At 47.9% G+C, this 57,671-nt stretch carries 41 protein-coding genes (2 of these 41 only partly in view); 15 read left to right on the forward strand and 26 right to left on the reverse strand.

Features of this window, described 5'->3' with window-relative positions:
* Both coaE and zapD read left to right on the forward strand, forming a co-directional pair.
* Window positions 1-586, forward strand: the 3' portion of a protein-coding gene (gene coaE / locus CPG39_RS08645; RefSeq protein ID WP_096292925.1) for a dephospho-CoA kinase. 11 nt of this gene lie to the left of the window's left edge; only the last 586 of its 597 coding nucleotides appear in the window; its start codon lies beyond the left edge, outside the window; the stop codon is at window positions 584-586.
* Between the two features lie 121 nt (window positions 587-707).
* On the forward strand, window positions 708-1,463 hold the full coding sequence (gene zapD, locus CPG39_RS08650) for a cell division protein ZapD (RefSeq protein ID WP_013646452.1): 756 nt from the start codon (window positions 708-710) through the stop codon (window positions 1,461-1,463).
* Between the two features lie 111 nt (window positions 1,464-1,574).
* Here zapD and CPG39_RS08655 read toward each other — a convergent pair whose 3' ends face one another.
* A complete protein-coding gene (locus CPG39_RS08655; protein ID WP_096292926.1) occupies window positions 1,575-1,760 on the reverse strand; it encodes a hypothetical protein in 186 nt (61 codons plus the stop codon).
* A 210-nt stretch (window positions 1,761-1,970) separates the two neighbouring features.
* Complete coding sequence (metH, locus tag CPG39_RS08660) at window positions 1,971-5,681, reverse strand: methionine synthase (protein WP_096292927.1); 3,711 nt, start codon at window positions 5,679-5,681, stop codon at window positions 1,971-1,973.
* A gap of 686 nt (window positions 5,682-6,367) precedes the next feature.
* Between metH and CPG39_RS08665 the strand changes: the two genes are divergently transcribed.
* Entirely contained in the window at window positions 6,368-6,754 is a 387-nt protein-coding gene (locus CPG39_RS08665) for an exosortase system-associated protein, TIGR04073 family (protein WP_096292928.1), read from the forward strand.
* Window positions 6,755-6,809: 55 nt separating this feature from the next.
* Here the strand turns inward: CPG39_RS08665 and CPG39_RS08670 are convergent, their stop codons facing one another.
* The 4 genes from CPG39_RS08670 to CPG39_RS08685 all read right to left on the reverse strand — a co-directional run bounded on the left by CPG39_RS08670 (window position 6,810) and on the right by CPG39_RS08685 (window position 14,820).
* Window positions 6,810-10,049 carry a type I restriction endonuclease subunit R gene (locus CPG39_RS08670; RefSeq protein WP_096292929.1) on the reverse strand — a complete coding sequence of 1,080 codons (3,240 nt, stop codon included), beginning with the start codon at window positions 10,047-10,049 and terminating at the stop codon, window positions 6,810-6,812.
* Between the two features lie 89 nt (window positions 10,050-10,138).
* A complete protein-coding gene (locus CPG39_RS08675) occupies window positions 10,139-11,272 on the reverse strand; it encodes a Fic family protein (protein ID WP_096292930.1) in 1,134 nt (377 codons plus the stop codon).
* Window positions 11,269-12,576 carry a restriction endonuclease subunit S gene (locus CPG39_RS08680; RefSeq protein WP_145956227.1) on the reverse strand — a complete coding sequence of 436 codons (1,308 nt, stop codon included), beginning with the start codon at window positions 12,574-12,576 and terminating at the stop codon, window positions 11,269-11,271. Before CPG39_RS08680 ends, CPG39_RS08675 begins: the two co-directional genes overlap by 4 nt.
* A 3-nt stretch (window positions 12,577-12,579) precedes the next feature.
* Complete coding sequence (locus CPG39_RS08685) at window positions 12,580-14,820, reverse strand: type I restriction-modification system subunit M (RefSeq protein ID WP_096292931.1); 2,241 nt, start codon at window positions 14,818-14,820, stop codon at window positions 12,580-12,582.
* Window positions 14,821-14,933: 113 nt separating this feature from the next.
* On the opposite strand from CPG39_RS08685, the gene CPG39_RS08690 reads away from it, so the two are divergent.
* Genes CPG39_RS08690 through CPG39_RS08700 form a run of 3 tightly spaced genes read left to right on the forward strand, consistent with a single transcriptional unit; the run spans window position 14,934 to window position 16,850 of the window.
* On the forward strand, window positions 14,934-15,449 hold the full coding sequence (locus CPG39_RS08690) for a DUF2141 domain-containing protein (RefSeq protein WP_096292932.1): 516 nt from the start codon (window positions 14,934-14,936) through the stop codon (window positions 15,447-15,449).
* A 17-nt stretch (window positions 15,450-15,466) separates the two neighbouring features.
* Complete coding sequence (locus CPG39_RS08695; protein ID WP_231990257.1) at window positions 15,467-16,288, forward strand: alpha/beta hydrolase; 822 nt, start codon at window positions 15,467-15,469, stop codon at window positions 16,286-16,288.
* Window positions 16,289-16,322: 34 nt separating this feature from the next.
* On the forward strand, window positions 16,323-16,850 hold the full coding sequence (locus CPG39_RS08700) for a CinA family protein (RefSeq protein ID WP_096292934.1): 528 nt from the start codon (window positions 16,323-16,325) through the stop codon (window positions 16,848-16,850).
* A gap of 97 nt (window positions 16,851-16,947) precedes the next feature.
* On the opposite strand, the gene CPG39_RS08705 is transcribed toward CPG39_RS08700, so the two are convergent.
* The 6 genes from CPG39_RS08705 to CPG39_RS08730 all read right to left on the reverse strand — a co-directional run bounded on the left by CPG39_RS08705 (window position 16,948) and on the right by CPG39_RS08730 (window position 26,394).
* Window positions 16,948-21,438: a beta strand repeat-containing protein gene (locus tag CPG39_RS08705; RefSeq protein ID WP_096292935.1), complete on the reverse strand. Its 4,491-nt coding sequence runs from the start codon at window positions 21,436-21,438 to the stop codon at window positions 16,948-16,950.
* Window positions 21,439-21,829: 391 nt separating this feature from the next.
* On the reverse strand, window positions 21,830-22,450 hold the full coding sequence (locus tag CPG39_RS08710) for a YqhA family protein (protein WP_197702868.1): 621 nt from the start codon (window positions 22,448-22,450) through the stop codon (window positions 21,830-21,832).
* A gap of 105 nt (window positions 22,451-22,555) precedes the next feature.
* Complete coding sequence (locus CPG39_RS08715) at window positions 22,556-23,098, reverse strand: hypothetical protein (RefSeq protein WP_145956228.1); 543 nt, start codon at window positions 23,096-23,098, stop codon at window positions 22,556-22,558.
* Window positions 23,099-23,260: 162 nt separating this feature from the next.
* Window positions 23,261-24,148 (reverse strand): succinate--CoA ligase subunit alpha, encoded by an 888-nt coding sequence (sucD, locus tag CPG39_RS08720; RefSeq protein WP_096292937.1) that lies wholly within the window; start codon window positions 24,146-24,148, stop codon window positions 23,261-23,263.
* A 9-nt stretch (window positions 24,149-24,157) separates the two neighbouring features.
* The gene (locus CPG39_RS08725) at window positions 24,158-25,339 is read right to left on the reverse strand and encodes a malate--CoA ligase subunit beta (RefSeq protein ID WP_096292938.1); all 1,182 of its coding nucleotides are present in this window, start codon (window positions 25,337-25,339) and stop codon (window positions 24,158-24,160) included.
* A 98-nt stretch (window positions 25,340-25,437) separates the two neighbouring features.
* Window positions 25,438-26,394 carry an HpcH/HpaI aldolase/citrate lyase family protein gene (locus CPG39_RS08730; protein ID WP_096292939.1) on the reverse strand — a complete coding sequence of 319 codons (957 nt, stop codon included), beginning with the start codon at window positions 26,392-26,394 and terminating at the stop codon, window positions 25,438-25,440.
* A 590-nt stretch (window positions 26,395-26,984) separates the two neighbouring features.
* Between CPG39_RS08730 and tsaD the strand changes: the two genes are divergently transcribed.
* Window positions 26,985-28,019, forward strand: coding sequence for a tRNA (adenosine(37)-N6)-threonylcarbamoyltransferase complex transferase subunit TsaD (gene tsaD / locus CPG39_RS08735; protein WP_096292940.1), 1,035 nt, complete (start codon window positions 26,985-26,987; stop codon window positions 28,017-28,019).
* Between the two features lie 141 nt (window positions 28,020-28,160).
* On the opposite strand, the gene plsY is transcribed toward tsaD, so the two are convergent.
* Complete coding sequence (gene plsY, locus CPG39_RS08740) at window positions 28,161-28,775, reverse strand: glycerol-3-phosphate 1-O-acyltransferase PlsY (protein ID WP_096292941.1); 615 nt, start codon at window positions 28,773-28,775, stop codon at window positions 28,161-28,163.
* A gap of 108 nt (window positions 28,776-28,883) precedes the next feature.
* On the opposite strand from plsY, the gene CPG39_RS08745 reads away from it, so the two are divergent.
* Window positions 28,884-29,279 carry a dihydroneopterin aldolase gene (locus CPG39_RS08745; protein ID WP_096292942.1) on the forward strand — a complete coding sequence of 132 codons (396 nt, stop codon included), beginning with the start codon at window positions 28,884-28,886 and terminating at the stop codon, window positions 29,277-29,279.
* Between the two features lie 143 nt (window positions 29,280-29,422).
* Window positions 29,423-29,701 carry a hypothetical protein gene (locus tag CPG39_RS08750; RefSeq protein ID WP_096292943.1) on the forward strand — a complete coding sequence of 93 codons (279 nt, stop codon included), beginning with the start codon at window positions 29,423-29,425 and terminating at the stop codon, window positions 29,699-29,701.
* A 240-nt stretch (window positions 29,702-29,941) separates the two neighbouring features.
* Here CPG39_RS08750 and CPG39_RS08755 read toward each other — a convergent pair whose 3' ends face one another.
* The 7 genes from CPG39_RS08755 to tadA all read right to left on the reverse strand — a co-directional run bounded on the left by CPG39_RS08755 (window position 29,942) and on the right by tadA (window position 44,159).
* Entirely contained in the window at window positions 29,942-34,492 is a 4,551-nt protein-coding gene (locus tag CPG39_RS08755; protein ID WP_096292944.1) for an Hpt domain-containing protein, read from the reverse strand.
* A 40-nt stretch (window positions 34,493-34,532) separates the two neighbouring features.
* Window positions 34,533-36,638, reverse strand: a complete 2,106-nt coding sequence (locus tag CPG39_RS08760) for a methyl-accepting chemotaxis protein (RefSeq protein WP_096292945.1) — start codon at window positions 36,636-36,638, stop codon at window positions 34,533-34,535.
* 306 nt (window positions 36,639-36,944) lie between these two features.
* Window positions 36,945-38,456, reverse strand: coding sequence for a threonine ammonia-lyase, biosynthetic (ilvA, locus tag CPG39_RS08765; RefSeq protein ID WP_096292946.1), 1,512 nt, complete (start codon window positions 38,454-38,456; stop codon window positions 36,945-36,947).
* Between the two features lie 176 nt (window positions 38,457-38,632).
* Window positions 38,633-41,515, reverse strand: coding sequence for an EAL domain-containing protein (locus CPG39_RS08770; protein WP_096292947.1), 2,883 nt, complete (start codon window positions 41,513-41,515; stop codon window positions 38,633-38,635).
* The gene (locus CPG39_RS08775) at window positions 41,512-43,173 is read right to left on the reverse strand and encodes a FecR domain-containing protein (protein WP_096292948.1); all 1,662 of its coding nucleotides are present in this window, start codon (window positions 43,171-43,173) and stop codon (window positions 41,512-41,514) included. Before CPG39_RS08775 ends, CPG39_RS08770 begins: the two co-directional genes overlap by 4 nt.
* Window positions 43,174-43,231: 58 nt before the next feature.
* Entirely contained in the window at window positions 43,232-43,711 is a 480-nt protein-coding gene (locus CPG39_RS08780; protein ID WP_096292949.1) for a L,D-transpeptidase, read from the reverse strand.
* Window positions 43,701-44,159, reverse strand: a complete 459-nt coding sequence (tadA, locus tag CPG39_RS08785; RefSeq protein ID WP_096292950.1) for a tRNA adenosine(34) deaminase TadA — start codon at window positions 44,157-44,159, stop codon at window positions 43,701-43,703. Before tadA ends, CPG39_RS08780 begins: the two co-directional genes overlap by 11 nt.
* Before the next feature lie 160 nt (window positions 44,160-44,319).
* Here tadA and prmB point away from each other — a divergent pair, with 160 nt between their 5' ends.
* The 3 genes from prmB (at window position 44,320) to CPG39_RS08795 (ending at window position 47,002) form a co-directional block, all read left to right on the forward strand.
* On the forward strand, window positions 44,320-45,216 hold the full coding sequence (gene prmB / locus CPG39_RS08790; RefSeq protein WP_096292951.1) for a 50S ribosomal protein L3 N(5)-glutamine methyltransferase: 897 nt from the start codon (window positions 44,320-44,322) through the stop codon (window positions 45,214-45,216).
* Between the two features lie 266 nt (window positions 45,217-45,482).
* On the forward strand, window positions 45,483-45,608 hold the full coding sequence (locus CPG39_RS14895; protein ID WP_269457618.1) for a hypothetical protein: 126 nt from the start codon (window positions 45,483-45,485) through the stop codon (window positions 45,606-45,608).
* A 395-nt stretch (window positions 45,609-46,003) separates the two neighbouring features.
* Window positions 46,004-47,002: a sulfate ABC transporter substrate-binding protein gene (locus CPG39_RS08795; RefSeq protein WP_096292952.1), complete on the forward strand. Its 999-nt coding sequence runs from the start codon at window positions 46,004-46,006 to the stop codon at window positions 47,000-47,002.
* 145 nt (window positions 47,003-47,147) lie between these two features.
* Here the strand turns inward: CPG39_RS08795 and CPG39_RS08800 are convergent, their stop codons facing one another.
* On the reverse strand, window positions 47,148-48,905 hold the full coding sequence (locus CPG39_RS08800; RefSeq protein ID WP_096292953.1) for a GNAT family N-acyltransferase: 1,758 nt from the start codon (window positions 48,903-48,905) through the stop codon (window positions 47,148-47,150).
* Window positions 48,906-49,050: 145 nt separating this feature from the next.
* Complete coding sequence (locus tag CPG39_RS08805; RefSeq protein WP_096292954.1) at window positions 49,051-50,025, reverse strand: Gfo/Idh/MocA family protein; 975 nt, start codon at window positions 50,023-50,025, stop codon at window positions 49,051-49,053.
* 311 nt (window positions 50,026-50,336) lie between these two features.
* Here CPG39_RS08805 and CPG39_RS08810 point away from each other — a divergent pair, with 311 nt between their 5' ends.
* Together CPG39_RS08810 and CPG39_RS08815 are read left to right on the forward strand one after the other, a co-directional pair.
* Window positions 50,337-51,455, forward strand: a complete 1,119-nt coding sequence (locus tag CPG39_RS08810; RefSeq protein WP_172424101.1) for a radical SAM protein — start codon at window positions 50,337-50,339, stop codon at window positions 51,453-51,455.
* A gap of 7 nt (window positions 51,456-51,462) precedes the next feature.
* The gene (locus CPG39_RS08815) at window positions 51,463-53,352 is read left to right on the forward strand and encodes an alginate lyase family protein (RefSeq protein ID WP_145956229.1); all 1,890 of its coding nucleotides are present in this window, start codon (window positions 51,463-51,465) and stop codon (window positions 53,350-53,352) included.
* 159 nt (window positions 53,353-53,511) lie between these two features.
* Here CPG39_RS08815 and wecB read toward each other — a convergent pair whose 3' ends face one another.
* From wecB to CPG39_RS08835, 4 genes are all read right to left on the reverse strand, one after another.
* On the reverse strand, window positions 53,512-54,570 hold the full coding sequence (wecB, locus tag CPG39_RS08820; RefSeq protein ID WP_096292957.1) for a non-hydrolyzing UDP-N-acetylglucosamine 2-epimerase: 1,059 nt from the start codon (window positions 54,568-54,570) through the stop codon (window positions 53,512-53,514).
* Window positions 54,567-55,130, reverse strand: coding sequence for an SGNH/GDSL hydrolase family protein (locus CPG39_RS08825; RefSeq protein ID WP_096292958.1), 564 nt, complete (start codon window positions 55,128-55,130; stop codon window positions 54,567-54,569). Before CPG39_RS08825 ends, wecB begins: the two co-directional genes overlap by 4 nt.
* 340 nt (window positions 55,131-55,470) lie before the next feature.
* A complete protein-coding gene (locus CPG39_RS08830; protein WP_096292959.1) occupies window positions 55,471-56,226 on the reverse strand; it encodes an alpha/beta fold hydrolase in 756 nt (251 codons plus the stop codon).
* Window positions 56,223-57,236, reverse strand: coding sequence for a M14 family zinc carboxypeptidase (locus CPG39_RS08835; RefSeq protein WP_231990258.1), 1,014 nt, complete (start codon window positions 57,234-57,236; stop codon window positions 56,223-56,225). Before CPG39_RS08835 ends, CPG39_RS08830 begins: the two co-directional genes overlap by 4 nt.
* Before the next feature lie 223 nt (window positions 57,237-57,459).
* Between CPG39_RS08835 and CPG39_RS08840 the strand changes: the two genes are divergently transcribed.
* On the forward strand, window positions 57,460-57,671 hold the 5' end (the start) of the coding sequence (locus tag CPG39_RS08840; protein ID WP_096292961.1) for a UDP-2,3-diacylglucosamine diphosphatase. It continues 598 nt past the right edge of the window; only the first 212 of its 810 coding nucleotides appear in the window; the start codon lies at window positions 57,460-57,462; its stop codon lies off the right edge, out of view.

Genomic DNA, 57,671 nt, shown 5'->3' on the forward strand with positions numbered 1-57,671 from the left:
TGTAGGACTAACTGGAGGAATTGGCAGTGGCAAATCAACTGTAGGTCAATATTTCGTAGATCTGGGTATTGATGTTATTGATACTGATGTAATTGCCCGGATGCTAACTGAGCCCGGTGGCTTAGCTATAAACTCAATTAAAAATTCTTTTGGACAAGCCATGATAGCTGCAGATGGTTCTCTAAATAGAGAAAAGATGCGCAATTTAATCTTCTCAGATAATAATTATAAGCTTGCATTGGAAAATATTCTTCATCCCCTCATTCTTACCGAAACTCTCCAACAAATCAGAAAAGCTCTATCGCCCTACATAATAATCGCCATTCCGCTTCTATTTGAGACAAATGACTACGATAAAATAATTCAACGCACTTTAGTTATTGATTGTGAAGAAAAACAACAAATATTACGAACAATGGAACGGAGCAAATTGTCTGAAGATCAAGTAAAAGCAATCATCGCCACACAGATTTCACGAACACACCGCTTGCAAAAAGCCGACGATATTATCGTCAACAATCTGGATATTGCATATTTGAAGGCGCAAGTAGCTCAGCTACACAGAAAATATATTTCTTTATCATAATAAACATTACGTTACCCCATAACACGTCACAATTTAACTGGGAAATTCACTTCTTTTGTGAAATAATATCTCCGAAGCAAGATTCAATATTTCTAATCTTTGTTGTGGATGCATCGTTATTGTGATTTGTTATGAACACCCGCTTAATGAGCGGATACGCACCCTTCTCCGACTTGAAGACTTATTCAATAAAATTGATTTCTTTTCAACCAAAGAGAGTGCGTCTGAACATCATGCTTCACTTATCGCTTTATTTGAGATTCTTGAAATCACCAATCGTGCAGATATCAAGTCCGATTTATTACAAGAACTGGAACGGCAAAAACTGCTACTCGAGATGTTACGAAAGAATCCGGACGTTTCTGAAGCAGCTCTTGATAGTGTACTCAATGACATAAAAATCACATTCAGGGAAATGCTGGATTTTCCAGGTAAAGTAGGTGAACACTTGCGTGAGAATGAATGGTTGATGGCGATTAAACAAAGAATTGGGATACCAGGTGGTTGCTGTGTATTCGATTTACCATCCTATCATTATTGGCTCAATTCGGATCCTATTTATCGACATGCAGACTTCAATGAGTGGCTATCTCCATTCCAGCCCATCCGTAATGCATTCAGAATTGTGTTGCTGTTGTTACGTAAGAGCGGAAGAACTCTAAGAGTTGTTGCGAATCAGGGGGTTTTTCAGCAGACCGGCTCAGAATATTCAGCACATATGCTAAGACTGAATCTAAGCGATCAGCTTCCCTGCGTACCCGAAATCAGCGCTAATAAATATGCATTAAACATTCGTTTTCTTCCGACGCAGACAGGGCAAAAAAACAAAATCTATGAAGATGATGTGGTATTTGAAATAACCTTCTGTAATCTTTAACTACTGCAGCAGAGTTCAGAAGAACTAAACGAATCAAATATATCAAACCTAATCCCCACCTCTCCGCACTGAAATCCGTAGGAAAGGTAGGGCATACTAAAAACTTTGTTGCTACTTTTTCTGTTCCTCGGTGTTACTCTTCTTTTCCTTTGTAATAGGATTCTGTAGCCCATAGCCTTCTTCCTTAGCCTTGTAGCCCCCGTATGCGCCAGCCCCCCCTGCAGCAAGAAGCCAGCATCCCGACATCAGTGGAATAACGAGTAAAATTATCAAGAAGCGCATCAATTTTGATTTCATCTCAACCTCCAAAAAATCTATCAAGATAAGATATAAATTACCATCAAATTAAAAATTAAGCAGGCCTACGCCCAATTCAATCTTAACTATATCTTATAAAATACGTGAGATACAAGAAAAAGTCAGTTGGGAAACACACGGGCCCCACAACACTACCGCCCGCATTTTTACGCACCACTACACCTATGAATAATTGCAAGATCATGACATTTATCGCTCATACGCCAGTACCGGTGCCAGCCATCGTTCTGCTTCTTCTACTGTCCAACTTTTCCGTTTAGCGTAATCCTCCACTTGGTCTTTGCCGATCTTTCCGACAGCAAAAAATGTTGAATCAGGGTGTGCGAAATAGAAACCGGATACCGCAGCAGTAGGAACCATGGCAAATGATTCGGTAATGATGATTCCGGCATTCTCGGTAGCACTCAAAGTCGAAAACAGCGCACCCTTCTCGGTATGATCCGGACAAGCAGGATATCCGGGCGCAGGACGGATGCCACGATATTCTTCATTGATCAGTTGCGTGTTGGTTAAAGTTTCATCTTTGGCATAGCCCCAGAATTCACGACGCACCCTCGCATGCATGTGTTCAGCAAAGCCCTCTGCCAGACGATCCGCGAGCGCCTTGAGTACTATCGCGCTGTAATCGTCGTTGGTTTCTTCAAATGCTTTGACGCGTTCATCGATGCCAAACCCCGCGCCTACGGCAAACAAACCAATCGTATCTTGAATGCCCGTTTCCCTGGGTGCAATAAAATCGGACAAGCACCGATTCGGCTTACCTGACGGTTTTTGATCTTGTTGCCGCAGACAATGATAAGTCATGGCAAGCTTGTTACGTGAAGGGTCAGTGTAAATTTCGATGTCATCGCCGACGGAATTAGCTGGAAACAAGCCAATCACTGCATTAGCGCTCAACCATTTTTGTTCGATTATTTTCTTCAACATCGTTTGCGCATCGCGAAATAGCTGGCTTGCTGTTTCCCCAACGACCTCATCTTGCAGGATATCCGGATAACGCCCAGCAAGCTCCCAGGCTTGGAAGAAAGGTGTCCAATCGATGTACGGTACAATTTTCTCCAGCGGGTAATTATTCAACGTACGGATCCCTATCAATTCCGGTTGATAGGGATGGTAATTTATCCAGTCAGTCTTGAACGCATTGGCACGTGCTTCAGCAAGCGTCAACAATTTCGTCGGCCCTTTCTTGTTTTTGTGCTGAGTGCGTACTTTCTCGTATTCGTCCTTTATTTCTTGGACATAATTTACTTGCAAATCCTGTGACAGCAGATTGCTACACACACCCACCGCACGGCTGGCATCCGGCACCCACACGGTCGGACCTTCATAGTGTGGCGCAATTTTGACTGCGGTATGAACTCGCGACGTCGTAGCGCCACCAATCAGCAACGGAATGGTAAATCCCTCACGCTGCATTTCCTTAGCAACGTGCGCCATTTCTTCCAGCGAAGGCGTGATCAGTCCGGACAACCCAATGATATCCGCGTTCTCGCGCCGCGCCATATCGAGAATCTGCGCGCTTGGCACCATCACGCCCATGTTGATCACTTCGTAGTTATTGCATTGCAAAACCACGGTGACGATATTTTTGCCGATATCGTGCACATCGCCTTTGACAGTGGCGACGACAATTTTGCCCTTCGGTTTGTTGTCTCCCGATAATTTCTTCTCAGCTTCGATAAACGGCAGCAAATGCGCCACCGCCTGCTTCATGACGCGCGCCGATTTGACCACCTGCGGCAAGAACATTTTGCCCGCACCGAACAAATCACCGACAACACCCATGCCTTCCATCAACGGCCCTTCGATCACCTGAATCGGACGCCCGCCCTGTTTTTCAATCTCCACCCGCGCCGCTTCGGTATCTTCCACAATAAATGTAGAAATGCCCTTGACCAGCGCATGCGTCAGGCGCTGTTGCAGCGGTTCATCACGCCACGCCAGATCCTCAACTTGTTCTTTTTTCTGGCCTTTAAAATTTTCTGCATATTCAACCAGAATCTCGGTAGCATCCGAACGTCTGTTCAATATGACATCCTCAACCTTCTCCAACAGTTCCGCAGGAATATCTGAATAAACACCCAGTTGCCCGGCATTGACAATACCCATCGTCATGCCTTCTTTAATCGCGTGGTATAGGAAAGCAGTGTGAATCGCTTCGCGGATCGGCTCGTTGCCACGGAAGGAGAACGACACATTGGATACGCCACCACTGATTTTGGCGTACGGCAGGGTCTGCTTGATAGCACGCGTAGCCTCGATAAAATCGACGCCATAGTTATTATGTTCTTCGATTCCTGTCGCAATCGCGAAAATATTCGGATCGAAAATAATATCCTCGGGCGGAAAACCAATCTTGTCGACCAGCAAACGATAACTGCGCGTGCAAATCTCCACTTTGCGCTGCAACGTGTCGGCCTGACCCTGTTCATCGAAAGCCATAACAATCACCGCTGCGCCATAGCGGCGGGCCAACTTGGCATGGTGGATAAATTCGGCTTCACCTTCTTTCATGCTGATGGAATTGATGATGGGCTTGCCTTGCACGCATTTCAAACCGGCTTCAATTACCGTCCATTTACTGGAATCGAGCATGATCGGCACTTTGCAGATGTCCGGCTCGGCCGCCAGCAGGTTCAGGAAAGTCACCATGGCTTTCTGTGAATCCAACATAGCCTCATCCATATTGATATCGATGATCTGCGCGCCGTTCTCCACCTGGCTGCGCGCCACATTCAGCGCTTCCGCATAATCATCGCTCAGAATCAGGCGGGCAAAAGCCCGGGAACCGGTAACATTGGTACGTTCACCAACATTGACGAACAAAGAATCATCACCGATGTTCAATGGTTCCAGACCAGATAGCCGCAATTTTTTTGGGATTTCCGGAATTACGCGCGGCGCGATATCACTGACCGCTTCCGCAATCGCTTTGATATGCGCGGGCGTCGTACCGCAACAACCGCCGACGATATTGACAAAGCCCGATTGCGCAAAGCCTTTGATCTGGCTCGCAGTATATTCAGGCGATTCATCATAACCGGTTTCCGATAAAGGATTCGGCAAACCGGCATTGGGATGCACACTGGTATAAACATCCGCGACACCGGCCAGCTCTTCAACATAAGGGCGCATCAATTCTGCACCCAGCGCGCAGTTAATACCGACCGATAACGGCCGGGTGTGGCTGACCGAGTTCCAGAAAGCTTCCGGCGTCTGTCCCGATAATGTGCGACCGGAAGCATCGGTAATGGTAACCGAAATCATGATCGGCAGACGTGTATCATGATCCTCGAAGTATTGATCAATGGCGAACAATGCCGCTTTGGCGTTGAGCGAGTCAAAAATGGTCTCGACCAGCAGAATATCCGCGCCGCCATCGACCAACCCGCAAATCGACTCCGTATAATCAGTCACTAATTGATCAAAGGTAATGCCGCGAAAGCCCGGATCATTGACATCCGGAGAAATGGACGCAGTTTTGGTAGTAGGACCGATCACACCGGCCACAAAACGCGGTTTTTGCGGATTTTTTTCTTCAAAAACCTGCGCCGCCTCACGCGCCAGCTTTGCCGCAGCAAAATTCAATTCATACACCAGATCCTGCATGTGATAATCGGCCATCGAAGCGGCAGTGGAATTGAATGTATTGGTTTCGATGATATCCGCACCCGCTTCCAGATAACCGCTATGAATCGACCGGATAATGTCCGGTTGAGTCAAGGTCAGCAAGTCATTATTCCCTCTCAGATCATGCGGAAAATCAGCAAAACGCTGCCCGCGAAAATCCGCCTCTGAAAGTTTGAATGTCTGGATCATCGTACCCATCGCACCATCCAGAATCAGAATGCGTTGTGCGAATAAGCTTTTCAATAAAGCGGTACGGGAATCTCTAGTCATGGATTTGAAAATGAATAAAAGGTAGGGATGCGATATTATAACGTAGATCGCAGCGCTAAAAACTGCGGAGCTACCCACCCAAACCGTACAAATAAATTAGAGACCTTTGCACGGTGTCATGAGCGATACGAGAATAAGGCAAAAATTTGCGAAAAAGGGGAGTTTACACAGGGTAAATGAGCATTTTTCGCAAATTTTTAACGCAATTATCGTGCCGCGTAGTAACCGTGCAAAGGTCTCTTATAGTTAATTGCCTTTGAAGCGCTCATATTTTCTACATGACTTGTTGGGAATAACCAATGTACGATCTTTCCCGGAATTGCCTAACTATGGAGAATCCATAAATTGGAAGAACAATTAGTTTTAAGTAACAGTCGGCATAGAAAAATCGAGATGAGCTCATCCATCTGGAAAAAAATTATGTTATCTCCATGTACTTCGCATTTCAGATGTGTTTTATACTTTAACACTGGCTTACAACCATCATTGCTAGAGATAGGAATTTTAAAAATATATAAATTGCTGTTCTATAATAACATTTAAGATGAATCACGTTTAAGCGTCGTACTGAATAGTGTCAACCCGGCAATCTGCCGATCAATAAAGCAGTGAAACGCATTCATTGATGACAATCAGTTGACCATCGTCGACAATACTAAGGGTCTTACAATTAAAAGGGAGTTTTGATGAGATCAATTTCCAAATTAGCTTTAGTGGTTTCCATGTCTTTTCTTTTTTCGTCTCAAGCCATCGCCAATGAAGAAGCTAGTGGAAATTCGTACCTTAGCAAAGCAGGCCTGAAGTTTTTCTCCGGTTTGGTCAACGTGGCTACCGGATGGATAGAATTGCCCAAAAATATCAACTTAACCGGTCAAAAAGATACCCCGGTTTCAGGATTGACTGCCGTAACCTTAGGGGTACTACAAGGTGCCTGGTACACCATTAATCGCACTGGATGCGGCGTAGTAGACATTGTGACCTTTATGATTCCGACCAACCCGCTGGTTGACCCCGTCTTTGTCTGGAATGATTTCTTGCGAGAAACGGAATTTAAGGGATACCAGATGAATTGACAGCATTTATGGATTCCGTGCTTCCTCCCCGTAAGTTTTCAGCGCATCGGTTAAGTTAAGCTGCCCACTTCCTACCTTGACTGGCATAATCCACTATCCGATAAAACACATCATCGCATTTCTCACGAAATAATACGCGATCGTAACTTTCCGGCAAATTGTTATCCAGCACTTGCTCAACTGCGGAGCGGACAACCCGTTGGGTTTGTGCATTCTTGTACCAATCCTGCACCAGCACCTTGGGATATTCTTGCAACAAACGATGCAACAGGGATTTTGCCGCCAGCTTAACTTTCTGTGTTTCGTCCTGCGTCATCCGGTCTTTTTTCAACAAATCGAACAACTCCAGCTCATCCTGGGTCAGTCCTTCACGGATATGACGCTCATCTTCCGCGCGCAGATCTTCGGTGAATTGCATCAGATCTTCGTAATAATTTTCGGTCGCTGAACCACCGGTGTTGTAAGTATCGATAATCTGCTGCAAGCGCTGTGCAAAATCGGTGCGGGTTGCATTCTGTTGCAGCATCAATTCCAGTTTATGTTGCAGGAAAGCGCGCAAATCGGCAATTTCGATATGCTTGTAAGTCGCTTGTTTGAATTCCTCGCGCAATTTGTCGAAATTGATTCTGCTCAGATCCCAGGTCCTGCCTTTTTGAACGATCTGATATTCCGACTTATTCTGCCGTGTCTTAAGTGTATCCGTGCTATCCACCACCACGCTCTCATCCAGCAAATCGGCAATCTTCCGGCTGATCGCATCGATATCCTTTTGCTCGATGAGGCTGTCGATCACCCCGCGCAAGTATTGAAATGCCGCGACCGACCGGACTCTGTCGCGGTTATAGTGCCCCATGATTTCCGGTTTGCATGCTTCGTACAACGATGAAATGGCATTCTCGTATACATTCAGCGCCTTGCGCCATTCATCATTGGCCAGCAATGCATCGGCAAATTGATTGAATTTCGCGATATTCTTGAACACATCGTCGCCATCCAGCACTTCTTCCAGAGCCACTTTCTTTTCGTGGCAAAACACAAGGCCCTGTGTAATCGCATCGTCCAGCAGCCGGAACAATTCGGCTTTCTCCTTGACCGGCGGTTCATCGTCCTCATTCTGCCCCTGTGCGTAATCACGCAACGCCAGCTTCATGTTGCGAAACACATTGTAGTAATCCACGATTTCGCCATTGCGCTTCTCCACCTCGTTGATCTTCCACGAGGTCACACGATTGGCGCGAGCGATGGTTTGCATCAGCGTATGGCCTTGCATCGGCTTGTCGAGATACAACGTTGAAAGTGTCGGCGCATCAAACCCGGTCAGCCACATGGCGCAGACAAACACCAATTGCAGCGGATGCTCCGGGTCTTTGTAGTTGTATTCAATATCGTGCCCATGTTCATCCAGCCTATCCATGCGTTCACGATGCGGCTTGATGGTCAAACCCTGCGCGGCAAATTTTTCTTCCTCGCCTGCGTCCCCGCTAATCACCACGGCCATTTCAACAGAACGCATGAATTCAACGAGCTGCTCCAGACGCCGCTTCTCTATTGCGTTAGCAGTCTTGCTGATAATCCCTTTCAGGGTTCTTATCTCTTCCTTCCACAGCCGCTGCACCTTATCGTACATCTTCACGGCGGTGAATTTATCCACTGACACCACCAGGCCCTTGCCCAGATAACCGCGCCGGGGAAAGTGATAAACGATATCCCGCGCGATTTTTTCCAGCCGGTCGTCGCGTTTGATGACTTCTATTTCCGTGGAGAAACGCTTCTCCAGCTTGGCCTGCTGCGCCTCGTCCAGATTCTCATCTTCCAAAATCTGGTAAAACTCCTCGCTCAATCCCTCGTTCTGGATCAACACCTCCGGCACGCGTTTCTGGTAAAACAGCGGCACCGTCGCGCCATCATCCATCGATTGCTGAAAGTTGTATTCCGACACATAACCGCCAAACCACGCATTGGTCTTGCGCTCGCGCCCCAGCAGGGGTGTGCCGGTAAACGCCAGATAATTCGCCTTAGGCAAGCCCTTGCGCATGTTCTCCGCCAGCGACTTGTATTGCGTGCGATGCGCCTCGTCGACGATCACGATGATGTCGTTTCGCGCTGACAGCTCGGGATATTCGCGGCCTTTGTCCCAACGGAATTTCTGGATCAGCGTGAATACGATGCGTTTGTTCTGCCCGAGGAATTTTCGCATCTCCTCGCTGTTCTTCGGTTGCGCCGCCTCGGCCTCGCTTACCGTGCGGGTATGCAGGAAATTACGATAAATCTGTCCATCCAGATCGTCGCGGTCGGTCACTACGACGAAAGTAAAATTGCCGGTCTGTTTGCGGAAAATTTTGCGCGCATAAAAAATCATCGAAAAACTCTTGCCTGATCCCTGCGTATGCCAAAACACTCCGAGCTTACCTGCCAATTCCTCACGTTGGAGGAAAACGTCATAAGCGCGATTCACGCCGATAAACTGGTGGTTCTGCGCGATGATTTTCTGCGTGTCTTTGTAATAGAGAACGAAATTCTCTACGTAATCCAGCAACTTTTGCTGCGGCAGCAAACCCTCGATGACACCTTCCAAGCTGGTGCCTTGCGCGCGGATTGCAGCACGGTCAATTTTCTGTTTCTCGTCATCGGCGCGCAGCCAGTTGAAATAATGTTCCCACTGCGCCGTGATGCTGCCGACTCTGGTTTCGACGGCGTTCGACAGCACGCAAAACGCATTGGTCAGGAAAAGCTGCGGAATTTCCGCCTTGTAATTCGTCAGATTGTCGTCATAAGCGTTGCGCAGCTTCACATTCGAATTTTTCAGTTCGATGAACACCAGCGGAATACCATTCACGTACAACAACACATCCGGGCGGCGGAAACCGCGCTCGCCCTTAATCCACAACTGCGTCACGACCAGAAAGCGGTTATTGTCCGGCACGTTAAAATCCAGCAAGCGCACGCGCTCCTGCTGAGATTGTCCCTGTGCATTGTCGAACGTCACCGGAGTGCCGTCGCGCATCAGGCCGTAGATCTCCTGGTTTGCCGCAATCAGTGTCATTGCTTGCCGCCGCTCGCACAGTTTTTCCAAGGCACTTTCGATGGTCACTTGCGGAATTTCCGGGTTCAAACGAAGCGCAGCTTCGCGCAACCGGTCAATCAAAATCACATCGCGTTTGCTGGCGCGGTTTGAACCGTCGTTCAAATCTTCCGCGTTTTCCGTATGGCAATCGAGCGCGTCGAAGCCGTGCAGATGCTGGAGCTTTTGCACCAGTGCTCGCTCGATCTGATCTTCGGAAATGAAGTTAGGCATTTAGTTTTTTTATCCGGATTTATTTTGCTTTAACTTAATTATTTTGCTTTAACTTAATCGTCGTCTAAGTTAAGGGAAATCGCTTTCCCTTAACTAGTGAACAAGCTTAAGTAACGATCAAACACGTAAGCGCGTCCTCGCTGCTGTCCGGTAATTTCCTGCAACAACCCTAATTGTTCGAAATCCCGGATCAAAGCATTCGCTGTTGGCGAACTCACGGACAGACTTCGTTCAATGTCAGCCGCTGTCACAATGGGCTTACGATACAATAAATTCAACAACTGCCGCGCATTGGCAGCGCGTTTGCCCAATGTCAGCACAGCAAGTTCCACCTCGGTGCGTAGCGCCAGTACCTGCCGGAATACGTCGCGCCCCTTGGTGGCGGTTTCCGCTATGCCTTGCAGAAAAAAACGCACCCAGTGAATCAGGTCGTTCGATACCCGTACACCCATCAGCGCATCATAATAACTCGCCCGGTTGCGCTCGAAAAAATCCGACAAATACAATGAAGGCTTCTCCAGCAAGCCATGGCTAACCAGATACAAAGGGATCAGCAAGCGGCCAATACGGCCATTGCCATCCAAAAACGGATGGATGGTTTCGAACTGATAATGACTGATCGCCACGCGGATCAAGTGCGGCACCACAATTTCCTCATTGTGCCAGAAGGCTTCCAGATCGCTCATCAAATCCGGCACGCCATCCGGATGGGAAGGAATAAACGCGGCATCCGCCAGACTGGAGCCGCCAATCCAGTTCTGGCTGGTGCGAAACTCGCCCGGCAGCTTATGCTCGCCGCGCACCCCACGCATCAGGATTTCATGCGTTTGTTTCAGCAGCCGGTTTGATAGCGGCAGATGTTTTAATTCAACAACCGCGCTATTCACCGCATCGATGTAATTGCGCACCTCACGCCAGTCATTGCGCTTTTCCGGTTGAATCTGATCTTCCGACATCAGCGCCTCGTCGATACCGGTCTGCGTGCCCTCAATCCGGCTGGAAGTCTGCGCCTCCTTCACCACGTGCATTTCAATAAATAGATCGATATCCGGCACGATCAAAGAAAAAGCGTTCAATTCCCCGAGCGCCCGGTTGGCCGCTTCCAGTAAGGTATTGATGGTGGCATCTTCCCAGATCCACTCATGGTTCACCGGCACCGGTTCGAAACTTTTGTACTGATAACGCTGCCGCCAAGCACCGGCTTTAAATGTTTCAAATTTCATGAGCGATCCTCCATGCCGGGCGGGAACCGGATGTCGAGATGCTCGACGGAAAGCTTTCCGGAGATCAGGCGGGGGAGGAGCTTATCTCTCATTGAGGTGAGGTATTCATTTTTCCGAGTAAAGACTCGTTTCATTTTAAACAGTGAATCTGCTATTTCTACATACCTTTTGATGAGTTGAGCTGGTGGCAGAAAGAACAAATTCGAGTAGGCTTGGTTTCGATTTAGTCCTGGAACTGCTGCATCATTGTTGATGAAGTTCATCGAACGCAGAAGAAAATATAAAAAACTGTTTGGCAATACCGATTTTACGTAATACACCGTATCAATGGGAAAGAATCCACGGTCAGACCAATATACACTGCCAACATTTCCCTTTCTTCCAACAATAAGTCCGGGTGTTTTTACCAGTGCCTCGTTATGTGTACCAACCACACCGCTAGAACCATAAACATGAAACTCGCCAGAGACTCGATCGTCATCTTTCAGTGCCTTACCGTAGCAAAGTTCCAGAACTGAGCCCAACTTCTTAACATCCCAACCTTCTGGCACACCTTTGACTTTCTTCACTTTCTCGTAACCGGGAAAGCGCAAACGTACAAACCATTCGCGGTAGATTTCCTCGGCCATCTTTTCCAGTAGCGCGATGCGCCGCTGGTTGTTTTCGATCAGCTCATCGTAGGCAGATAGAATGGCCCCGATTTTTTGTTGGGTTACAAGTGGTGGAACCGGTAATGGTAAGCGAGCCACAGTTTGTGTATTTATTACGCCCTGGGCAGAGCCAGTTGTAACTGATAACAACATCTCACGGCCAAAAGAACTACGGAAAAAATACGTCACAAATCTATTTGGCTCAATCAGTCTTGCGAAAACGACATTCGCGCAATTCAGCTTTCCAATTCCCTGCGGTACATCACAAGTATCTCCCCTATTTGCCCCGACACGGACAATCAGCACATCACCTGCTTTTAGTTGAGACTTTTTAAGTCTTTCATGAAATGACGGAACAATGTATAGGGCTCCATCAAGCATCAACCGACCAGGACGCACATCCTGAGACCTTATGAACGGTACACCGTCAGATTCATTTGAAAAGAACTCGCTCGTGGGGCCTACGTGACCTACAGACACTCTTTCCGAGATTTTAGATAAGCACGACCATACCCAATCCTTCGGAAGTTTCGGGACCGGAGTCGGAAACATGGGTAACGATTTCTGAAACTTTTTTTTCTTCTTTAGTTCGCCGCAAAACTCTACGAACTCATCGCCTGTCATATCCACCTTATGTTTTATCTTGGAATTCATTGTTCACTCAGATATCGCTTTTATGTTTTCTGAAACAACTGCTTCCAATATCCTCGCTTCGGTGTTCAATTTCTCAAGCTCATCACTCATATCTAAAATCTCTGCAATAAATTCCTCTTCTGTTTTGCCATCCTCCTCAATCACCACGCCGACATAGCGCCCCGGATTCAGTGAATAATCCTGTTCTTTGATTTCCTCAGGCGTGGCCAATTTGCACAGGCCAGTGACGTCTTCGTATTGCGCGTTGGGAAAACGCTCTTGCAGCCAGTGGATATGCAGAAAGTAAATTTCCGCATTTTTCACATCCTGGTGCAGTTCTTCCAGCGCGGTTTTAAGCGTTTTGGTTCTGCGGTCAGTTGCGGTGCGCTTGCCTTCCTTCTGCGCCTGCTCGGTTTGCTGTTTTTCGTGCTGACGCACGGTCTTGTCCAGACGCTTCAAGCCTTCGTGCAGTGCGGTGAAAAAAGGATCGAATGCATTGCGCAACTGGTGTTGTGCCTGATTTCTGGCGTTGACGGCTGCTGTGGAAGATTTCGTGTCAGCGCAAGATTCCTCACTATCGTTCGGAATGACACCATTGTCCGTGACTCTGCTGTCATTTCGATCCCTCCGATTGTCATTTCGACTCCCTTGATTGTCATTTCGACCACCGGGAGAAATCTTGCCGTGCGCGCAAGATTCCTCGCTGCCGCTCGGAATGACAGAGCCGTTTTGTTGTAAATAGCGCTGGTAGTATGTCTTGAGTTTGTCCAATTCCGCCCAATGCTGTAGCAGTTCAGTCACCGCTTGTTTGCCGCCCGCATCGTCCAGCACATCGAGCAGTTGCGCGCAGACGGGTTCGATCTTTGCGTTGTTTTCGATCAGCCGCTCCATACCGGCAGCGAAATAGCGGTCGATGAGCCGGATAAATTTTTCGCGCTGGCCTTTATGCAGGTGGCTGATGAGGGCGATGTTCTGGATGTGTTCTTCGCTGAATTCGCGGTGGGCGCGGTCGATCTGGGTGAAAATGTTGCGCGCGTCGATGAACAGAATCCTGTCGTCGCGCTTGGCTTTGTCGAAAAACCACAGCGTCGCGGGCAGCGTGACGGTGTAGAACATGTTCGACGGCAGTGTCAGCATGGCGTAGATCAGGTTGTGCTCGATCAACGTCTTGCGGATGTCGGCTTCGGAGTGGCGCGCATCGGAGGCGGAATTCGCCATGACCAATGCGGCGCGGCCTTGCAGTTTGAGCGAGGTGGCGAACAGGCTGATCCACAGGTAGTTGCCGTTCGGCACGGTTTCCTTGCCTTCGTCGGCTTTTTTCACTTTCGATTTGTTGCGCGGAATGCCATAAGTGTTGAACCGCCTATCCTTTTCCACGCTGGAGAGGCTCACGTCGTCGACATTGAACGGCGGATTGGCAAGCACGTAATCGAACGCGCCAAAGCTGTCGTGCGGGTCTTCGTAATAGGTGTTGGCCTGCTTGATTTCGCCGCGCAGGCCGTTGACGGCGAGGTTCATCTTGGCGAGCTTGACGGTATCCTGGGTTTTTTCCTGGCCACAGACATACACGCCGCTGTCCGCACCTTTCAATTCCTCGCGATGCGCTTCGATGAACTGCGCGGATTGCACGAACATGCCGCCGGAGCCGCAGGCGGGATCGAACACCTTGCCGCCATGCGGTTCGATGATCTCGACCATCAGGCGCACCACCGAGCGCGGCGTGAAAAATTCGCCGCCTTTCTGGCCTTCGCTGCGCGCGAATTCGGATAGAAAGTATTCGTAAATCTGCCCGAACAGGTCACCGGTCGCATTGGCGGGAATATCCGCGAACGTTCTCAGCAATTGTTGCGGAATGGTTTTGTCGGTGCGCGTCAGCGCCGCGTATTCGTCCTTCGGCAGCACGCCTTCAAGTTCCGGCTTGTATTCTTCGATGGCCTTCATCGCTTCCTTGAGCGCTTTGGCGATGTCCTTTTCTTCCGGTAGATTCAGCAGATAATCGTAGCGGGTATGGTCGGGCAGATAAAAACCGCATTGCTCGATGGCGATCTCGGAAACCGGCTTTTCGCGCCGCGTGCCCTGCAATTGCCGATATTCCGCGAGAATGGCCTGCTCGTGACGGCGGTAGTTGTTATCGGCAAATTTGAGGAAGATCAGTCCCAGCACCGGTGTCGCATATTCGCTCGATTTCAGATCGGAATTTGCGCGCAGTTTGTCGGCGGCGCTCCACAGATCGGCTTCGAGTTTTTTCAGTTGCGCTTTGTTCATGAGTTCCTGGAACGGATGGCGTTTTTCTTCGGTCGTATGGCTTTATTCTTAGCGAATCAGTTATAGTAAACTATTCATTCGCTGCAAACCCAAAAATCATACCGATGAAAACCATGAAATCCAAAACGCTTCATCCATTATTTACTTTTCCCCAAAAATCGGCATGGGCTCTGATGCTGGGATTTTTAATCTGCACCCAGGCCTATTCTGCTGAATCATTGAGTATTAGACCACAGGAAATCCCCGACACCTGCAATGCAGACCTCGCACAAGTCAGGGTAACCGTTCATGGCATAGAACCGCGCGGCATACTGAACGTTGAGCTATATGATGACCCGGAGCATTTTCTTTTTAAGAAGGGGCGCAAGCGCAAGGTTCGCGCGCCTGCGGAAGAGGGATCGCAGCAAGTCTGCATCAACCTCGAGCAGCCGGGAACCTACGCCGTGGCGGCTTATCATGATCTGGACGAAAACCGTAAATTAAAAAGGCAGTGGAATCTGTTACCGGGTGAGCCATTCGGTTTATCGAACAATCCCGAACAACACGTGGGCTTTCCTAAATTCAGCGATTCCGCATTTACTGCAACCGGCCAGGGTGCGGATATCGTGATCAATCTGAAGCAGCCCTGATTCATCGTGCCATGCGCATGCTGCTGAATCTGCTCATTTTGCTGTTTGTTGCATACCTTGCGATGGTTTTATTGGTTTATCTGATTCAATCCCGTTTGGTATATTTTCCCGACAAGCAACTCAGCAATACACCAGCCATGTTCGGCGTGGATTATTCATCCGTAAGCATCGCCACCGCTGATGGCGAGACATTGCATGGATGGTGGGTGCCTGTGCCGGATGCTACAGGCACGGTATTGTTTTTTCACGGCAACGCGGGGAATATTTCCCATCGCATCAATTATCTGACCATGTTCAAGCAGTTGGGGTATAACACCTTGTTGTTTGATTATCGGGGTTATGGCGAGAGCAGCGGAACACCGTCGGAATCCGGCACCTATCTGGATGCCCAGGCCGCCTGGCAGCATTTGATCGTGACGCAAAAGATCGTACCTGAGCAGATAGTATTGTTTGGCGAATCACTCGGCGGCCCGATCGCAGCCTGGCTGGCTGCGCGTGAAAAGCCCGGTTTGCTGGTGCTGGCTTCGACATTTACTGCGGTTTCCGATCTGGCCACGCAAATCTATCCGTTTCTGCCGGTGCGCTGGATCAACCGCTTTGAATACAACACACTGGAATCATTGCAATCGGTGACTTGCCCGGTTTTTATCGCACATAGCCCGCAAGATGAAATCGTCCCGTTTCAGCATGGCCAACGATTGTTTCAAACCGTCTCCCGGCCAAAACAATTCTTAACCCTGCAAGGTGGCCACAATAACGGATTTATATTTATGCAACCTGCATGGCAAAAAGCTCTGGGAACATTTATGGATGAACATCTGGCGTCTCCCACTAATTAATTTGATTTTGCGATAAATAAAAGGCAACTGACCCATGACCCGTGCACTTGACTTTGATGACGATCAAGCCCTTCTCGATCTGGCGGCACGTGTCGGGGAAAGCCTTACGCAGCGCGGATGGATACTGGTAACGGCCGAATCCTGCACCGGTGGTTGGGTGGGACAAGCGGTTACCGCGGTGGCAGGCAGTTCAATCTGGTATGACCGGGGTTTTATCATGTATAGCAACCGATCCAAATGCGAAATGCTGGGAGTACAACCCGCACTCCTGGATCAATTTGGCGCCGTATCGCCGCAAACCGCACAGGCGATGGTCGCCGGAGCGCTTACCCGGAGCCATGCGCAAATAGGCTTATCCATTACCGGCATTGCCGGACCCGATGGCGGAACAGCCGAAAAACCGGTGGGCATGGTGTGTTTTGCGTGGGCGAGCAAGGAGGGTCTGGTGCAACAAGAAACCCGTCACTTCAAGGGTAACCGTGAAAGCATCAGGCATTCAGCGGTGACGACTGCCCTACAAGGCGTATTGCATTTATTGGATAATACCATTGTTATGGCATGATGCTTAGCGATAAAAATACTCAGGGTACCCGCAGATACCCTGAGTATCATCGCCAGGCATTACCGAGGAAACTATCGGCAATGCCGGAAACAAGATTCTAAATGATTACAAAATCAGCGGCTGTCAGCGCGGGCGTTCCGGTCAATGTTGCAAAAGCCACTTGCGCACCGGCGCCATTGCCATCCGCATCGTAAAAAAGATTTCCATTGGTGGTGTTATAAATCAGGAAATCATTACTATCCAAGGCCACTGCACCCGGGCCGGATACCAGCGTATTCGCAGGAATAGCGCCTGTCGCAGTAAACTGGGTAAAAATGGCATTCTCCAGGCGGATGGTATCATCAATTACGTTAAAATCCGCGAGCGTATCGACATTGGTAGCGGCATTCAGCGCGGTATTGAACACGACGAAATCAGAGCCCGTACCCCCGGAAATATTGTCGGAGCCTGCAGCGCCGTTCAGGATGTCATTCCCGGAACTGCCGTTGATCGTGTTGTTTCCGCCATTGCCGGTAATCGTGTTGGCGAGTGTATTGCCGATTCCCGTGATTGCGGTACCGGCCAAAAGCAGGTTCTCAACATTAGCGCCCAACGTATGATTTGGCAGATAACTGATCACCAGATCGGTACCGCCGCCGCCCGCTTCGGAATACGTATCGCCTGCATTCTCCACGAGAAAGGTATCGTTACCCCCTCCTCCCACCATACTGTCATTGCCATCACCGCCGTTGAAAGTATCATTGCCGGCACCCCCTGTAAAAGCATCCCTAAATTGCGTACCCTGCAAAATATCATTTCCTGAAGTACCCGCGATTGCAATCGGTGCGGCAGGAGCGGCGCTCTCGTTATCGATGATCGTCGCACTGGCCGAGGCATTACCGATCGTTGCATTGACTGCAGCACTTAAATTGAATGTAAAGCTCTCGAGCGCTTCCACAGTGAGATCGTTAATCAAAGCAACGCGAACGATTTTGGAGACTTCACCGGGTGCAAAAGCCAAGGTCCCGGAGGCATGCACATAATCCGTACCGGAACTGGCTGTCCCTGCAGCAGTACTGTAATTTACACGAGCACCGCCAGCACTGGGCGCTGCCAGCGTAACCTGGAAGTCGATAAATCCTTTATCTTCGGAGGCAGCGACATTGGCGACATTGATCACAGGTGAAGCCAGTGCAGCTCTGTCACTGCCAGCGATAATAACATGTCCGCGCCCATCCCCCACGGTCAATCCGACCGGGCTGCTTAACGTCACATCAAATAGCTCCGCATCTTCAACCGCATTATCGTTCAACAGGCCAAATGTAACCGTTTTAGCTGTTTCGCCTGGCGCAAACGCAACCGTGCCAATGTGCAGATTGCGAAAATCGCCACCATTATTAGCCGTCACATCCTGACCTGCCACATTAACTTTTGTGCCATTAACACTTGGTTTGTCAAGAATGACGGTGACGGTTGCCGTTTGGTCGGTTTCGTCCACAACAGCGTCAGTAATTCTTGCTACCGGCACACCGGAGGTTGCATCATTATCGATGATGGTCCCAAGAGCAGTAGGATCAGATATGGTTGCATTGGCGCTGGGTGAAGATAGATTGAGTTCAAAGTTCTCGATCGCTTCGGCGATCGAACCATTCGACATCGTGACCCGTACCGTCTTAACCATCTCTCCCGGTGCGAAATTCAGCGTTCCCGAGGTAAACACAAAATCCTGGTTACCGCCATACGTGGCCGTATTCAGGTCGGTACGGTAATTAACGGTCACAGGATTGATATTCGGCGCATCCAGGCGTACCAGAAAGTCCGCATAGGCTTGTGATTCATCGACAAAAATATCGTCGACCGAAATCCTTGAATTGCTCACCGCGGCTGCATCATTCTCAAAAATGATCGCAGTGCCAACAGCATCCAGCGTGGTGGCGTTGGTCAGCGCGGATAACACCAGATTGAACGCTTCGGAGGCCTCAAATGCTGCGTTGTTAACTAACGTGACTTTCACTGTTTTGGCGGTTTGTCCCGGGGAAAAACTCAACGAGCCGCTGGTGGCGATAAAATCCGATCCCGCCACAGCGGTGCCATTCTGCGTGGCATAGTTCATCGAAACCACGCTGGTCGAGGGCCGGTCAAGCGCGATGACAAACGTGGCTTCCTTCGTCGCTTCGTCTACGGTAAAGTCATTGATCGAGACCACCGGCGTGCCCGATGGCGCATCGTTATCGATGATGGTGCCTAGCGCGGACGCGTCAACAATGGTTGCATTGGCACTGGGTGAAGATAGATTGAGTTCAAAGTTCTCGATCGCTTCGGCGATCGAACCATTCGACATCGTGACCCGTACCGTCTTAACCATCTCTCCCGGTGCGAAATTCAGCGTTCCCGAGGTAAACACAAAATCCTGGTTACCGCCATACGTGGCCGTATTCAGGTCGGTACGGTAATTAACGGTCACAGGATTGATATTCGGCGCATCCAGGCGTACCAGAAAGTCCGCATAGGCTTGTGATTCATCGACAAAAATATCGTCGACCGAAATCCTTGAATTGCTCACCGCGGCTGCATCATTCTCAAAAATGATCGCAGTGCCAACAGCATCCAGCGTGGTGGCGTTGGTCAGCGCGGATAACACCAGATTGAACGCTTCGGAGGCCTCAAATGCTGCGTTGTTAACTAACGTGACTTTCACTGTTTTGGCGGTTTGTCCCGGGGAAAAACTCAACGAGCCGCTGGTGGCGATAAAATCCGATCCCGCCACAGCGGTGCCATTCTGCGTGGCATAGTTCATCGAAACCACGCTGGTCGAGGGCCGGTCAAGCGCGATGACAAACGTGGCTTCCTTCGTCGCTTCGTCTACGGTAAAGTCATTGATCGAGACCACCGGCGTGCCCGATGGCGCATCGTTATCGATGATGGTGCCTAGCGCGGACGCGTCAACAATGGTTGCATTGGCACTGGGTGAAGATAGATTGAGTTCAAAGTTCTCGATCGCTTCGGCGATCGAACCATTCGACATCGTGACCCGTACCGTCTTAACCATCTCTCCCGGTGCGAAATTCAGCGTTCCCGAGGTAAACACAAAATCCTGGTTACCGCCATACGTGGCCGTATTCAGGTCAGTACGGTAATTAACGGTCACAGGATTGATATTCGGCGCATCCAGGCGTACCAGAAAGTCCGCATAGGCTTGTGATTCATCGACAAAAATATCGTCGACCGAAATCCTTGAATTGCTCACCGCGGCTGCATCATTCTCAAAAATGATCGCAGTGCCAACAGCATCCAGCGTGGTGGCGTTGGTCAGCGCGGATAACACCAGATTGAACGCTTCCGATGCTTCAAAGGCGGCATCATTGGTTAAAGTAACTTTGACAGTTTTCGCAGTCTCGCCCGGCGCAAATTTAAGTGAACCGTTCGTGGCGACAAAGTCTGATCCCGCCACAGCGGTGCCATTCTGCGTGGCATAGTTCATCGAAACCACGCTGGTCGAGGGCCGGTCAAGCGCGATGACAAACGTGGCTTCCTTCGTCGCTTCGTCTACGGTAAAGTCATTGATCGAGACCACCGGCGTGCCCGATGGCGCATCGTTATCGATGATGGTGCCTAGCGCGGACGCGTCAACAATGGTTGCATTGACACTGGGTGAAGATAGATTGAGTTCAAAGTTCTCGATCGCTTCGGCGATCGAACCATTCGACATCGTGACCCGTACCGTCTTAACCATCTCTCCCGGTGCGAAATTCAGCGTTCCCGAGGTAAACACAAAATCCTGGTTACCGCCATACGTGGCCGTATTCAGGTCAGTACGGTAATTAACGGTCACAGGATTGATATTCGGCGCATCCAGGCGTACCAGAAAGTCCGCATAGGCTTGTGATTCATCGACAAAAATATCGTCGACCGAAATCCTTGAATTGCTCACCGCGGCTGCATCATTCTCAAAAATGATCGCAGTGCCAACAGCATCCAGCGTGGTGGCGTTGGTCAGCGCGGATAACACCAGATTGAACGCTTCGGAGGCCTCAAATGCTGCGTTGTTAACTAACGTGACTTTCACTGTTTTGGCGGTTTGTCCCGGGGAAAAACTCAACGAGCCGCTGGTGGCGATAAAATCCGATCCCGCCACAGCGGTGCCATTCTGCGTGGCATAGTTCATCGAAACCACGCTGGTCGAGGGCCGGTCAAGCGCGATGACAAACGTGGCTTCCTTCGTCGCCTCGTCTACGGTAAAGTCATTGATCGAGACCACCGGTGTGCCCGACGGCGCATCGTTATCGAAAATTGTTCCCAGCGCGGAAGCATCCGCAATGGTTGCATTGGCGCTGGGTGAAGATAGATTGAGTTCAAAGTTCTCGATCGCTTCAGCGATTGCATTATTGGTGATAGAAACACTGACTGTTTTAGATACTTCACCGGGATTAAAAGTTAAGGTCCCCGAAGTAAACACAAAATCCTGGTTACCGGCGTAAGTGGCAGTATTCAAATCTGTCCGGTAATTAACGGTTACCGGAGCAGCATTTGCAACATCCAGCCACACAGTAAAATTTGCGGTTGCATTGCTTTCATCGACAAAAACATCATCAACTCGAATGGTGGTCATTTTTATTATCCTTATAAAATTTATCAGGCGCTATCGTTGAAATCGCCTTTTATTAGTTTTTGGCTGCAGCATTTCTTTGACTGAATTCCGGTCAAAACTGCTGTGCCTGCTTGTTCCGTTTGTGATGGAACAAGGCGAGATCATAGCACTGAATTCATTTAAGAATACAATTTTCGCAAGGGTGTTCTAAAATAAATACACCCTTGTTTCTACTGTAAAATTTACCTTATGGAATTTGCTGAATGAACTTCAAAGCACGTAGAAGTGATTTATTACTGGGACGATCAAAGTTCGTCTGACATAGCAAGAACTACATTACTTTAAAGACCATCGCGAAACGTTAAAGTAGATATCGGGCAGCCGCGACTGTTTTATGTGGAAGCATGCAATATCAGTGCCCGCCGGATTGTTGGCCGGTTTGAGAAATCAGACGGTCACAGTAAGCAATAGCCATCGCCGAAAGCAAGAACGCCATATGTATTCCGGTTTGCGCAATCAGCGTCTTTTCGTCATAAGCACTGGCGTTGATGAACGTTTTCAGAAGATGTATCGACGAAATACCGATGATGGCGGTTGCCAGTTTAACCTTCAGCACCGAAGCATTGACATGCGACAGCCATTCCGGCTGATCGGGATGCCCCTCCAGGTTCATGCGTGACACAAAGGTTTCATAACCACCGATAATCACCATGATCAGCAGATTCGAGATCATGACGACATCAATCAATCCCAATACGACAAGCATAATGGCCGTTTCAGTCAATTTCTCCGGCCTATCGGCACCTTTAATCGTAACGGTATCGAGAATATGTTGTAACGCGCTTTGATTGCCCATCACGGCACCGATGAGATCCACCAGCTCGACCCAGAAATGAAACACATAGATGCATTGCGCGAGTACCAGCCCCAGATATAAGGGTAACTGTAGCCATCGGGTGAGAAAGAGAAATTGTGCTATCGGATGAGTTCGTTTTATCGGCCGCCCTGGTAAATTATTTTCCATATCATTCATTGTTCATTCAAAAGTGCGCAAGATTATCATAGCGACGGTTAAAACAAAATTCAGTCTCTTCAAAACCGATTCTTGCCTGGGATTTGGGGTTGCGGTCGACACATCCTACCTGGCTATGGATTTTGGCCGCCACAGAAATACCCGGTAACCATTGAATATCCGGTACGTAATATAAATGGAACGAAAGCAACCTTGATCATTCACGGTTAGCAACGACCAAGCCTGGCTTATGCTGCGTATGGTATGTTCATTAAACAATGGATACTGAGCTGAGACAACCAAATAACCCGGGCCGTAGAAGTCTCTAAACTTTGTGTAGTTAGTCTTTTCGAGTTTCTGCTTCACAGTGGATACAAAGCTGGCTGCAAATTCGGCATCAGGTTCAACGTAAACGCGATCACCTATGGGTGTATGCACTTCACTCTCAGTGGCATATGAGTATACATCTTTGGCAAATGCTTTATTCCAGAAAACCGTCGTAACCTCGACCCATCTAGTTGTATGTCTCGACTGAATAATAGCTTCTGGCGGATTGGGTTCATCAGTCACTACAAAATTTGAATGGTAGCAGTGATTTAGATGCTCGAGAAACTTCCCCACAGTAAACCGTTCGTGAGCTTCCTGTACTAATCGACGCCTATTAGGCATATAGCTTTAATATTGGTGTTAGAAGCGACAAAATAGTCACGATATCACCTTATTCATAACGAGTTGCTATCATCTTACCAAATTTATCGGAGCCTTCATTCTTGGCAACAAAAAACCCGGCAACACCAGTTTTCCGGGTTTTTATTTTAACCGTAATTACAACTACAACTTCGCCAGCACTTCAGCCACCGTTTGCCCCATCAGCGACGGGGTTGGACAGATGGTGACGCCGAGCTCTTTCAGCATCGCCACTTTCTCGGCAGCGCTTTCTCCGGCGGAAGAGATGATCGCGCCGGCGTGGCCCATGCGGCGGCCTTCCGGTGCGGTAAGCCCTGCAATATAGGCCACCAGCGGTTTACTCATGTTTTCCTTGGCGAATTTTCCGGCTTCGACTTCCTGCGGGCCGCCGATTTCGCCGATCATTAGCGCGACTTTGGTTTCCGGGTCTTGTTCCAGCCGTTCCAGAATATCGCGGTGCGAGCTGCCGGGAATCGGGTCGCCGCCGATGCCGACCGACGTTGAGATACCGATGCCCAGTAAGCGCATCTGATCGGCGGCTTCGTAGCCCAAGGTGCCGGAGCGGCCGACCACACCGACATTACCGCGAATATAGATATGACCTGGCATGATACCAAGCATGGCACGGCCGGGGCTGATGGTGCCGGCGCAATTCGGGCCGGTCAGCAACATGCGTTCGGTTTTCGGAAAACGGCGCAGGAAGTTTTTCACCGTCATCATGTCTTGCGTCGGGATGCCGTCGGTGATCGAAACGCAGTATTTGATTCCGGCATCGGCAGCTTCCATGATCGAATCCGCAGCGAAGGCCGGTGGCACGAACACGATGCTGGCTTCCGCGCCGACTTGCTCGACCGCTTCCTTGACGGTGTTGAAGACCGGCAATCCCAGATGCGTTTGGCCGCCTTTGCCGGGAGTAACGCCACCAACCACGTTAGAGCCGTAGTCAATCATTTCCTGGGCATGAAAGGTACCGATTCTTCCGGTAAAGCCTTGTACAATAATTTTTGTTTTTTCGTTGATTAATATGGCCACTTTGAACTCCTAGGCTTTTTGAGCGACGACTTCGTTACGCGCGCGGACGACTTTTTCCGCGGCTTCCGCTAACGTATCGGCGGTGATGATGGGTAAGCCGCTGTTCTTGATGATGCTGCGGCCTTCTTCGACGTTTGTTCCCGATAACCGAACCACCAGCGGGATTTTCATATCGATGTTCTTGACCGCTTGCACCACGCCTTCCGCAATCCAGTCGCAACGGTTGATACCCGCGAAAATATTTACCAGCATTGCTTTAACGTTGGCATCGGCAAGCACCAGACGGAATGCTTTTTCGGTGCGCTCGGCGGATGCGCCGCCGCCGACATCAAGGAAGTTTGCAGGTTCGCCGCCCGCCAGCTTGATCATGTCCATCGTCGCCATCGCCAAGCCTGCGCCATTGATCATGCAACCAATATCGCCATCCAGGCCGACATAGCTCAACCCGGCTTCAGCCGCAGCGACTTCGCGCGGATCGACTTGCGTATTGTCGCGCAACTCAGCAATTTTATGACGGCGGAACAATGCGTTCTCGTCAAATACCATTTTTGCGTCGAGCGCCACGATTTCGTTATTGGCGGTAATCACCAGCGGATTGATTTCCAGGATATTAGCGTCGAGATCGCGCAGCGCCCGGTAACACCCTTTAATGGTTTTCACCGCATGGTTCAGCTGTGCCGGATCGATACCCAGACCAAATGCCATTTTTCGCGCTTGAAAATCCTGCAATCCGACAGCGGGTTCGATATAAATCTTGATGATCGCTTCCGGGTTGGTCTCTGCCAGCTTCTCGATTTCCATACCGCCCTCGGCAGCGCCGATCATGATGACGCGCTCGCTGGCGCGGTCGATCATGAAGGACAGATACATCTCCTTGCTGATATTGGTTCCGGCTTCTACATAGAGGCGGGAGCAAACTTTTCCAGCCGGACCGGTTTGGTGGGTCACCAGTTTCTTGCCGATTAATTCCTCTACCGCCTGCTCGACTTCCGTATGCGTTCTGCACACCTTGATGCCACCTGCCTTGCCGCGTGCGCCGGAATGAATTTGTGCCTTGACGACCCACACATCTCCCTCTATTTCTCTGGCACGTTGCACCGCTTCGACAACGCTGTAGGCCAAACCGCCTTCAGCAATCTTGACGCCGTATTCCGCCAGAATTTCTTTTGCTTGATATTCGTGAATGTTCAATTCAATTTCCCCAACAATCGCAAAACTGCGTTAATTCAATAAATTCAGTTAGTACATCATAAAAAACAAAAGCCGCGATCAGCGGCTCTTTTAGTCATTCATCGTCGACCATTTTTGGCGGCAATCGCATCGGCGATTTTCACCACATTATTGGCCATTCTTTCCGAAGCGGCGTCAATTAAACGACCATCCAATGCCGCAGCGCCTTTACCCTGGGCAGCAGCTTCCTTGAGCGCGGCCAGGATGCGCTTAGCTTTTTCAATTTCTCTTTCCGGTGGTGTAAATACATCGTTGGCCAGTTCAATCTGCGTGGGATGAATGGCCCATTTACCCTCGCATCCCAGCGCAGCAGCGCGTTTCGCCGCCAGCGCGTAACCATCCGGATCTTTAATATCTCCAAATGGCCCATCGATGGGACGCAGACCATAAGCACGACAGGCCACGATCATACGGCTAATGGCGAAATGCCACTGATCGCCGGGATAATCCGGGTTCAACCCGCCGATATTGGTGGTTCTGGCGCGGTTGCTGGCAGCATAATCGGCTACACCGAAGTGCAACGCCTCCAATCGCCCGGTTGCGCCATGACGCGCGATATCTTCCACATTGGCCATGCCCAGCGCGGTTTCGACCAACGCTTCCAGACCGATGCGGTTGCTCAGGCCTTGCTGCTTCTCAAGCTGCGTCACCATGGCTTCGACCATGTAAACATCGGCATACACACCTGCTTTCGGGATCAGCAGCGTATCGATCTTGCTTCCCGCCTGCTCCACTAGATCCACCACATCACGCACCATGTATTGGGTATCCAAGCCATTGATGCGCACTGAAACCGTGATGCCATGACCTTTCCAATCCAGATCGTTCAGCGCTTGAATAACATTCTTACGTGCCTGAACTTTGTCATCGGGAGCAACAGCATCCTCCAGATCAAGAAAAACAAAGTCGACACCACTGTTCAATGCCTTTTCAAACATACCCGGGTTGGAACCCGGAACGGCCAATTCACAGCGTTGTACCCGCTGTACGGTGGTTTCATAAAGCGTGTGACTCATTTTTCCTCCAGAATTAATAAATTTTTTAAGTAATCAATCGGACTAATTAACGAACATACCGGATAAGTTATAGTTTATCGCGTGCCATTTCACCGGATCCGCTCTCATGCGCAGGTAGAGAATTAAAGGCATCTCCAACAATCCACATTTCGTCACAATACGTCGTTGTTCATAAAAATGTTTCTTTACATATTCGTTATATGCTGCGTCAACATTTTTTTGTTCTCGCCTCATCTTGTTTAAAACTCTGAATTTTTAGAGGTGCCCGTAAGGCCTTCTGTGATTCTTGGATTAGCAACGCAGGTAATCTTGATGAGATGAATGGTTAGAAAAAATAGTTTTTGGTTTCTTGTTGTAAAGGCTAATTATTCAGAGAATTATATCTTCTCCGTGGGAATTTATCTACTGACAGGCTTTCCCAATATGAAATGAACCCGAGCCCTGAGATCCGGAATCAGGCATTATGCGCGCCGGAATGATTGATGAGGATGAGGCAAAAGTTATAATTTTAATTAAGAATCGCAATGCTAAAATAACCCCATTCCCAGCGATAACCGATCCCAAAAATACAACTATCGTGATTTTTCTTCATGCTTGTTTTAGGTATTGAAACTTCCTGCGACGAAACCGGAATTGCGCTTTTTGACACGGAGCGTGGCCTGTTGAGTCACGCATTGTATTCACAAGTAGAAATGCATAGTGAATATGGTGGCGTAGTGCCTGAACTGGCATCACGCGATCATATCCGGCGCGTGTTGCCTTTGATTAAACAAACATTGGCCGCTGCAAAACGTGACTTGCATCAAATCAATGCAATAGCATATACCCAAGGCCCCGGCCTGGCCGGCGCGCTTTTGGTCGGTGCCAGCATTGGCGCGGCAATGAGTTTTGCATTAAAAATTCCCGCGTTGGGCATTCATCATCTGGAAGGGCATTTGCTGTCTCCGTTATTATCCACCCCGGCACCGGATTTCCCATTCATTGCTTTACTGGTATCGGGAGGGCACACGCAATTGATGCAAGTAGACGCGGTCGGTCACTATCGATTGCTGGGTGAAACCGTAGACGATGCTGCCGGCGAGGCATTTGATAAAACGGCCAAATTACTGGAGTTGGGTTATCCGGGTGGCGCGGCGTTATCGAAACTCGCCCGGCGAGGCCGCCCCGGACAATTTAAATTGCCACGACCAATGTTGAATAGCGGGGATCTCAATTTCAGTTTCAGCGGGCTGAAGACTGCTGTCCTGACTTTAGTCAGCAAACAGGCGCTTACAGAACAAATCCGTGCAGATATTGCTTTGGCATTTCAAGACGCGGTTGTGGAGGTATTGACGCAAAAATCACTGGCCGCCTTATCACAATCAGGGTTAACGCAACTGGTGGTAGCCGGTGGCGTCGGCGCTAACGAGCAATTACGTGAAAGTCTCAATCATAAAGCGGCCCTCAAAGGCGCGGCGGTTTTTTATCCCGAGCTTGAATTCTGTACCGATAATGGCGCCATGATTGCATTTGCCGGCGCAATGCGGCTCCAGGCGATGCCGGAAAAGAACCGGCTGCCGGCCAGCAGCTTTACCGTCAAGGCGCGCTGGGATCTGGAAATGCTTGAGAAACCGGAAGCCGATTAGGGAAGCACGGATTAATCCGGCTAACGAACAGAATCACGAGGCGCCCGAAACGCAGCAACTGAGATATACCAACAAGATAGGCGAAGGCGCAAGTATCTTACAATGAAAGGACTCGCTCGTGCCGCCAATTAATCAGCGTTTTTAGATACCGGAAGATTTTTTTTCGCCAATGCGGCCTTCCTTGCCCGCCAGTAAATTAACAATATTCGATTGATGCCGCCAAATCAGTATCAATGACATCAGCAACACAGCCAATGTATTACTTTCAAAGCCCAGCAGCGTTGCGGCATATACCGGTGCCAGCGCGGCTGCAATCAAAGCCGACAGCGAAGAAATACGCCAGATCAATGCGGCCAGAATCCAGGTTCCGATAGCCAGCAGACCCAACAAGAAATCCAATCCCAGCAATACACCCACTGCAGTGGCCACCCCTTTTCCACCCTGGAAACGTAAAAATACCGGGAACACATGTCCTAAAAACACCGCCAGGGCAACCACCGCGACCGCTTCGTTTCCCAACCCCCAGAATGGGGCGTAAGTTTGCGCCAGAATCACTGCCAGCCAACCTTTCCCGGCATCACCCAGCAGGGTAAAAACCGCCGCCGTTTTCTTGCCGCTACGCAGAACATTGGTCGCCCCGGGATTTTTTGAGCCATACGTACGCGGATCCGGTAATTTAAAAATCCAACTGGATATCACGGCAAAAGAAACCGATCCCAGCAAATACGCCAACACGGCAAATACCCATAACGTCATGTAATTAGCACCACCCGGACAAAATAGAATAGAATCGCGTACTTGTTCGCATTCATGAAGCTTTCGATACTTCTAGAATAACCTCCCTATTTTAGCGCTTAATCACCGATGGATATTATTTTTCTGCATGACTTTAAGGCCAAGACCCTGATTGGCATTTACCCTTGGGAACGCATCGTTCCGCAAACCATCCAGATCGACCTGGAAATCGCACTGCCCACCAGCCGCGCCTGCCAATCCGATAACATTGCAGACGCATTGGATTATGCTTTGATCATTGACAAAATTAATGAAATTCTGGCAACCCATCATTTTTCACTGCTGGAAGCATTGGCCGAGCATATCGCTCAAACCATTCTGATGGAATTTCAATCCCCGTGGATCAAGGTCAGCGTTGCCAAGCTTGGTATAATACGAGGGGTCAAAAAGCTGGGGGTGCGTATCGAACGGACGTCTAACGCTGTATCTGATATCCGTTCGCACATAAGCGTAGTTAAGAGCTAATCAGGGTTTTAACCAAGAGCTTATACATTTCCATTTTCCTGATTAAAAACCCTGTACTTGCAAACGCCTGATGCAGATCCTATTGTTATCCGTTTGCTTGACTTCAAGCAGACATCTTCGCATCCAAATTTGAAGGAGAAGCAATGAAATATGAATTGCTGGGTGAATATCACGCCTTTATGAAACAAGCCAAGAATGCAGCGGAAAAACGCTTTGCTGTACTTCACAATCTTTCTGAACAAATACGCAGTTTGGCCGATGATCCGACAAAAACCATTGATACGGAAACAGACGCAATAGAAAGAGCAATAGCTGAAGCCAAAACAGCAGAATTTGAAATGACTGCCGCCATCGGCTGCGTCAATGAAGCCGCCAAATTATGTGGAAAAGAAGAAATTACGACAAGCAGTTTCAAGCGTTGAACCGTAACTCAAGAGTAAAAAAACTGTCGTGTTTTCCCACGCCAACGCAATAAGCAACCCAAAATAATGACGAAAAAACGGTTGGAACGGACACTAAGTGTACAGATTAATTTTCTGCGATTTTAGGATTTGCCCCTGTTAAATGAAGATCCAATGAGATTTCCTTAGGCCGGTTCCATAACCGACGGAGGCAAATGCACAAAATAACTGCGTACGTGGAATTTCCCTTATATCCGCCAACTACGCTTTATTTCTCACCAACCCGGACAAGTGATTTAACAATTCTTCTTCTTTATAGGGTTTGCCTAGAAATATATCAACGCCTAAATCCTTGGCAATCTTGCGATGCTTCTCTGCGGTTCGCGAAGAAATGATGATCATCGGAATATGAGCCGTTTCCGGGTTTGCACGTATCTTTTCGATCAATTCAAAGCCGTTCATTTTAGGCATTTCCAAGTCAATCAGCATGACATCGGGAATAATTTCCTGAAGGCTTTCGATCGCTTCGATGCCGTTTTTCGCAATCACCACGTCGCAACCTTCACGCTCCAATAGACGGCAGGTTACTTTACGCACAGTCAATGAATCGTCCACGACCATGATGGTGGGCGTTTTGACGGATTTTTTTTGGGTGACGGCAGTTAATTCAGGCGCCTGTGTACTAAGCGTTTTTTGTACATCGCTGCGTTGCATCAATTTGACCGGATTCAGGATCAGAATGATTTCGCCGTCGCCGGTGATGGTGGCACCCTCGATACCGGGTGCATGAGCGAGTTGCGAACCGGTATTTTTGATCACCACTTCGGTATCGCCTAGAAATTCATCTGCGTGAATTGCCAGATATTGGGTGCCGCTATGCAGAAATAAAACGGGATTGTGCCGGACAATCTCCGGGTTATGATCGGATTCACCCAATAAATGCGCCAGATGGGAAAATGGATATTTTTTCCCATTAAATTCAACGCAATGATCCTGATAGATTTTCTTTAACTCCTCCGGATCAAATTCCCGATGATGTTCCACAATGAAAGCCGGTATCGCATAGGTTTGTTTTCCTGTTCTGATCATGAACGTCTGCGCCACGGATAGCGTGAGTGGCAGAGACATCGTGAAGCTTGTACCTTGATGCAGAACGGAATGGACGCTGATGCGACCACTCAACATCAAGATTTCATTCCGCACAACATCCAGTCCAATGCCACGACCGGCAATTCCGGTGACGGAATCGGTAGTTGACAAACCTTGCGCAAAAATCAACGACGCAATCGCATCGTCATCCAGAGCCTCATTTTCCCGAATCAATCCAAGCCGTTGTCCTTCCTCCCGGATACGCGACAGGTTCAAGCCACGGCCATCATCGCTGAGCGTGATAATCACTTCATTGCCTTCCTGGCGCAATTGCAGGGTTATTTTCCCGGTCTCGGGCTTAGCCATCTGTTGTCTTTGTGTCGGCTCCTCGATGCCATGCGCAATGGCATTGCGTAGCAGATGTTCGAGTGGGGGGTTAATTTTTTCCAATACATTGCGATCTATCTCAACTTCCGCGCCTAGAATTTCCAAATGAACTCTTTTTCCCATATCCTCAGCCACTTGCCTGACAATGCGGTAGTAACGCTCGGCATAATTGCTAAACGGTAGGGTACGGATTTGCAGCAAGGATTGCTGCAACCGGCGGTTGATGACGGATTGCTGCGCAACGGATTCTTCAGCGGCATGATGTGTCGTGCGTAAACTCTTTTGCACGGTAATTATGTCATCGACACTTTCCGCCATCAGTCGCGTCAATTCCTGCAAGCGGGAAAAACGATCGAATTCGAGAGGATCGAATGCATGTTGATTTTCATGCTGTTGCGCAAGGTGGGATTGCATTTGCGTTTCCGCCTGAATTTCCACTTCGCGCAACTGATCATGCAGGCGGTGGGTGCTTTCGGCAAGATCCTGCAAAGACTGCTTGAAACTGTTCAGTTGCGCTTCAACTCCGGATCGCAGAATGCTGGCTTCGCCGGAATCATTCATCAGCCGGTCAATAAGCTCGGAATTGATGCGTAAAATGGCCTTGGATTGAAGCAGATCTGTTTTCTCGGGTGAAGCCTGATTCTGCTCTGATGAATCCGCTACGTTAGGGATATCGATTGGTTCCGAAACCGCAGGAGCGCTCATACTTTGCAGTTGTTCAATCTGGCTGCTGATGATATCAAATTCACTTTCGAGCTGATTCAATGCAGCATCCGATATGCTACGCTCATGGAAAGCCGCCTCGACATGACTTTCCATGGAATGAATCAAGTCGCCCAGCAATACCGCTCCCGCCATGCGGGCGCTGCCCTTCAGGGTATGCAGCAGCCGCAGCATCGCGCGGTGAATATCGTCATCTTCCGGCAACATGCGCCAGGCTCGCAACTTGCTGCCAATTTGCGGAATAATGTCATACGTTTCTTCAAGAAATGCCTGGAACACTTCCGGATCGATTTGCCCGGCAGCATCGGAAAGCGGAGCAGATCCCGCTAATGCAGGCCGAGGCGATGATTCCGGTAATACTGTTAATTTTCCGGATTTCACTGCGGGCTCATCGGCATCGACAGCAGCGCTCATAGTTCCGGATTCTGCCCGTTGAGCCAGCAATTCTTTTGCCGCCAGCAACAGTCCCTTAGCGTCAACATGAACAGTACCCTGTTCGCGCAAGCCTCTGCACCATCCGGCATAAGCTTGGTGCACACGGGTAATCAAGTCCATTAATTGCCCGGTAACCGGTCTTTGCTCATCCAGCCAATGATTCAGCACTTGCTCCAGATTCCATGCGACATCGCTCATTTCCTCCAGCTTGACCATGCGGCCGCTGCCTTTCAGTGTATGAAACGCGCGCCGCAAGCTCGAAAGTGCATCGCGATCGGCGGGATCGTCGCAAAATCGCTGTAAATCACAAGTCATTTCTGCCAGCACTTGATCCGCTTCTTCCAGAAAAATCTCGAGCAACTCCGAATCCATATCGGTGTTTGTTTTTTCAGTACGCACTGCTTCTGCTTCTGGTTCAGCGTCGATAGCACGTAAGGTTATATTATGCGAATTCGTTGACAAAGCCTCTTTCTGAGCCTCTGTCATTTGAAACAATGCAAGCGCCTCCTCGATAATCTGAATACAATCGGGTTGTCCGCTCCTAAGCGCTTCAATAAAGAAACCAAGGCTGCTTAATCCATCCACAAGCAGAATTTGTTCCGATTCAATGATTTCATAGTTTGGTTCCAGCAGTCTCTCAACCAAATTCTGACAAAGTTTCAATAAAGTTTGAGCACGTTCCAATTGCAACATCACCAGGGCGCCCGAAATTTGTTTAAATAAACCTGTAAGCAGAGGCAGTCCGGATCGCTCGCCTGGTTCAAAAAAGAATTTATCCAGAATACTCTCGATTTGCGCCAGGTTCGTTAGTATTTCTTGTGCAACCTGCGCCAGCAAATCTTTATCCTGTGTATTACTTTCTAATGCATTAAAAAAAGGAAGAGCAGGTAATTCGCTAATGTTGACATCCCCGGCAGTAACACTCTGTAAACGGGAAACCAGCACATCGACCTGGTGTGACAACTCCGGCGGCAGTTTGTAGAAATCATCGAGAATGCTCTCAATCATCAATAAAGCAGTAGCCATTTCCATGGCCAATTCCTCGTTCATGTCTTGCGGCTGAGCATGCAGATACGCGGCGGTATTGCTCATCGCTTCGATCAACTTTATCAGCGGCGCACATTCCGTTTGCTGCGCTTGGTGCAAGAGCCAGTCGATATACTCTGATAAAGAAACCAGACTTTCCTGATCGCCAGCACAAAATTCACGCCAGATATCATTGGTTTGCATCAACGTACCGCGCAATCTTTCCAGAACGGGATTCAGAGATTCCGATTGTTCAAATGTCAGTGCACCGGTGGCTGATAGGCTTGGCCAGGCGAAACTGCGCTTGATTTCGTCAATACGTTGTCCGGTCGATGCGCTATGCGCCAGGTGATACAGTAACTCACGCATTAACACTGCCGTGTTACCCGGTGTTCCGGCAGCAAGATGACGGATCGTTTGCTCAATTTTCCCGCACAACCGTCGGATCGTAAGGTCAATGTGAATGCTATCCAAATGCAGCAAATCTTCCAGGAAACCAGCCGCCACCCACCAGAAAACACATTGCTCGGTAGTTCCAGGGAATGTCTCAATCTGATTCGCGGCCACTGCCATTTGCTGCAAACCCTGCTGATCCGAAGGATCGCGCAGCCATTTCAGTAAACCCGCCTGATATTCCGTACCCAGCTGTTTAGCCAGGGATCTGACGGATATTGCATCAATATGCGCAGCTTGGGCTTTCAGCGCCGGAGCCTCCGTTAATTGCGGGAAAAACAAATCGCTTTCGGGCGCATTCTCAAAACCATACACTTGCATCAATGAACGATAAGCCGGAAACAATCGCAACGCGTTTTCTTCGGCGCCATCGATGAGTTCGTTTAAATAAAACAATAAAGCTTTGGTGGATTGTTTCAGTGCATCGATAACCGGCGAACTCATTTCAATCTTTTTATAAATCAGCGCATCAATCACTTGCTCCATCTTTTCGGTGACTAGAGTGATACTCGTCAAATTGAGCATTTCCAGCAAGCCGTCCAGTTGATGAATATAATCCCGGCAGTCTTTGATCAGCTTGTCATTGCCGGGATGCTGGCTATACACCTCCAGATTCTGGTCGATCAATGCAAATATCTGATAAATACCGTCCTTGATGCCGATAATGGCCGAAATGTTAAGTTTGGGTTGAGCGCTCATTTATCCTTACTATCAGTTCATAGTGAGATCGACAATACCATCACACCTTGAAATTAGACACCGACGCTTTCAGCTCGGATGCAAAACCAGTAATCTGTTTAATCGATCCGGTGGTTTTCAGGGTTCCTTGGGTATTCTGACGGGTAATATGAAGAATTTCTTCCATATTGGCAACCACCTTGTGCGCTGCGCGAGTTTGCGTATTCGTCACATCAAAAATATTCGCCACTAATTGAGCAAGCCGCCCGGATACTTGTTCGATTTCCTCCAGGGCCCGTCCGGCTGCATCCGAGCGCGTTGTGCCTTTTGCCACCCCTAGCGTACTTCGCTCCATCGCAGCAATGGCATCCTGAGTATCACCCTGAATGGTGACAATCAATTCACCGATTTGTTTGCTGGCTTCCGCCGAACGCTCGGCAAGACGCTGCACTTCCTGGGCTATCACAGTAAATCCATGCCCCGCTTCGCCGGCTGCGGTCGCTTGCAATGCTGCATTCAAAGCCAGAACATTGGTTTGGTCCGTGATATCTGTGATTAACGCGACAATCTCGCCAATTTCCTGCGAACTCTCACCCAGGCGTTTGATTCGCTTCGAGGTATCCTGGATATAGGTGCGGATTTCATTCATCCCGGCAATCGATTCACGCACCGCCGAAGCGCCCTTCTCCGCCGTAGCCAGCGATTGTTTCGCCACTCGGGCAGACTCCGTCGCCATATCCGATATTTCGCTGATCGAGTCCGTCATACTTAAAACTGCAATCGTTGTTTGTTCGATTTTTTCCGTTTGATGTTGCGCCGCGGTCAATAATCCAGATGAAACCTGTTGCGCCTGATTGGATGCTCTCACCACTAGCGCACTGGCCTGATTAACCTGCTCTACCAGGGTATGCAGTTCCTCAATGGTGCAATTGATGGCATCGGCAATGGCGCCGGTTGTGTGATGAGTGATATCGGTGCGAACCGTCAAGTCGCCGTCGGCAATTCTTTTCATATCATCCAGTAAAGTCACAATGGCTTTTTGTGTTCTGACCACTTCGTTGCGGGTGGCCAAATCTTGATAGCGCGCATTCTGACGCACTACCCGGATAAAAAAGATCAAAGCAAGCGATGCACAGGCACCGAGTATTACCATCAGCGTATTTAACCACGAAATCGTATGCATGGTTTGCGCTCGAATCACATCGCCCAGCTCACGCGCACTATCCAACATATCATCGCTCTTACCGAGCATCTCATCTATAGCCGACTGCACCGTTGCGGCAGCAGAAATCTCTTTCTGAATCACGTGCAGGTGATCGTCGAATTTTCTTACCAGCGCATAAATGTGCGAAAGTAGATCCTGAATCATTTCATCCCGGCTGGAAGCTATGCCCAAGCCGTTATCGCCTTGACTTAACGCATGCGTGGTCGCCGAAATATGGGCATGATCCTGCGTCAATTGCGCGCTAACTTCCGCAAGCGGCAGTTCCATTGGCAATAGCGTTCTAATATTTCTTGCAACGTTGCGCGCATGCATTCTTATGACCTCGACCGTGCGAATTTCGTGGGATAGATTACCAATTTGCGCCATGCGGCTGATTAATTCCTCGCTACGTCGGTTAAGCTGACTATGTGCAATGTGGATCGCCCGGATACTGCTAATGAGCTGCAACAGCGATTCTTGCTGATTCAAAATCAGATGGATATTTCCTTCCTCAATTTGCCAGTTTCTAAGATACGCATCCAGGCTTGGCGATAATGCATCATCAACAGCCGAAATAGTCGTGCCCTGATACGAACCCCCTTGCGATAACAGCCTGATATATTGATTCAGTTGATTCCGGCTATCGTGCAATGGTGCAAAAGCTGAAATATTGCCGATGATTATTTGCTGGGCCGCATTTGATGAGCGTAAATGCTGCAATTGCAACTGTGAAACAAATTCGGGTTGCAACCTATTATTTCTGGCCTGCTGCACACTGACTATCAATGTAATCAACAGCAGTATAGTGAAAAACATTACGATGCCACCGAGTATCCAGCTATGGTTAAGCAAGGAAATTTTTTTCGGAATATTTTTCTTCGCCGGCAGCGATATAACCGGCAGCTTTTTCCCTATTGCAACGAGACTGGTTGTTAATCCAAGTTTAGAAAAATTGTTTTCCATTGTTTTCTCCGGCCTTAAGTTCGACTTGCCCGAATATTCAGGTACATTGGCGGCAAATTACATTCGGTATTGCCACTATCAGCTGCTAGCTTAACCGCGGGAGCAGGTGATCAAAAACAGAATAAGGGCTGAAAAATGGTGTCTTTTAGGAAAACTGAATTATTTGACGAACGCGAGAGCAAAACGGAGGGAGTAAAGACCAATGGGATCCATTCTAGTAATTAGCGAATTTTCAGGCACCGCCTAACGCTACGAAATTCCACAAACAGTAGTATTCGGCGAATGTCCGGGCCGCATCGTGCAGCACTAGGCGAGAAATAGTTTATACGCCGGATTTCTGGTTTCGTCCCAATAACGATAGCCCAATTGATCCAGAAAAGTCTTGAAGTCGGTTTTTTCTTCGGGAGGTACCTGAATGCCGATCAGCACGCGGCCATAGTCGGCACCATGATTACGGTAATGGAACAAGCTGATGTTCCAATTATGGCTCATGCTGTTCAGGAAATTCATCAGTGCGCCGGGACGATCGGGAAATTCGAAACGGTATAGAATCTCGTTCTTCACTTCGCGCGCACGCCCTCCGACCAAGTGCCGGATATGCAGTTTGGCCATTTCATTGGCGCTCAGATCTTCGGTCGCCAAACCGCTTTGCTTCAATTCACCGATCAGCTTCCGAGTTTCTTCTTGATTACGTACCGATACGCCGACAAAAATATGCGCCACTTTCGGATCGGCATAGCGGTAATTAAATTCGGTAATACTTTTGGCTCCGAGCAAATTACAGAACTTCTTGAAACTACCGGGCTGCTCCGGAATTGTCACGGACATAACCGCTTCACGCTGCTCACCAATTTCCGCACGTTCGGAAATATGTCGCAGACGGTCAAAATTCATATTGGCGCCGGATGCGATCGCCACCATAGTTTTATGCGTAATTTTTTCCCGTGCGGCATAGGCCTTGATACCGGCAATCGACAGCGCGCCGGATGGCTCCATAATCGTACGGGTATCTTCGAATACATCCTTGATCGCCGCACAGATGGCATCGGTATCAACCAATATTATCTCGTCAACCAGTTCGCGGCATAGACGAAAAGTTTCCTTACCCACATGCCGCACTGCCACGCCATCCGCAAACAGTCCTACCTGTGCCAATTTGACACGACGGCCGCTCTGCAATGAACGGTACATGGCATCAGCATCTACCGGCTCAACGCCGATGATCCTGATTTTTGGATACAAACGTTTCACATACGCGGCAATTCCAGCGATCAAACCGCCTCCGCCAATCGGCACAAAAATGGCATGAATCGCGCCCGTATGCTGGCGCAGAATTTCCATACCGATCGTTCCCTGTCCGGCTATAACATCCGGGTCATCATAGGGGTGAACAAATGTGGCTTGCTCTTCTTTGGCCAGTTGCATCGCATGGTCATACGCATCATGATAAGAATCACCATGCAATGCCACCGCAGCGCCTAAAGCCATGACCGCATGCACTTTGATTTGCGGCGTCGTCACCGGCATTACGATGGTTGCAGAACAATTGAGTTTCCTGGCAGCCAATGCCACCCCTTGCGCATGATTACCGGCGGAAGCGGCAATCACGCCACGATTGCGCACTGCAGGCGATAGTTTGATCATCTTGTTATACGCGCCGCGCAACTTAAAAGAGAAAACCTGCTGCAAGTCTTCCCGTTTCAACAACACCTGATTATGAAGGCGCGCGGATAAATTGGCGACAAGCTCCAGCGGGCTCTCGATGGCCACATCATAAACCTGCGCGGTCAGTATTCTTTCAAGGTAATTGTTTTTCATGACGGGAAGTGGGTAAATTCGGGCGTTATTTTAATCCGGAACCGGGAAAGGGATTTTATCACGATCACGGAGAACATAAATTTTGTTGCTCAGCGATCCATTATTAAAAACAAAGCTACTATTTCTGGCACTATATGGAACAGCTCTAAAAAATTCTTTCAATGCTATGAATAAGATTATTTCAAATTCACAACAGCGCATAATCGCTTTATCGAGGCTAAGCTCGACAAATCCGCTTCATTGATCAATTGTAGAATTGATTCGTAAGGCACCGGGCGGCTAAAAAAGTACCCCTGCTGTAAATGACAGTGATTCTCCAGCAAAATCCGAGCCTGCCGATCGGACTCAACGCCTTCAGCGACTATCATAAGTCCTAGGTTAACTCCCAGACCTATGATCGCCTGCGTAATAGTTAAATCGTTGATATTTTGATCAAGTGCGCGAATAAAGGATTTATCGATTTTCAGAATATCGATTGGTAATTCACGCAATAACGTAAGCGAAGAATAACCGGTACCAAAATCATCCAGTGCAATGAGAGCGCCCAGCGCTTTAATTTTCTGCAATATCACCGAAGCTTGTGCCATATCGCTTACGACAGCACTCTCAGTAATCTCGAGAATCAGTGAAGTAGCGGGTAACCTAGTCTCAGTCAAAACCCGGGAAAGCGCAGGCAGAAAATTTCCGTGCAGCAATTGACGCGGATGCACATTGACCGATACATGAATGGGTTTGTCGATCTGCATAAGCTTATGCGCCGCGATACACGCGGTCTTTAACACTTCTTTTCCTAACTGCTCCATTAACCCCACACTTTCAGCTAATGGAATAAAGTCACCAGGTGACAAGTATCCTCGCGTCGGATGAGGCCAACGAACCAGCGCCTCCATACGCACGATGTCTTGCTGACGGACATCAACAATAGGCTGGTATAGCACTTGTAAATGACCCTCATTTAAGGCAAGTCGCAACTCTTTCTCAAATTTAAGTCTATCTCGCGTCCAGGCGATAGAAGATTCCGCTGAGTAAAACCCGAAACTGTTGCCGCCCTCACTTTTAACGCGGCGCATGGCAGTGCCGGCTCGCTCCAGAACGGTCTCATTGCCTTCTCCCTCTCCAGAAAAGAAACTGATACCAATGCTCACGGTCACAAAAACCTCCTGACCGTACAGAAGAAATTGATGTTCGATCAAGCCCAAAGCTTCTTGAGCTCTTTGCGCAGCTGCCTCTTTATCTTGTAAATCACTAAATAAAAGAACAAACTCATCTCCTCCCCAACGGGCCAGGAAACTATTATTCGAAATTATGGAGCTAAGTCGCTGTGATGCCATTTTTAGCAACTCGTCACCGGCGCGATGGCCCAATGCATCATTAATTTTTTTAAAATTATCCAGACTCACAAAAAATACAGTAATAATTTTTCCGTATTTCTGCGGCAATGATGCCATTTCTTTAAATCGCGTTAGCAGTAATACACGGTTTGGCAAGTTGGTCAATGTATCGTAACTGGCTTGATAGGCCACTTGCTTTGTCAATTCAACGGTATCGGTGATATCAGCCAATGCAAATAAGAACCCCATCAATGCTTCATGCTCATCACGCAGCATATGGCGGGTAATCCGCACGGCACGCTTCTCTCCGCCAGGAGTCTTTAAATAGCACTGGATTGTGCCCATGCAGGGTGCGGGTATGGGAATTTCTAAATCTATAAACTCCGTAAAGGCAGTACTATCCTGCATCTTGCTAAGATGCATAAGCTTGAGTAACGAGACCCCTTGAGCTTGATTGAGAGTTACTCCAAGGATTCTCTCGGCACCTTTATTCATATAAATAATATGATTATGCGTATCAGTGGTTATAACACCATCCCCTACAGACTCCAGGGCGGCATTTGAGCCTGCTTTAGCCACAAAAAGCAATTGCATGAATTCATTGATGCGTTGCCAATTCAGCAAAGGATAAATCGCTATAGTTCCAGTCAACGCTGCGCCGGGTGGAAGCCAGATATGCAAAAACCGCAATACAATCCATATCGCACACAAACCGCAACTTATCAATGCAAGCAGTAAGGGTATGGTGATGTTTCGCTGAAAAATACCGAGCATAAATACAATAGCAAATACCCACGCCATAGAAATCAAGCTAATTGAATAATTAGGAATCGGAAGTATTGCGCGACCATGAAGCAGCATGGAGAGAACATTGGCGTGCCACTCAACACCACTCATCGGCTGCCGGTCAATCGGAGAAACAGGCGTTGCAAATCGCGTTCCGATACCGGCTGCCGTCATTCCAACCAGAATAAATTTGTTCCTGAGGCCGGCTAAAATTTGGTCATCCGATAATACCTGGGCGTAAGAAACGTGCTGAAAGCTTCCGGATTTTCCAATATAAGGAATCAGCACCTCCTGGGAACGCACCCAGCGGCCCCAGAATTTGATATCGTCATCAGAAAAGCTATTGATCGATATTGTATTTTGGTTAATCGAAGCAGCCAGTACAAGCGCAAATGCAGGCCATTCGGGTTCCTCGATTCCAGCTTTTAAGAAAATCCGCCGCGCTATACCATCGCTATCCAGCTCGATATCAACATGACCCAGCTTAGCATGTTGGCGATACATAGGAAGGGGTTCGACCAGGTAAACGTAATCTCTATTCTTATCATCTACCGGGACAATGGGGAGAATGACTTTACCATGGGACGCGATAGCCGACGCCAGGGAATGATCCGCATCAGGATTGTTAGTTTGTGGTTCCGAGAATATCAGATCAAATGCGACCGCAGGGTTATCAATACTTTCTAATCGCTTGATTAATTTGGCATGCACACTTCTTGACCAAGGCCAACGCCCTAGCGCCTTTATGCTTTCCTCATCAATGGCAACAATGACGATATCATCATCGGGGGGATAATGCTGTATGGTAGAAAGTTGATCGTATATAACTGCATCAATACGTTCCAAAACCGCAAAAAAGGACAATAACCCTACGCCTGTTATCAACAGGATCGCACGCAAAAAAAATGTGTTGCGAAACGCGTGGTCTACCCACTGCATCATAAAAGAAGATCAATCAGCGGTGCAAATGGTAACAACAACCAATAGGGATTAGCGTAAGGAATGTCGATTATTTGTGGTGGCCCCCATGGTCCTTCAAACCCATCGGCTTCGATCGTTTTGGTACGCAAAAAATACCGCCCCCCATCAGGTCGTGCCACTGTCAATTGAGTTGCCGGAGTTTTTTCATCGTATAAAATTTGATTAAACGTTTCATCGTGCGCGAGTTGAAAATGAAAACTTTGATCCTTGCCACCAGCTTGCCATACAAACGTCATTCGAGTTTTATCGAATTTTGTAGCCTCCATCGTGGGCCCTGGAAAGGGCATACGGAATGACATGACATCTGTAAACGGTCCGATGCCTTCAGCTGCCGAGACTGATGCAATACGCCAGAAATAATACCCTGGCGCCAAAGAATCAGCCAGTCGGAAAGTATTGCCCGTAATCGCTTTGTTATCAACAATAAATGTAGCAAAACCGGAGTCTTGACTAATCATAATATGGTAGTGTGCTGCTTCCGGCTGAATCGACCATTGGAACTCGCGCGAAAACGGATCGATCACACCCTCGGGTAATGGCGCAATGATAAAAGGCGGCTCCGGGCGAGCATTCAACGTGAAGGCTATCGTGGCATCATGCCCCTCAATACCGGCAGCATCAATGCCTCGAACCCGCAGCCAGTAATCACCGTCCGGGATATCGCCGTCACGGAAAGGCAGTTTGTTTGTAGTAAACTCAATCCACAGATTGTGGAAATTTTGATCACTGGCGATTTGAGCGCGATAAGTGACGGCACCTGCAAGCGGATCCAATGCAATCACCAGGGGTAAACGTTCATAAAGTACAGCGGTATTACTCAAATCAGGTGCAGGCAAAAGTTTTACGGGTGCCGTCGGCAGCCCTCCGAGTGCTGTGATCACTCCCAAACCCGCTGATACCGCAATTTTGTTTTTTTCACCCTCAACTTGCACCAGACCGGATAACACCTCACTGCTCGTACGCTCATCATCGGGTGTTATTCCGACACGAAAATCAGTGCCTCTCACGGAGCTGATGGCAGAAGGTGTTTTAATTCTAAAGCGGGTACCGATTCCTGGTTTTTCTTGGCGCACGGCATTCTCGGTTCGACCTTGTTGCAATTGAATAAGCGTATCTGCTGCCCCATAACCGCCGAGTACATTCATTTTGCGGATACGAATCTGGCTGTTTTCTTGCAACTGAAGCCGTGAATTATCCAAGAATTTGAGGATGGCAAAAGAGTCGTTCTCGCTACGAACTTCATCACCTTCGTTTAGCTGCATTCCTGTTTCAGCGGGAATCTCCGCAGCGTTTGCACGTTTTATCAGTATGCGGCCGCGCACATAAATCACTTGAGCGTTCACCCCACTCGTTTGTACTTTTGACCACGCAACGGGTATCTTGATTTTTGTGCCGGGAGGAATGGTATAGGCATCGGATATTTTATTGAGTTGCTGCAAACGAGCTACATACCGCGTACTAATCAAGTGCTGCTCGGAAATATTCCAGAGATTGTCTCCCGTCTTCACGGTGTAGATCCATTCATCCGCAACAACCCGAGTGGAAAACACAAGCAAACTGATTAATAAAAAAATGCAGCGAGCAAATCCGAATCTTTTCAGGATCAATCGAGATTCCATTTTTCCTCCCAATTGCCAATAGCTTATCCCGAATGTTAAGGGAAAATCAATTTATTCTCTATGCAATTATCTCAACCTGGGTTCCCGCGCTGACTTGATCAAACAATCCCACCAAATCACTATTGCGCATGCGGATACATCCGATGGATCCGGGCTTGCCCATCTCCACGCTATCCGGTGTGCCATGTATGTAGATATAACGGCGCATGGTATCCACCGAACCGAAGCGGTTAAAACCCGGCTCACAGCCGGATAACCACAAAATACGCGTCAAAATCCAATCGCGTTTAGGAAATTGCGCTGCGAGTTTCGGTGAATAAACTTCACCGGTTGGACGCCGCCTAATAAAAACCGTATTAACAGGCTGGTTAGCACCAATCTTGGCGCGAATAATATGTCTCCCCAGCGGTGTGCAGAAACTGCCATTTTCTTGACCTGTGCCGTTCTTGGCCGAGGAGATCAGGTATTGGTGGGTAATTTGTCCCTGCTCATCCCTTAAATCCATTTGTTGCCGAGCAATATAAATATTAATTTTCATGTACATTCCGTTGCGCTGCATGACGTCTTTGTGCAAAAAACTGCCTTAGCAATGTACCGGCTTCAGGTGCCATGATTCCGGCATCGACCAATAAATGATGATTCAATCGTGTTTCCGCAGGTAAATCCAAAACACTGCCGCAAGCACCGGTTTTGGGGTCTGCGGCAGCGTAGACCAGACGCTGGATCCGCGCGTGAAAAATTGCGCCGATGCACATGACACACGGCTCCAGTGTGACATACAGCACACAATCCAACAAACGGTAATTGGCCATATGGCCACCGGCATCGCGCATTGCCATGATTTCAGCATGCGCACTGGGATCGGCGGTAGAGATCGGGCGATTATAACCACGCCCGACTATGACGCCGTGCTGCACAACTACCGCGCCCACCGGCACTTCACCGCATTCTTGTGCTTGCAGCGCCAGCTCCAGAGCGGCTTGCATGAAATAATTATCTGTATCGGTATTCTTCAATCGAGTGCATTCAAAATAATTAACCAGTGTGGTTCCTTCACATCACCTTTTTTATGCTACATTGCAGCCCTCAATCCATAGTATTCACCATTCTCGTTGTTTCAACATGACTACTTAACTCTTACTACTCATGATTACCCAAGCTCAATCGCAACTGCAAACCATCCGCGATTTATTACGCTTCGCAGTCAGTCAATTCAACAAAAGCGGTCTGCATTTTGGCCATGGATCGGCGAATGCGTATGATGAAGCGGCGTATCTTATTCTGAAAAGCCTATATTTGCCACTGGATCAGCTGGAACCGTTTTTGGATGCACGTGTCACGGCAGATGAATGCAAACACGTCCTGAAAATAATCGACTCCCGTGTCAAAGACAGAATTCCAGCAGCTTATTTGATGCATGAAGCCTGGCTTGGGGAATACAGTTTTTATGTCGATGAGCGCGTCATCATTCCTCGTTCTTTCATTGCTGAATTATTACCAACACAACTATCTCCATGGATCATGGATCCCGATGCTGTTGCCACCGCACTTGACCTCTGCACCGGCTCTGGCTGTCTCGCGATTTTAATGGCGCATAGTTTCCCCAATGCCGCGCTTGATGCTGCCGACATTTCCGCTCAGGCACTGGCCGTAGCGCACAAAAATGTACAGGATTACGGATTGCAAGAGCGAATCACTCTAATTGAATCCAATCTGTTCTCAGCGTTGCAGGAAAAGCGCTACGACCTGATTATCAGCAATCCGCCCTACGTCAACGCTGCATCAATGGCGCAATTACCTCAGGAATATCGGTATGAGCCGGAAAATGCGCTTGCCAGTGGTACAGACGGCCTGGATGCAACGCGCCAGATTCTGCAACATGCTGTCCGGTATTTGACTGACGACGGAATCCTGGTAGTTGAGATCGGGCATAACCGGGAAGCATTGGAACAGGCTTTCCCAGAATTGCCGTTTACTTGGTTGGAAACCAGTGCAGGAGACGAGTTTGTATTTTTGTTGCAGCGTGACCAGCTATCCCTGTAACCAAGATATTACAGCCCCATCTGCTGAGTTAATGCACTCATTAAGAATAAAATAACCCAGCATTTTTCACGTCCTGCTCCGTGCAGATGAATGAGAAGCAGATTTTTGCCAGGCTGATGCTTTCATTCTTATAAATTTTTCTGGACAAGGCTATTCGATTCTGGTATTAAGAAAGCGGTCTTTCTCGTTTTATTTTTGAATGGCCGAGGAGCTGTTTCACTTAACTCATATATCATAGGTCTTTAATTTTATAGGAGATAATTAACATGAAATACTCTCTATTAATTGCTGCTACTATTTTTGCATTCTTTTTAGCCGGATGCGGTGATCCGAAGCCAGGCCAATATCCACCAAGCCTCTATGATGGCAGTAAGCAAGGGGATTCTCAGTAAATTGTCATTACAGGGAATGTTTTTGCGATTGATACAACAGCAAAATGAATTTAACGACATAACAAACTGTTAAGTTTTATTTGCTGATGTATAGGGCCTGGAATTTACACCAGGCCCTATAATCACGAAATTCTTTAAATACTTCCGTTTATAAAAAACTCGATTATTTTTTGTGCTTAATCCGATACCGATATACCTACAACAGGATGGAAAGAAAATCCATACCAGTCTGATCGACTTACCCACAGCTGCATAGTATGCTACGCACTTATTTAGTCCGGTCTTTTTCTACCAGCACAGCTGGTCACTTTTTAACCGATATCTAACAGCAATACCGGCAAATACCCTGAGTCAATCTGTTATAAATTTTTGCAATTTGTGTGTGAGGAACAATCATGAACATCAAAACACGGCTAACCATAAGTTTCTTGGCAGCGGGCTTTCTGATCAGTAATATCGCATTGGCAGAAAAAATCTTACTCAATGTTTCTTACGATCCGACTCGGGAGTTATATCAAGAATTTAATCAGGCATTTGCTCGGCACTGGCAAGCAAAAACCAATGAAACCATCACGATCAAGCAATCTCACGGCGGTTCCGGCAAACAAGCCCGCTCCGTTATTGAAGGATTGGAAGCGGATATCGTATCTTTGGCTTTAGCCAATGATATCAACGCAATCGCAGAAAAAACCCAGTTATTACCGGAAGATTGGCAAAAACGCCTAAGTTATAACAGTACACCCTTTACGTCGACCATCATTTTTCTGGTACGCAAAGGTAATCCGAAGGGAATTAAGGATTGGGCAGACCTGGCACATCCTGATGTATCGATTATTACACCAAACCCAAAAACATCCGGGGGAGCGCAATGGAACTATCTGGCAGCTTGGGAATATGGCAAAAGACACTATGGCGAAGATAAAGCGAAAGATTTCGTCAGCACTATTTATCGGAATGTTGCAGTATTGGATTCCAGCACACGGGGTTCCACCGCTTCGTTTGTAGAACGTGAAACCGGAGACGTTTTGATCTCCTGGGAAAATGAAGCTTTTCAAGTACTGAAAGAATACGGCGCGGAAAAATTTGAAATTGTCATCCCCTCTCTGAGTATTCTCGCTGAACCCACTGTGGCATTAATTGACAAAATTGTCGATAAAAAAGGTACACGGGATGCTGCCGAAGCCTATCTCCAATACCTCTATTCAGATGCAGGGCAAGAAATCGCTGCCAAGCATTTTTTCAGGCCCACCGATGCCAGAGTCGCTGAAAAATATGCAGCACAGTTTCCCAAAATAGAATTGTTCAATATTAATAATGCCTTTGGCGACTGGAAGTCGACACACAAAACTCATTTCTCCGATGGCGGTACATTTGATCAAATCTATTTGCAGTAGCTACGATCTTTAATCAACAATAATGCCGGTGCTTATCTTGCTAAAAACATCAACTGTAATGGCTACATTCATATTCCGGAACTTAATGAATCCATGATCCGGTCTATGCTCAAGAAGCTTTATTCAATAAGAGGCTTGTGCAGGATCAGGCAGAATGAAGATTTTGCACAACTCCGGCATGGCTTTCGATATAGCGCTGATGTTTCTTTTGCTTAATGGCATCAATATGCATCAGAATTAGGGCATCCACACAATTTGAAAATTTCGGGTCGATATTAAACCCCAGAAACTCGCAACCGCCCGGCTCGCACAGCTCCACATACTGTTTATACAAAACCGGAATTTTCACCCCGAGTGCGTCCATTTTCTCTTTGAACCTTACATATGCCTGCTTATATTCCACTTCGTTTGCAACCTGTCTGAATGGCGCAAAATCAACTACCGTATCAAATTCAAATGACAGCCTGGGCAGTGCAAGCTGCTTATCATTGCCAAAAAGCTCTGTATAGAAACTGGCAATCATTTTTTGCGCAGGCTGCGGTAGAGCGATACTCATCGAAACCGGTCCAACCAGATAGCGAATCTCCGGATGCTGATACAGATAAGCGCCAACGCCGTACCAGAGATAATCCAGACTGCGTTTTCCCTGATATCTGGGTTGGATGAAACTGCGCCCTAACTCGATCGCCTGTTCGAGATAAGGCATTAAAATCGGGTTAAATTCAAACAGGCTATGCGTATACAACCCGGTTTCGCCCTGCGCTTTAAGAATCTGCGCCGCTTCACCGATGCGATAAGAGCCAATGATTTCTAGTTCGTCTTCATCCCACAGGATCAAGTGGCGGTAATAACGGTCATAACTATCGATATCCAACGCATTGCCGGTACCTTCCTGTACCTGGCGGAACGATAACTCACGCAATCGCCCGATTTCCCGCATCACGCTGGAGTTAGGCATGTAATCAAACAAATAAATATGTTTACCATCCTGAGTTTTGCCAATCAGTTGCGATGCTTTCAACTCCTTCCGGATCAATTTGGTGCGGACAGGATGGATGATATTTTCGACCGGCTTGAATAATTCCTTTTTCTTCTTTTTCCCGAGCCAATAGACTTGTTTGCGCATCAGCTTTGCCGCCGCTTTCTTGGACAAATTCATCGCCGCAATCGATTCCCAAGGAATCGGCTTGCCGATACGGAACAAAATCTCACCACCTTTTTTATTGAACATCTCATTGACCAGCATCATCGTCCCGAGGGGTTTGTAAATGCTGGATAGGCCGTAAAAAAGAGTGGAATTCTTCCCACCGATATGCACTGGCACAATGGGTGCCTTGGTTTTCCTGGCTAAAGACAAAAATACGGTGTTCCATCTGCCATCACGAACCCCCAGCGGAGAAATGCGCGACACTTCTCCGGTTGGAAACAAGATCACCGCCTGCTCAGATTCCAAAGCCTCGATGATCTGACCCATGCTATCGCGATGAGTGGTGGATTGAGACAAATTATCCACGGACAGAAACAAGCTTTGCAGCGGATCAATGCAATTTAGCAAGGTCGTTGCAATGATTTTTACATCGGTACGAATCTCCGATACCAACTTCAACAGCGCCAGTCCATCTAAAGAACCCAGCGGATGATTGGCAACGATCAACACCCGGCGTTGATCCGGAATACGCGCACGATCCTTGCTGGATACCTGAAACGAAAAATTAAAATGCTCCAGCACCGCATCGTTAAACTCCAATCCTTCCAAATGCCGGTGTGTAGCAATAAAACGATTGATCTCTTCCTGATGCAACAGTCTCTTCAGTATTGAAGAAGCGGCTTTCATCAGTGGTTTATCATTGATCTCATTCACATGCTGAAAATAGTCTTTCAGTATTGCATCCACATCCAGCATAATCCCGGCCCCATTTCATAAATTGGATACTTTATAGGATAACCAGTTAATGTGACGCGACGATGACAATCAGTTAATAATCAGGGTGCATTGCATCATGCACCCAGTCCGATAGAGGAGGTCGTCGAATTGTATTTACCTGCAATCATTCGCCAGGGTATTGCAAACCAATTTTCTCCCTGATCTGATCCATCGTTTCCATCAAAGCCAGCGATTCGGCAAGAGTCACTGTTGGGCTTTCCACCTTACCTTCCCGAATGCATTGATTGACTTCAGCAGCTTCGTATTGATATCCCACTCTACCCCAAACGATGCGAGGGAATTTTCTTGAACGCCAGAGAACAGCCAAGCGGGCACGCCAGAACATTGGCATCCAAATCATTCCTCGGGTACCCATAATAAAAGCATTATGCGGTGTGCGTGTTTGAATGGCGCTGGATAGCAAAGCAAGCTGCCCTTGTGGGTATTGCAGCATGATACCGGCCTGCTCGTCGACACCGGTTGCACCGAGAGATGCTGCCGCTTGAATTTCCGCAGGTCTGGAACCGAAAAGATGCGATGCCAAAGCAATCGGATAAACCCCGACATCCAGTATTGACCCGCCAGCAAGCTCAGGATTAAACAATCTATGCTCAGGTTCCCAGGTTGCCCGAAATCCAAGGTCGGCGCTGAGCATCCGGACTTCCCCGATCAATCCCTCCTTGATCCACTGCATCGCCCGTTTATAAGTAGGATTAAATCTCGACCACATGGCTTCCATAAGAAAAAGCCGTTTCTCGCCTGCACAAGCAATCATTTGGCGCGCTTCTATCGCGTTCAGTGCAAATGGTTTCTCACATAGCACATGTTTTCCATTTTCCAGACATAGAAGCGTATGGCTCTTGTGGAAATTATGAGTTGTAGCGACGTAGATAACGTCAATGTCTGGATCTTTTGCCAACGCTTCATATGAACCATGCGCGCGGGGAATTCGATGCTTCAACGCAAATGCTTCCGCTCGCTGGACTGATCGTGCAGCCACAGCAACAATTTCCGTACCCGGAGTCTTCCTGAGATCAACAGCAAAACGACCAGCCATTCGTCCCGCGCTTAATATACCCCACCGGACCAATGCAACCATAAAAAAGCTCCTTTATTTAAAAGACGGGGACGATCCGGTTTTCTTCCCTTCGTTGCTGAGCATTCTATCGCACTATCATTCAGATAAAATGTTATGTTATCTTATTGATTAACATGAATTCTCAATTTGGATAATTTTTATGGCTGAGAATTGAATATAATCTCAGCCATAAAAATAATATCCGGTTCAGGGAAAAAACCTGAAATCTGATGCATCAGTAACTTAAAAGAGCCTCTGAGATGTGGATTGCGTTGCTGTTCAGCTCAATTCGATCCATTACTTTTAATTTTAAAACAGAGGAATCACTAGCCGTGCTTTACCACACGAAAAAAGTCGAGATTAATTTAGGCTATGCATGCAATGCTAAATGCCCCTTCTGCTATTACTACGATTCCGTCATCACGAAATCCAATGAAAACACGCTGACTACAGAGCAAGCGAAAAAACAGCTCAAACAAGCAAAAATGCTTGGAATACAAGAGATAGAGTTTACCGGCGGAGAAGTGACGCTGCGCAAGGATCTACCCGAATTGATCACATATGCCAAGAAAGAACTCGGCTTTTCCATCGTCTGCCTGATTACTAACGGCATTCGATTAGCTAAGCGGGATTACATTGCCAGTCTCGCCACTGCAGGCATCGATGACATTTTGTTTAGTGTTCATGGTCATGATGCGTCGACTCATGATGATCTAACCAAAGTCCCGCGCAGTTTTGACCACATTCTGGAAGCGATCGATCACGCCAATGCGTTGGGTTTGAGGGTGCGTACTAACACAGTGGTGTGCAAAACGAATTTTATGCATCTGACTGAAATCATGCAGCTGCTGATTAGAAAGAAAGTCGATAACATCAATTTTGTGATGTTCAATCCGGTCCTGCAGGCAAAGAATATCGATATTGTGAAGGAAGTGTATGTCAATTACGCGGATGCCGGCAGAGAGATCATTAAAGCGATCCAATCGTGCGAAGCCGAGCTCCCGCATTTTAATGTAAGGTACATGCCCTTTTGCTTTCTTCCCGGCTATGAGCAATATGTGACTAACATGGATCAAATGACCTTTGATCCGGACGAATGGGATAATTTCACAAGCTTCCGGATCAGAAAAGGTATTTTGGTCACTTGGCTTTGCCTGATACCCGGCATTCTAAAAATACCGTACCTTACTTTTGTTGCCCAATACGGTTTCAAGGCCGTGTGTACAGCCGCAATCAGCCGATTCTATGTATTCAAGGATAGAATTAAAACCAGAAGCTGCAAGAAGTGCGCGTATGAGAAGGTATGCGATTATCTTTATCGGCATTATCACGATATCTATGGCGAAGGGGACGTAACCCCCATATCCGGGGAAAAAGTGTGTAATCCGGCATGGATTATGAATGCGGCAAAAATCCGCAAACCGGGCGAATTGCCTAAAAAGATAAGCTGAGTCAGCATTGAACCTCGGTGAATTTCTATACCGTATTCGGAGACAGGCATCGCTTATTGTCATGTGGATTAAGCAATGTACGGGTTATGGCTTACCTTTTAACAAAAGGGGCAATCCGCAGAACCATGCGTTTTGCCGCAGTAAATTACCCTGTCTTCCGCAACTTCCCTGGTTTTATGAAGATCTGACGCTATCTGATTTTATTATAGAGAATGACCAACAAGCGTGCATTATTTCGAATCAAGCAAATCTATCAGTTTCCACCGACGATCTTTGCTGGCACACAGCGCCTGATACCGGACGCTCCTGGCCCCTTAAACTCTTTGCGAGAATCCCTTTTACATCAAGCAATCCGATGGGGGACATTCAACTTGTTTGGGCACGTTCCCGGTTACAAAATTTGATCGTTCTTGGTCTGATCAGCAATCTAACGAATGATCTTCGCATCAAATGCCAAGCCGCCCAATACATGGAAAAAATAATGTTGTCATGGATCGATGCAAATCCATGGCTGAAGGGAGTAAATTATATTTCCACTATGGAATGCGCGCTCAGATTAATCAGTGCCTGCCATGCATTTGATCAGATAAGAAATGAAAAAATAAATCCGCAAGCCTGGCAGGGACTGGTGTACCTTGTGCATAGTCACGCCTATTTCATCCGACGGAGACTATGTCTCTATTCTTATGCCGGGAATCATACTCTCGGAGAGTGCGCGGGACTCGTTTACGCCGCCATTCTCTTTCCCGAACTACCTGACGCAGAAGAATGGCTGGTCGTTGGCTTAACCATCATGGAGCAGGAAGCGAATATCCAAATTCTTCCGGATGGAGGAAATCGCGAGCAATCCTTCCGGTATCTGGCGTTGATTGTTGATCTATGCGGGCTTGTCACCTGCCTGTTAAGACATTATGGCAAATTCCCACCTGACGGTATCGAGCGGGCCTGGATGCGTGGTAAAGATTATTTACAAGCATTTGCCTTATCACCTGATAATTTACCCGCAATAGGTGACAGTGACGATGGTTATGCATTGTCGCCACACCTGCGGTTATCGTGGAAAGATAGTTTTCATGCATCCGAATTACCAGCCGCTCCGCTGCAGATTTTTGCAGCCTCCGGATACTCGAAAATTCCAGGCGCAGCAAATCATGGCACGATGCGATTCAGTCATGGCAAGCTGGGCCGGGCCAGTACATTCGGACATGGGCATGCCGACGCTTTGTCTGTTTGCTGGGATCTTGACGGCAAACCGATATTAGTCGACCCAGGCACCTATCTATATCACGCAAATGCGCGTTTCAGACGCTACTTTCGCGGCACTTCCGCCCACAACACAATTGCGGTAGATGATACGGATCAAGCATTGCAAAACGAGAAAACCGCATTTGGCTGGTCAAGCGCATACACTGCAAAATTAATATGGCACAGTGAAAATCTGGACGGTAACACGGTACTTCTGGCTAATCATGACGGCTATTCCGCTAGCGGAGTTATACACTGGCGGGCACTGATCTATGATGGCCAATCCGGAAGGTGGATGATATGGGATCGTATCGATGGTATGGGCGAACACGCTCTGGCACTGCACTGGCATGTTGATACACCCGTCGAAATGACGGATGATGGGATCATCATAGACTGCATGAACAGCTCATGGTTCGTTAGCGTAAAAGGCGGAAAATCCTGTTTGTATCGCGGGAACGAGCAATTGCCATTGGGCTGGATTTCCAGGAAATATGGTACAAAAGAACCTCTTAATACCCTAAAAACAGAAATCCGCACTTGCTTGCCCCATGAATTCCTGACGATCATTACCCCGATGCAAGGAAATCAAACCCCTCCTATTGATGACAACTTAATCGATAAGCTACGAAACAAATGCTCAGAATCCTAACTTCAAGTCAGAAAACTCAATAAATAGTTACGGGCATTGCGATAAGGCTATGTGTCATATCAAATAAATTGGCACACGCACTAATATAACACTGAATAATTGTCAACATGCCACCCGTCTTGTATCTCATCTTGCATACCCAATTATTCGCGTGCTTCCTCAATAATCGCGCCAATTTATAAAATGCTGGCGCAAAGTTTGAACTACGCGATTACCTACTCCGCAATCGCCATAGACAGGTGGAAACTGCTGCTGACCCAGGCTTTTTTGCGCACATACCTTATCCCGGATTACTACAGGGGAGAAACCAGCCAACACGTTGGCACCCGCTTTAATCGTTTCGGGCCGTTCGGTGTTATTTCGCACCGTCACGCACGGAACGCCAAAAATATAGGCTTCTTCCTGTATGCAGCCACTGTCCGTAATGATAAGTGAGGCAAATTTCTCGTAAGAAAGCGATGTAAAGGGCTCAACCGGATCAATCACCGTTATTCGCGACAAAAGATCAAAGCTGAGACCATAATTTTTCATAGCCGCCCGTGTCCGCGGATGCATGGGAAAGATCATTGCATCGAACTCATCCGCCAATGCGTTAAGTGTTGTAAAAACATCAACCATTCTTGTACGACTGTCGGTAAACTCCTTGCGGTGCAGGGTAATGTACGCATACGCATCGGCACGCGGCTTAACCAATTCGGCAGAAAAATCATGAATTAAATCTATCGTGGTATTGCCAACATTGAAAATCCGACCACGCAAATCCGGAATTTTTTTCAAATATTCAGCATGATGTTGCGTATAGGTGAACAAATAATGCGCCGCACTATCGACCATGATGCGATTGCGCTCTTCAATCATACGATTATCATAAGCCCGCAGACCCGCCTCGACATGCGCCAATCCAACATCAGAATAAACAGCGGCAACGGCACCCACAATTGATGCCGCAGTGTCCCCGTTAACCAAGATCAGATCAATTTGCTGCGTGCGAATAATTTTGCTTACCCAATCAATTGCCGCCCCAATACTGTAGGGGTAGGGATAGATAAAATCCGGCATATAACCCATTTTGGCAAACACCACCTCCCGGAGCAATGGATCCTGATGCTGATTGGTATGCAGAACGGCAAATTCCAGATTCGCTGCGCGCAGCGCCTTGACAATGGCATAATTTTTCATGACCTCGGGACGAGTGCCAATGACAATCCCGATTTTCATCGCTCTAGAATGGCTTGGGCAAATGCTTCGGCGACAACTTGATTTCCCTGCTCATTGAAATGAACGGAATCCACGTAGCAGTCGCGATTTAATCCGTTAATCGGTGTGTAATGAATTCTTTTATTTTCGGCCGAGATTTTTCTGATTGCATCATTATATTGATTGCGCCGCTCTACCGTTTCTTTGCGGAAGAAAATATGACCATCGGGAAAAATGGGGGGAATTTCACCGCAAAATATAGCCTTGTATTTCTTGATTAAGAACGCCCGGGCAATCTGCCGGTAATATTCTTCAAAAAGCTCCAAAGGTGTTTCATTTCCCACATCGTTGGTACCTATGAGCACGCATACTTGATAAGTATCGCTGATGAATTCAATTTCATTACTGAGCAGAAACCATAAATCCCGCGCTGTATAGCCATTAACGCTTCGATTAATCGCACGCCATTGATAAGGCGTTTGTTGCGTAAGCATTTGAGCCAGATATAACGGATAGCACCCATAAGTCCGCGCACCAAAGGTTTGGCTATCCCCAATGCACAGCAGATTCTGATAATGCATATTACATTTTCCCTAATTATCCAATACTTACCAAGATTGCAATGGACTTAATTGTTGATGGGCATCTGAAAAAATGACGAGGGGATGAAGGCATGAATTTGACATCCACCCTTCTCTGGAGGGGAAAAATTTCTTGGTTTTCGAGTGAATAAGTATGAATTTGTTTTCATTAATTTTTTGCTTTGCAGGATTCTTCCAATCACAATAAATTGCATTAATAAATAAGAAGCGATGAATTCTTTTCCGAAGCGGGATGTACCGGATTTTACTTTACTTATCAGTTCTTCGATACCCGGCCTTTAAAACACTGACACTCTGCCACCTGGTTATGGACATTAATTCAGATTTTAACAAAATTAGAAACATTCCATTGTTTGATCACATTTATCAACCATACCGAATCATCCAGCGGCAGATCATGTCCTGCCGCTTCATGTTGCGCGTAATCTGCACCCCAAGCTTGCGCCAGTTTCAGACTGCAACGATAATCCACCAGACGATCACCCCGACTGGTTACAACGAGTAGCGGTTGCTGCGGTTTAGTGGAAATGGAAAACTTTACGGCAGCAAGAAACTGGTTTCTGCCACTTGCCTTCGACATCGGATATTGCTGTTGCCACTGCTGCCACAGTTTCAGCAGTGTGTTGTCATGATGATGGCGGTTTGAAATCAACTTCAGAATATCCGCTTCCTTTTGCGCCGCAGAGTGGAACATCATGCGCAGGATATGCGGATAGGCCGTCCAGCGCAGGCGATAATAAAATGGTGACAATGGTCTTGCACTGGTGCTGATCAGCACTGCAGCTTCAACTTCATCAGGGTAGCGTGTCATCCAATCAATCGCAATCATTCCGCCCATTGAAAGTGAAATCAACCTCACTGGTTGACTACGGCCTGTTTGTTGACGCAATGCCTCAGTTATCCCGGCGATGGTTCTCGGACTGGTTTCCTGATGACGCAGGCCATTGCCCGGAATATCGGGCGTACTGATGATGGCATCGGGAAAGTGTTGTTGCAGATCGGTAATAAACCTCCCCCAATGCCTGGCTTCCCGCAATAACCCGCGTATCAGTACAAAATGCTCACGATTTTTCATGCATACCAATGCGTCAACGCTTGCTGTTCCAGTTCCTTCGCATCACTGCTATTAATCCAGCTTTGATACGAGAGTGTGGCATGCAATAAGAATTCCATCAGAATCAAATGACTTCTTAGCACCCGGCTCAGTCGATGCGGCTTGATCGGATGATACAGGCCCAGTAATTGACGCAGCTGTAGCGGATTCTTGCGAATCCAGCGCCATGAGCCCATTTCCAGCGTCAATGGCAGAAACACATTACCATTCTCGAGTGACTTTATATATAAAAAATCCCATAAATCGCCATGTACCAGATAATGTTGCGATTGCGGCTCAAACAAGTAATCCTGATGGGGATAGGTCTGCATAAACAGTTTGCGCAGATAGCACACCTCCTTTAAATGCTTGATCGGCTCCAGCTTGCTTCGGGCATAAGGAAACCAAATCTGGTTACGAAAACCAAAGCCGGAATGACAGTCGAGCACCACGCTGAATGGTGCCGGCAAAACTTCTTTAGCGATAAAATCACACAACGCCTGCGCCTCGGGTTGCATCGAATCATTCGCTTTTCCACGATACCACGGTAGAACAGAAGAAATCCGATGCCCTCCAGCGAGTAAAATGGTTTTTTCCTGACTATCCACCGGCGCATTGCGCATTAAATCCACTCCTTGGCCATTCGCGCGAGTTTTATTCAGCATTCCAATCGGATTAACAATGGGCAGAAAATGAATGCGCACCCGCTGCAGAATCTCAGCCAGCATCCTATCCCACTTCAGGCGTTCCAGCAGTCCCTCAAGAAAAGCAATAACCACTTGTGTGCCGATGCGCTCCAAACCGTGAACACCGGCAACAAATGTTACACACGGCACATCCGCTTCGCGATTACCGAGTGTCAGTGCATACACCGGCAGCTCGTCATTGTCATGCGACACCCGGCAAAGTATTTGGCTGTGCAAATACATCGCATTATCCTCTTGCAAAATGGCTTCTACTTGTTCCAGCTCGGGAAATGATTGTTTAATCATGGATGGAGTGCGCATCTTCTATGGATTGAGTGCCAGCAGAATCTTGACACGACAAAAGATAAATCTTACTTGAATCTTTTCCTTTGCTGCAAAGAATCGATACAAGAATCACTGTGTCTTTCTTTTTCACAAAGAATTCATCAATATTTCATAAATGCGTCAAGGAAACTTAACAATGCCGCTTTATGCTGTGCGCCATCACTCATTCACTTAAAAGGTATTTATGATCAAGCATCAGACCCCTATCAAGGTGAGAAGCGTTTGGATCTCCGATGTACATCTCGGATTTCGCGGTTGTCAGGCGGAAGCCCTGCTGCATTTTCTGCATTCGGTTGAAACCGACTATCTTTATTTGGTTGGAGATATCGTCGATTTCTGGAGTATCAGGAAAAATCCGTTCTGGCCTCAGCATCATACCAACGTGATCCGCTCCAT

Source organism: Nitrosomonas ureae (genome assembly GCF_900206265.1).
GTDB classification, from domain to species: domain Bacteria; phylum Pseudomonadota; class Gammaproteobacteria; order Burkholderiales; family Nitrosomonadaceae; genus Nitrosomonas; species Nitrosomonas ureae_C.

Bases quoted from the DNA above. Each gene is read 5' to 3' on its own strand.
- CPG39_RS08710 (WP_197702868.1), bottom strand. From the start codon at position 22,450: ATGAATGATATGGAAAATAATTTACCAGGGCGGCCGATAAAACGAACT.
- CPG39_RS08745 (WP_096292942.1), top strand. From the start codon at position 28,884: ATGGATATTATTTTTCTGCATGACTTTAAGGCCAAGACCCTGATTGGC.
- metH (WP_096292927.1), bottom strand. From the start codon at position 5,681: ATGACTAGAGATTCCCGTACCGCTTTATTGAAAAGCTTATTCGCACAA.
- CPG39_RS08780 (WP_096292949.1), bottom strand. From the start codon at position 43,711: ATGAAAATTAATATTTATATTGCTCGGCAACAAATGGATTTAAGGGAT.
- CPG39_RS08680 (WP_145956227.1), bottom strand. From the start codon at position 12,576: ATGAATTCCAAGATAAAACATAAGGTGGATATGACAGGCGATGAGTTC.
- CPG39_RS08685 (WP_096292931.1), bottom strand. From the start codon at position 14,820: ATGAACAAAGCGCAACTGAAAAAACTCGAAGCCGATCTGTGGAGCGCC.
- CPG39_RS08655 (WP_096292926.1), bottom strand. From the start codon at position 1,760: ATGAAATCAAAATTGATGCGCTTCTTGATAATTTTACTCGTTATTCCA.
- CPG39_RS08835 (WP_231990258.1), bottom strand. From the start codon at position 57,236: ATGATTAAACAATCATTTCCCGAGCTGGAACAAGTAGAAGCCATTTTG.
- CPG39_RS08670 (WP_096292929.1), bottom strand. From the start codon at position 10,049: ATGCCTAACTTCATTTCCGAAGATCAGATCGAGCGAGCACTGGTGCAA.
- CPG39_RS08795 (WP_096292952.1), top strand. From the start codon at position 46,004: ATGAACATCAAAACACGGCTAACCATAAGTTTCTTGGCAGCGGGCTTT.
- CPG39_RS08760 (WP_096292945.1), bottom strand. From the start codon at position 36,638: ATGGAAAACAATTTTTCTAAACTTGGATTAACAACCAGTCTCGTTGCA.
- CPG39_RS08775 (WP_096292948.1), bottom strand. From the start codon at position 43,173: ATGGAATCTCGATTGATCCTGAAAAGATTCGGATTTGCTCGCTGCATT.
- CPG39_RS08690 (WP_096292932.1), top strand. From the start codon at position 14,934: ATGAAATCCAAAACGCTTCATCCATTATTTACTTTTCCCCAAAAATCG.
- tadA (WP_096292950.1), bottom strand. From the start codon at position 44,159: ATGCAAGCCGCTCTGGAGCTGGCGCTGCAAGCACAAGAATGCGGTGAA.
- CPG39_RS08750 (WP_096292943.1), top strand. From the start codon at position 29,423: ATGAAATATGAATTGCTGGGTGAATATCACGCCTTTATGAAACAAGCC.
- CPG39_RS08805 (WP_096292954.1), bottom strand. From the start codon at position 50,025: ATGGTTGCATTGGTCCGGTGGGGTATATTAAGCGCGGGACGAATGGCT.
- CPG39_RS08830 (WP_096292959.1), bottom strand. From the start codon at position 56,226: ATGAAAAATCGTGAGCATTTTGTACTGATACGCGGGTTATTGCGGGAA.
- plsY (WP_096292941.1), bottom strand. From the start codon at position 28,775: ATGACGTTATGGGTATTTGCCGTGTTGGCGTATTTGCTGGGATCGGTT.
- CPG39_RS08770 (WP_096292947.1), bottom strand. From the start codon at position 41,515: ATGATGCAGTGGGTAGACCACGCGTTTCGCAACACATTTTTTTTGCGT.
- CPG39_RS08700 (WP_096292934.1), top strand. From the start codon at position 16,323: ATGACCCGTGCACTTGACTTTGATGACGATCAAGCCCTTCTCGATCTG.
- tsaD (WP_096292940.1), top strand. From the start codon at position 26,985: ATGCTTGTTTTAGGTATTGAAACTTCCTGCGACGAAACCGGAATTGCG.
- CPG39_RS08705 (WP_096292935.1), bottom strand. From the start codon at position 21,438: ATGACCACCATTCGAGTTGATGATGTTTTTGTCGATGAAAGCAATGCA.
- CPG39_RS08715 (WP_145956228.1), bottom strand. From the start codon at position 23,098: ATGCCTAATAGGCGTCGATTAGTACAGGAAGCTCACGAACGGTTTACT.
- CPG39_RS08675 (WP_096292930.1), bottom strand. From the start codon at position 11,272: ATGAAATTTGAAACATTTAAAGCCGGTGCTTGGCGGCAGCGTTATCAG.
- CPG39_RS08695 (WP_231990257.1), top strand. From the start codon at position 15,467: ATGCTGCTGAATCTGCTCATTTTGCTGTTTGTTGCATACCTTGCGATG.
- CPG39_RS08730 (WP_096292939.1), bottom strand. From the start codon at position 26,394: ATGAGTCACACGCTTTATGAAACCACCGTACAGCGGGTACAACGCTGT.
- CPG39_RS08825 (WP_096292958.1), bottom strand. From the start codon at position 55,130: ATGCATTATCAGAATCTGCTGTGCATTGGGGATAGCCAAACCTTTGGT.
- wecB (WP_096292957.1), bottom strand. From the start codon at position 54,570: ATGAAAATCGGGATTGTCATTGGCACTCGTCCCGAGGTCATGAAAAAT.
- CPG39_RS08800 (WP_096292953.1), bottom strand. From the start codon at position 48,905: ATGCTGGATGTGGATGCAATACTGAAAGACTATTTTCAGCATGTGAAT.
- ilvA (WP_096292946.1), bottom strand. From the start codon at position 38,456: ATGAAAAACAATTACCTTGAAAGAATACTGACCGCGCAGGTTTATGAT.
- CPG39_RS08665 (WP_096292928.1), top strand. From the start codon at position 6,368: ATGAGATCAATTTCCAAATTAGCTTTAGTGGTTTCCATGTCTTTTCTT.
- prmB (WP_096292951.1), top strand. From the start codon at position 44,320: ATGATTACCCAAGCTCAATCGCAACTGCAAACCATCCGCGATTTATTA.
- CPG39_RS14895 (WP_269457618.1), top strand. From the start codon at position 45,483: ATGAAATACTCTCTATTAATTGCTGCTACTATTTTTGCATTCTTTTTA.
- CPG39_RS08755 (WP_096292944.1), bottom strand. From the start codon at position 34,492: ATGAGCGCTCAACCCAAACTTAACATTTCGGCCATTATCGGCATCAAG.